The organism is Tenuibacillus multivorans (assembly GCF_900103915.1).
Classification (GTDB): Bacteria; Bacillota; Bacilli; order Bacillales; family Alkalibacillaceae; genus Tenuibacillus; species Tenuibacillus multivorans.
Map to the genome: position 1 here is coordinate 364,635 of NZ_FNIG01000002.1, position 55,901 is coordinate 420,535.

The window sequence follows — 55,901 nt, forward strand, 5'->3', positions numbered from 1 at the left end:
ACTTAATACTGGGACTTATATTGAGCCGAAAAACATACCCTTAAATGAATACCTCAATGAATGGTTAAAGAACAAACAATTAACGCTACGTGATAGTACATTTAAGAAATACAGTTGGTTAATGAATAAACACATTATCCCTCATATTGGTGAAATTCAATTACCTAACTTAACTCCATCGCATGTTCAACAACTTTATCACAAACTTAGTTATGAAAAAGGGCTATCGAATGAAAATGTCCGAGCAGCACATAAAGTGTTAAGCCAGGCACTGAGACAAGCAGTTAAATTTGAATACATCCCTAAAAACGTGACTGAGTTTATAGAACTACCTAAAGTGCAGAAAAAAGAAGTTGAGGTTTGGGATTTAGATGAGGTTAAGCAATTTCTTGAAGTCACTAAAGACAACAGATACCATATTGACTACCTTATTGCTTTGAATACAGGTATGAGGCAAGGTGAAATATTAGGATTACGATGGAAGGATATTGATTTTGGACGTAGTATTTTGAATGTACGCCAAACATTAGATCATTATGGCAAATTACACAATTCTACTAAAACGGCTTCAAGCGCTAGACAAATCGCACTACCACCACAACTAATTAAAGAATTGAATAAACATAAAACTGTACAAACAGAAGAGAAACTCAAAGCTGGTAACATATATGAGAATCATGATTTAGTTGTTTGTACATCAGTTGGTACACCACTTCATCCTAGAAATCTATTGCGTAACTTTAAATCTCAAGTTAAAAAAGCAGGATTAAAGAAAATCCGCTTCCATGATCTAAGACATACCCATGCTTCGCTCTTACTCAAACAAGGAGCACATCCTAAAGTCGTATCAGAGAGGCTAGGTCATGCAGATACTCGAATTACATTAGATACCTATAGTCACCTCCTCCCTAACATGCAAGAAGAAACAGCCGAACAATTTGGTGCAATGTTATTTGGTAGTGATTCTTGCAATAAGGATACTATTAGAGAAATAAAACTATCATACAGTATTAGAAATCTTATGAATGCCATATAGACACATAACATAGAGAGGGTTTTCCTCTCTATGTTTATTTAATTTTAGGGTTGCACGAATTTAATTAGATGAACCCTAAATGATTATGTTAATATGAATTTATAATTTATTAACAGGAATTTGAAATAAAGGTGATATATATGTCATTCACTCAGATGTTTTTAGGGTCAGTTTTTGGAACAACTCTAATTGCTCTAATAGTTTATGGATTAAGAATATATATTAAAAAGGTTACACAGAATTACTTTGATAAAAACATTGAAAATCATAGACATGAACTTACTAAAACATTAAAAGAAATCGAATTTGACTATCAAAGGAAGATTGAGGATTTTTCTTTATATACTCAAAAACGTCACAGCATATATGCAGAGTTATATCAAAAACTTAACCAAGCTGTTATGGATATCAAAACAGCAACTGCTTCATTTAGGACTTATCCTTTTCCAGAAGTTCCCAAACCTGATAAATCTGATTTAAAAAAGGTACTGGAGAAGGAAGGATTTGATGATGAACAAATAATCAATGTTATAAACAAATGGCAAGTTGGCTCTTTAGAAGGTAGAAATGAAGCTACTAGATTATTTGACGCAAAAAGGTTAAAAAAAGCAGATCAATCTAGAGTTGAGGCAAATCAATATTTTCTTAAATCTGAATTATATTTAAATGAAGAATTATCCTGTTTAATAGATGAAGCATTAAAAATCATATTTCATATGTGCATTGACGAGAGTAGTTCAATTGAATACCCTGGTTCAGAGGCAGCAAAAGAAAAGTGGAAAAATCACAAAGAAAACAGTGAAATACTAGAGAAAAAAATTATAGAAATAAAAAAGCAAATGAGAAAAGAGTTAAGTATCGGTGACTATTCTCACACATAATATTTGTCTATTTTGTGGTCACATTTGTGGTCACATAAATCAAATAATTACCGAAAACCCTAGGAAACTATCAAAACAATAAAACGTCTTAAACCCTTGATATGAGTAGTGTTACGGACATTTCTAGTAATACTAGGTTATACGCCTAAACGTCTTGACAGGGTGGAGGTCGGTGGTTCGAGCCCACTCGGAGTCATAGGGTGCCAAACCTAACTAGACCTCCCTCGCCCACTGGACCCGGGAGGTCTTTTCATGTTTAAACTCTTTATAATATTTGAATCATACACAATATGATCATAAACTAACTTATGATCGTTACTTCGATTGCATTTTTCTTAAGATATCCAATTAATTCTTCACTCTCAAATAAGGATTGCTCAAAGAAATTGATAAATTATAAGGGTCTAAAAACAAAGATGAATCTTGTTCGACACCTATATTTATAAAGCCTATTGCCTTTGATCTTTATCTATTATTCATGCTGTATTCACACGCTTTTGCAATAAGATAAATAAATCAAATTTCACTTATATCCCCCTAAAACCTTACAAACAAATCATTCTTTAATAACTCTGTATCCCAAACTTCAATAATTTCTTTGGCAAAATGTCATCTAGATTTTGAATATCGGTATCGTTAAGTTCTATTAAATTAAATTCGTATTTTTTGTATATTTCCAACTTCGTCTTTTTACGTTGTATGTATTTAGGATCATTTTCATATCCCCAGTATTCAATATAAACCTTGCCCACTGGTAAATAAAAATCAGTGTAGACTTCTTCCTCAATAGGAAGTCTTCTTTCATATGCATGAGCTATCTCAGACATATACAGCCAATTATCAATAAGCATTTCAGCTTTAGACCTTACAAAATGGCCATCAGCAGCTCTGTGTTTTGCGATAAATTTCTCTCTAAAACCTCCTTCTTCATTGGACTCAATTTTGGGTTCAGAGCTTCCTTCTTTTATTTCTTCAATCGTTTCGACCAGACGTTTGTTTTTTAGTATAGTCTCAGGCCATTTAACATAAGGAACTCTTGTTTTATTGTGCTCAAGTTGCTTACCTCCAAGGCTTTTCCCTAATTTTGTTGTAATCCAGCCTTTTCTGTCTTTTTCAATCCATCCTAGCTCTGAAAGTATAGGATTTATCCTTAATCTCGATACATCAAATTCTTCAGCCAATTTTGTTGTAGATAAATACTTTTCTTTAATATTGTTCTCTTTAAGATCAGAATCCTCCATAACCGTTGATGGCCATGCAATCCATTGACGATCTCCTCTTGATTTTAATTGACCACCTTTTGCTTTACCTTTCTCAGTAAGCACCCATTGTTCATCAACTCTATCAATCCAATTACTTCTTAGTAATTGTTTAAACATTTCTTTAGTACTTATGTTCATTTCTTTAGAAAGATTAGTAGATGATAAATATCTAACTTTCGTTGTGTTTCTCAACTGAATACCTCCATATATAATCTATTTAGATTACTCCAAGTATATATTTCGACATTAATTGTTAAATTGTTCCAAAAATCCCTGATAATAAAATTAGGACTCTTTATAAAGAGTTCGTAATCCACCTTATTGTACTTGAACCCCATTCTTGTATACAGTAATTATTAATTCTCTACTGATTGCTGTTCTCCAAAAGTACGGTAATCCAACTCTTCCAATAGTTGTTCTCTATCTTGTCGTTTAATCTGTCCCCATACAATATTAAATAGAGGTAGGTTCATCTTTGTATTCATTTGATAGAGTTTTCTCATTTTATTAGACATGAGTTTACTATATTTATCTTCGTCATTTAATATAATTCCAATGAATTTATTATTATTCATCTTATAAACATCGAATGCTTCTATATCGTCCCACTTAATCTGGAACTGATCCATAGCAGTAACATTAATAATTAAATATTCCTCCGTAAGGGTCAGGTATGGGTATGAGTTTGTGTTTCCGAATTTCCTTGCAACTAAGAAGAGACATAAGATAAAAATCACTGAGATAAATATGCCGAGGACGCCAAATACATAATCACCTTCATTAAAACCTACACCACTAACTAAGACACCTAATAATAAAAATATTAAACTTCCAACAAAAAGTAAGACGTTTCTTACCCTTGATTCGTAAAAATGCATTTCTTGTGAATTTTCCATTTTATTCCCTCCCTCAAATTCGTTATAGGCTATAATAAGATAATAGTCAAGACTTTAACGGGAATAATTTTCCCTTTATTCAAAAAAATGCAAGTCCGCTGACATCTAACCTTTTTAAACCTGACACTAATTCCTAAGATAATATTGTTAAAATCCCCATTCATTAAACTTCTAATTGCATATTTGACTATTTACGTGAATATCGTTAAAAAGAAGTTTTCGTCATCAATGGGAGGTTAACAATTGTTTATACACACGGTTCAACACGGAGATTCTCTGTATTCTATAAGTAACAGTTTTAATATTCCCGTAGAACAACTGCGAAGTGTAAATGGTTTAGAGGTAACAACGATTGTCCCAGGTCAGGCAATACTTATTCCACTGTATCAATATACTGTACTGCCCGGAGATACACTCTCCAGTATTGCTAGAAAGGCATTTGTCCCTTTAGATCAGTTACGTGCAGCCAACCCAAATGTCAATCCTTACTTATTACAACCCGGCATGCAAATCACTATTCCCGATATATCAAAATATGTGGCCAGTACTTTAAGTTTTTATGTTGTTCGTAGTCCCGAACTTGATAAAGCCTTAATTAATGACTTTGCCCCCTATTCAACTTATATATCTATTTTTGAATATCGTTTTGGTATGAATGGCGATATTATTAACGAATTAAATGACATCCCTGCCATTGAAGTAAGTTGGGAAAGTGGGGTTAACATTGACTTTGAACAAATTCGCGGTGCCGACCGCGACCTTTATATAGGTTTCTTACGCCTACTCAAGGAGCGACTACAATCAGAGGGCCATGTGTTAACTGTTGCGGTCCCTGCCAAAACCGGTGAGGATATATCATGGTTGGCAGGTTATGATTATGGTGGAATCGGTTCTGTTGTCGATTACATGTTTATTATGGCCTATGACTGGCATTATCCTGGAAGTGAACCTGGACCTGTTGCACCGATTAATAATGTTAGAAGTACGATTGAGTTTGCAATCAATAAGGTACCTCGGAAGAAAATTATACTTGGCGTCCCCCTCTATGGATATGACTGGTCCTTACCTTATGAATCTGGGTCCGAAGTATCAGCGATATCGAATCAAGATGCAATAGATACGGCTATGCTGTATCTCTCACCTATTCAATATTCAGAGGAAGTTGCAACACCATTTTTTCGTTACCAGGATGATCAAGGTCAAGTACATGAAGTGTGGTTTGAAGATGTGAGAAGTATGAGTAGGAAAATGCAACTAGTCCAAGAATATGGCTTACAAGGGATCGGTGCTTGGCAATTAACGCTTGGTTTTACTGCAGGACCATGGGTGTTAACGAAGTTTTTTACTGTTAGAAAAGTTTAATAGAGTAAGCACCTACTTTGTTCTCATGAACCCAATTAGACATATATTTTAAAAAGACTATAATAAGTTACAAATATAGGAAAGGGGAATACGAATGAACAATCGAAATTTTCGCGTGATTGACTTAAGTACACCGCTAAACAACAACCTTAAAGAACCGATGCCACCGAAGATAGATTACATGAAGCATGAGGAAGGTGCTGTACAAGCTTCCCATGTGTTAGGGCTAAAACCTGATGATTTTCCAGAAAGTAAAGCCTGGGCTACTGAAGAGGTGACGTTAACGACTCACACGGGTACCCATGTGGATGCACCTTGGCACTATTGGCCGACGTCTGAGGGTGAAAGAGCAAGAACCATCGATGAATTGCCTTTAGAATGGTTTTATGGTCATGGGGTTCTCTTTGACTTCAGTGATAAAGAAATAGGTTATGAGATTACGACTGATGATTTTAAACAGAAGCTAGAAGAGATGAAATATGAACTAAAGCCATATGACATTGTGTTAGTCCGAACAGATGCGGATAAAAAGATCTATGAGGACAACTATGCATTTATTCATGCAGGGGTCTCTGAGGAAGCAACGAGATGGTTGATTGATCAAGGCATCAAGGTCATGGGTACTGATGGTTGGGGGTGGGATATCCCACTAAACCTGCAAGCCCAAGATTATAAGAGTAATCCTAGAGATGGCGTACTTTGGGCTGCGCATTATGTTGGAAAGGACAAGGAATATTGTCAAATTGAGAAGTTGGCTAACTTGGAACAACTCCCAATGAACTATGGATTTGAAGTATCCGTCTTCCCGATTAAGATAAAAGGAGCAAGTGCGGGTTGGGCACGCCCTGTTGCGATTATCAGATAGAGTTCCTTTTCTTTAATCGAACGTTGATAAAAAATAAGAATTGTCATAGCCTAAGTTCCTTATTTCCAGGATCTTAGGCTTTTATTTGTTAACCGCTTCACCTTATTCAAAGTAATAAAGCCCATAATTCGCAAAGCAACTAATCATGACGGCCATTTCTTTAGGTGATTGGTCCATATCATTGTCAATCCAATCTTTAATCACATTGACGGCTCCGCTCACCGTAAATGTACTGAGGTACCGTGAGTGGTCCTCGTCTAAATGGTTGACGTCCCTCCAATTATTCATCATAAATCGTTGAGCGATGTCCATGAGTCGTTTTTCAAAAGTGGGATCACCATGTTCACTTAATAAGGTTTGAATCATCCATTTATTTTTAGCGATATACTCGAGTAATCTTTGTGACATCTGTAGCGATTCTTCTTCGATTATAAAGCTATGACTACTTAAGTACTGATTGATGTCCTCTGCAATTTCTTCTTCGATTTTATCCAGTAAGTCATATTGGTCGGCATAATGCGTATAAAAAGTAGAGCGATTAATATCAGCTATTTCGCATATTTCTTTCACCGTAATACTCGAAACTGGTTTTTCATTCATGATTGAAATTAAACTTTCCTTCAATACTTTACGTGTATATTTTTTTCGTCGATCTAATTTCTCACTCACCTTCAACATCCCTTCAGTGACAATTTTGTTGCAATCCAACACAAAACCAATAAAGTGTTGTTTAACTTACGCTATTTACTAAACTGTTTGTTGAATATCCAACACGGTGTCTATTACAATGATAAAGTGTAATAAAGGTTTTATGCAAGAGAGGATGACCCCTGATTGAATCTAGCAGGAAAAATCATAAAACATAAAAAATCAATTTTCATAACATTTATGGTCTTAGCGCTGATAAGTGCGATTGCCCAGTTTACGGTCTCAGTCAATTACAATATGGCTGATTATTTACCGGAGGATGCACCGTCAACGCAAGCGATGGATTTAATGGAAGAGGAATTTGATGATCCGATTGCGAATGCGCGTGTCATGATTCGGGATGTTTCAATTGCTGAGGCTATGGCCTACAAAGATCAACTCGAATCGATCGATGGTGTCACATCGGTTACGTGGTTAGATGATGTCGTTGATTTAAAAACGCCAATTGAAATGGCGAATCAAGATACAGTCGAATCCTATTATCAGGATAATATTGCTTTGTTTTCAATTAATATAAATGAAGGCGATGAAGTTGCGGCAACCGATGACATTTATGAGTTAATCGGAGAGGACAACGCCATATCAGGTGAAGCCGTTAATACCGCTGTTTCTCAAAAGATGGCTGGTAAAGAGTCTCTATATGCGGCTGCCTTATTAGTGCCGATTATTATCATCATTTTAATAATGTCCACGACTTCTTGGGTTGAACCGGTTTTCTTCTTAACCGCTATCGGGATATCGGTGTTAATTAATTTAGGAACGAATATCTTTATTGGGGAAATATCGTTTGTTACCCAGTCGGTAGCACCGATCCTACAGCTCGCGGTATCGCTGGACTATGCGATCTTTTTACTTCATAGTTTTTCAGATTATCGCAAGCAAGTATCTGACCCTAGCGAGGCGATGCGACTCGCGATGAAACAGTCATTCCCGGCGATTGCGGCGAGTGCATCGACGACGTTCTTCGGTTTCATAGCTCTAACGTTTATGAATTTTGAAATTGGAGCTGATCTAGGCCTAAATCTCGTTAAGGGGATTTTACTAAGCTTTATAAGTGTCATGGTCTTTTTACCGGCTTTAACACTGTTGTTTTACAAGTGGATTGATCGGACGCAACACAAACCAATTATTCCGAGATTTAAGAATGTCGGTAAACGCGTGATGAAATTTAGAATTCCTAGTATCCTATTAGTCTTACTCTTAATCGTACCGGCGTTCTTAGCCCAAAGCGAGACGTCGTTTATATACGGTGTGGGTGATCAGCCCGAATCAACAAGGGCAGGTGCTGATCAAGCCGCTATTGAAGATGAGTTTGGCAAAAGCACACAGATGGTTCTGCTTGTCCCTAAAGGGGATCTGGCTAAGGAAGAAGAACTCGTGCAGCATTTAGAGGAAATCCCGTATGTATCGAGTGCGATGTCGTATGTGAATACGGTCAGCTCTGCGATTCCACCAAATTATTTAGAGGAATCGATGACAGAACAGTTTTACTCCGACAACTATGCGCGAATGATTCTTTACACCGAAACGGATACAGAAGGTGATGCGGCCTTTTCATTAATTGAAGCTGTAGAGGATCAAGCGGAATCTTATTATGATGAGGTCCATTTACTTGGTGAGAGTGTAACACTTTATGACATTAAAGATACGGTTGAAAAAGACAACACGCGGGTTAATTTACTGACGATTATCGCGATTGCAGTCGTTCTGTTAGTGACGTTCCGCTCGATCTCGATACCTGTCGTGTTATTACTGACCATCCAAGCGGCGGTTTGGATCAACTTGGCGGTACCGTACTTTATGGATTCGTCATTGGTCTATGTCGGGTATTTGATAATTAGTACCGTACAACTTGCTGCGACCGTCGACTACGGCATTTTATTTACGGAAACGTACCGGAACTTACGAAAAGAAATGCCTGCCATGAAGGCGATTAAGAAAACGATTGACGATAAGATTTTTGCGATCTTTATTTCAGCCTCAATCTTATCGAGTGTTGGGTTTATTTTATCGTTCACATCGACCAACCCTATCGTGTCGTCGATCGGATTATTGTTAGGTCGAGGTGCGCTACTGGCGTTCTTAATGGTCGTATTTGTACTCCCGGCCTTTTTAGTCATATTCGACCGTATTATCGAGAAAACAACGCTTAAAGCAGGCTTTTATAAGGAGGAAAAATGATGAGACTGAGACGTATAACTTCTATATTCTTGGTATGCCTTCTTGTGATACCGACCTTTCTCGTATCCGCAACGACAGGCAGCTCTTCAGAAGATCAACAACCACAAGGTGACGGGTCTTATACTGAGAAAAATGAAGTCGTCTACGCCACGCTAGATGCGAATGGCGAGCAAGAAGACATGTACATTGTCAATAATTTTAATATTAAAGAACCTGGTAAAATCGTTGACTATGGACCTTATGATAGTGTCAAAAATTTAACCGATTTAAATGATATAGCATTAAATGATCAACAAGTTGAGTTTACGGCAACTGAGGATGAATTTTATTATCAAGGGAATTTAGAAGGTCAGCCTTTACCTTGGGACATAAACGTGTCGTATCAATTAAATGGTGAAACTTTACCTCCTGAAGAATTGCTAGGTGAAGATGGAAAGCTAGAGATTCATATTGGGACAAAAGCGAATCAAGATGCCGATTCTATCTTTTTCGAAAATTATCTATTACAAATATCAGTTCCTTTAAATGCTGATATCTATCAAAATATTGAAGCAAAGGATGGTATTGTCGCTAATGCTGGTAAGAATAAGCAAGTGACATTTACAGTTATGCCTGAGAAGGAAGAAGATTTTGTGATTAAAGTCGATGTATCAGACTTCGAAATGGAAAGCATCGAAATTTCGGCGATGCCATCATCTATGTCCATTGATACGGTCAATGCTGATGGTATGACGAGTGACATGAAGTCCCTATCTGATGCGACGGCAGAGATTAACGATGGTGTTCGAGAACTGAAACAAGGCATATCAGAATTAAACGATGGAGCCCAGCAATTACAAGATGGCTCTTCGGAATATAAAACGGGAATCAATGAACTTGATCAAGGCTCCTCAGAACTTATTGATGGCTCTGAATCTATTAAAGCCGCACTCGAAAACATGAGCCAGTCAGTCAGCCCTAATTCTAGCGATATGAATATGGGGAATCTTACGGAATTACAAGAAGGTCTTACACAGATTGCGGACGGCTTGAAAGAAACAGAAAATGGTTTAACCGATCTTAAAGACCAATATGGAAAGGCTTATTCGGCATTAGATCAATCGATTAGTGCAATTCCTGGACATGAAATTTCTGAAAAAGATATTCAAGCATTATATGACAGCGATGCAAATTCTCAGGTAATCGATCAACTCGTCGAAACCTATCAAGCGGCTCAAACAACTAAAGAGACCTATTCAAATGTGAAAGAAGCTTTCAAAGCTGTCGAGCCAACCTTAGAAGGCGTTATAAGCTCACTTCAAGACATGAGAACGAACCTAGAGACGATGGCTGATGAACTCGATCAAAGCCTCGACAATACGAACATGGATGAATCGATGAAACAATTACAAGAGGGCTTACAAACGCTATCAAACCAGTATCAAGACTTCCATTCTGGTTTAGTCGATTATACCGACGGCGTATCTGAATTGTCTAGCTCATACGATGAGTTACATGGCGGCGTTACAGAGCTCTCGGATGGTACTGATGAATTAGAAAATGGTGCGTCAGAGCTTCATGACGGTACTACTAAGCTAGCTGAATCAACAGATGAATTACCTGATCAGATGCAAAGCGAAATCGATCAAATGGTCAGTGAATATGATAAATCCGATTTTAAACCTGTTTCATTTGTTTCATCTAAGAATGAAAAGGTTAACGCCGTACAATTCGTTATAAAAACTGAAAGCATTAAACAAGATGAAGACGAAGAAGAAGCTGAGGAACAGAAAGAAGAGGAAAAAGGATTCTGGGAAAAATTATTAGACTTGTTTAGATAAGATAGATTTTACTCCCATTCGGTGTTAGGCGAATGGGAGTTTTTAAATTAGGCTTTATGTTGACTGATCTTCTCATTCATTTCCTTTTCTTGCTTTATAAAATACAATCTAGCACCTAGCCAAAACAAACTATAAAACACAATAAACATGCCGATCGCAATCAAGATTGGCCACACACCAATTGGAACCCAGCCTAAAAATAGGGCTAACGGTAACCATATACCAATGGAAAGTATAAAGTGAATCACCGTATGTTTTAAAGGACTCCAGCTTTCATTTTCGAAAATAAGCGAGGCAACCCCGAAGAAAACACCAATTAACATGCTACCCAGCATATTTTTCCAAACTTCTGGCACTGTCGCTTCAAATTCAATTACCATCATAATGGTTAGGGCTACAAATGTTACAATCGCAGCAAAGCCTAAACCGACGATACTTCTTCTCATAGCTTCAAAAAACATATCTTTAACCTCCCATAATTAACTTTTCCTTAATGTCATTCACATACTTTCTCGACACATATTCCTTACTTCCGGATTGAAAAAAGACACACAAATTACCATTAAAAGCTAGCTCAAAATATTTAATATGATTTAAGTTTCCGATCACTGATTTAGAAAAGCGATTGAAATCATGCCCACTTAATATCTCTTCTACTTCATACAATTTCATATTCAGTTCAATTGTACGATTATGGATAACGGCTTGAACTTTTCGGTTTTGGGCATAAACGTATTCTATATCATTAGGTGATAGCAGGATGGACTTATCTTCCTCCCTCCCAACAATTTTCTTATTGTTATCGCTGTTTAAGCTTTTGACTAATTCTTCAAGCTCATGGGACCATTCCTTGGCATGAATGGTTACAAATGTTCCATCATATTTTTGATCAATATCGATATTGACTTTCATCGTCCTCCCCCTTTCAATACATACTATATCGGTTTTTGGATTATAAAATATTAATTAGCGAATAACCCGCATGATTCCTAGTATTAAATGACTGATTTCAAGTATGAAATGCAATATTCACAGTGAAACACATAAAAAAGGCTATTACATTAAAATCCTATTGCCCTTATAATGGATGATATATGTTAACCATTATATAATTTTTGGTCAACATTAAAATAACATTGGAGGAATATTATGTACAAGCTTCGAGGTCATCATCTGTTTTGCCTTCTAGGCTATCGAGGAATGGGATATTCCCAGGAATACGTGGAAAATATGACACGTATCCATCAGACCCTAAGAGACAATCCCATGACTAAAATTCAAGTTGTAAATGGACCAGATCAGTTGTGTGATAAGTATCCTGATTCTGGTAAATACCACTGCCAAGACGATGATATTTATGAAAGAGATGCTGCTATTTTAGAGAAATTGGGCCTTAGAGTAGGACAAGTTTTGCGTTGGAATGACATAGAGACTCATATCCAGAAGCATGTCGTCCCTAATGATATTCAAAGTCTGTGTGAAACTTGTTCCTGGCGTTCGTATGGGGTTTGTGAACAAGGAATTCAAGAGATTCTCGAAGGTAAAGGGGTAAGGGAAATCAAATAAGTCTATTGTGGGTATGATTTTATATTAAATAAACGCAATGACTGAGAGCTTAATCTAAACTTTGAAATTAAAAGAGCGCTCACTAAAGTATTGAATTCCCATCAGGTAAAACTATAACTTTAATTGTGAATGTGTTTTTTAATTTTAACTAACAAAATTTTCTTGATTTTGAGCTATTATGGTTTATAATTAAATATCGGAAAAAATTAACAGACAATAGAAAATCAAAAGCTCAGTTAATTTAAGATTGGTCAGTCTAGACCTTAAAAACCATTCTTAAGGAAATCTTAAGAATTAATTAATGTTTTCTTATAACTTTTTAGATAGAGTGATAATAGTACAGATGCGATGAGGAGATTAATAATGGAAGATATAAGGGGATATATCTTGTTAACGGAAACGGAGACTTTTCTATCGAAACTCATTCAACTCTATACAAAATCTAGATACAATCATGCGTCAATTGCTCTTGAATCAGAGTTGACTGAGGTATATAGTTTTGGTAGGAAAAAGGCTAACAATCCATTTATTGGTGGTTTTGTTAAGGAGGACTTGAATACAGGATTATTTCATAACGCCGAATGTGAGATCTATACCTTTTCCATGACAAGACAGCAAAAACAACAATTAATTTGGAATATCCGACACATTCAAAAACAAAATCAAGTTTATCGTTATAATTTTTTGGGGCTTTTCGGGGTTTTGTTCAATAAACCAATTAAAAGAAGGCACGCTTACTTTTGTACCCAGTTTGTTTCTTCTATGTTACAAGACAGTCATATTATAGCATTTAGAAAACCGCTATCACTCATTACCCCCAATGACTTGAAAAATTGTCTTGAATTCCAGCTTGTATATAGGGGTAAACTTAAGGATTATATTAATATGTCCATAAATGACGACCAGTCTGACCAATTGGTATGATAGTTGATTTCTCCTCTTTTAACTGTCTCCCTTCCAACATGATAATGAAACATACCGGATTGATCCTGTGGAGGAACATGATGTACAAGCTACGGGGCCATCGTATGTACTGCCTTCTCAGTACCGTGATATGAACTGCGGTGAAATGCTTAGATAAGCATACATAATATTAGTCATATATTAAAAACGCAATGACTAATAAAGCGACTAAAAAACCAACTCTAAATATTAGTTTATCCTTTTTCGTAGCACCAATCTTATTATCTGCGAACTTAAAATATGAAACACAACAAGCATATCCAAACATAGTCAGAACATAACTAGATGTATCTTGCATGACTGAGATGGACCGTAATACGGCTAATCCTATAAGCAACAGACCTGTATAACCTATGACTAAATACAGATATTTATCTTTTATTTCTTTACTCACTTTTATCCCCTCCACCTTCGCATGTAATCAAAATTTCCTGAAATGGAATCATGTTAACACTAATTTATTTGCTCTTCCACTTCCCTTACTAACATCCATTCGCCATTAATAAGTTGCCAATTTTCAATTGTAAATAATCTCGCCAATACTTTGTCATCTTTTTCAATAACTTGTTCAAAAAATACTGCAGCATTCTCATGATCCTTTAAACGAATAACTCTATTAATGAACTTTTTCTTAGCTCCTAGTAACTGCTCAACAGACTGTTGCATGCCGCTTATCGCTTCTTGTCTATCAAAAATAGTAGGCTTTTCATTTGAGGCTTGGAAAAAGGTAACATAGTAATCTTCAGTCATTCTTTCTAAAGAAGAAGTGTCGCCCGAAGACATTGCTTTTCCCCAATCCAAAATATAACCATCGTGCATTTTGGTAAACTTTTTTAATTGATTATCCAACATTAATAATCCCTCCTTTTGAACAAAGAATTTTGGTTCGATTATTATGTGTTTTTCCGCCGCTAGATTAAAAGGCAGTTATAATCATTGGGTACCCTTTAGTTAAAGATTGATATTAATAAATTGTATAAAGAATGGATTACAATTACTGACCAAAGAGAGTCAGTTTTCTTATATATAAATCCAAATATAATTCCCAAAACAAAAGCTGTTATCATTGAACTTAGAATATAAGGAAGTTCGAATAATCCTTTGTAAAACCAAATCGGGAAATGAATTGACAAAAAGAGTAATGATGTGATCGTATTTGCCTTCCAAAATTTAAACTTTTCCATAAATTTTCTTAGTAAGAATCCCCTGAAAACAATCTCTTCAATTATTCCAACTAATATGATGGTATTGAGCCATTCATTGAACCCAGTATTTATATTGAAAGGTTTATTTAATATCACTAAATACAGAACGACTAAATACGTTACTAAGGCTAATGAAAACCATCCTGCCCATTTCAGCCCTTTACTAAAATTATGTCGTAACCCTAAATAAGATACAGGATTTCTCTTTTCAATTAGTTGAACTAATAAAATGACGGGAATAACCCAGATAGTTATTTTAACAAAAGCCGATGTTATTGCTTTTGATAAAGGGGCCATCAAATCTAAGTACTCGATGAGCCATAATTCTCTGATTGACCATAAAACGAAGAATATAATGAAATATGCCCAAATGTAATTTACATTTACTTTTTTTCCTTTTAAAATTAAAAACACCTCATTATTTCTGTCATAATCCTGCCCCTTTTTCTATGTATAGTTTCAAATCATTTCATTTCCTTTATCAACTAATCTCGTTCAACAAGCTTAGGATTTAATAATTTAATACTAACATAATATTCCATAATTAAGTTCGCAATTTTCTAAAACCAACGACAAAAAAATTCATTATTCGAAATATAAGTTCCACTTTTTATATTCATTTTTGTGCATAAATAGGCTTTATTTGATCAAATTTTTCTCCAATTCGTTTAAATTTAAGTAAGACTATTGCAGAAATTAAGAGCATACATACTCCAAAAGCCAACGAAAAATGTGTTGTAAAAAATTCTGGAATAAAGCCCGCTAGAAATGTCCCAAGCATAGTAAATAAACCACTTATAACATAGGTAGCACTTCTTACCCGAGATAAAAATTCATCTGGCGTAATCCCTTGATGGACAGCTCCCTGAACAACAAATGCCATAGATAATGCCCCATCAAAAAGAATCATTCCCAGGCACATCAGAATAAAATTATTTGTTAAAAAAATGATAAATACACCAAGAGACGATATGATCATTAGAGTACTTAGGAGCGTTAACCAATTCATTCTTTTAAACTTGCTTATCACCAAAACACCTATTACATTTCCAACTCCCGCACAGGACAACAATATTCCGATAAACGTTTCTGACAGGTTTAAAGAAATTTCTGTATGTAGGATAACGGTTAAAACGATAAACACAGTTGAAAAACCTAAAGAACAAATGGTTATCGTGCAAATGATTTGTGATGAATTTTGTACAAGATACTTGAGACCACTTTTAGATTTACTAATGAATTCATTCATTCTCTCTTTTATATTATTAGAGCTTTGTATTCTATTAGTATCTCCACGATCATGTTTGACTCTTAATATGAAGATCATTGAAACCAATGAAGATATAGAACACACACCCAGGGTTAGACTCGCCCCTAATTTAGCTAGAACAACTCCAGCTATAGTCGGTCCTATTAAAGTCGATATTGCGTCTGCACCCTCAACACTTGTATGTGCTTCTAGCAAATTTTCTCTACCTGATACATTTGGGATTAGGACGTTGAATGAAGTTCTAATAATAATAGCTAAAATTCCTAGTAGAAATAAAGTTAAAGCTATATAAAACTCATTAATTCTATTGATTGTCACTAAAAAAGATAATAAGGATAGGCCGACAGCATATAAAAAGTGACATATTCCAGATATTTTAACTTTGTCCTTGTTCTCGAGCCAAGTACCAATAGGAATGGAAAACAATACAGTTCCCAATTGTTGGGATAATGCGACCAATCCAGTTATTAAGGGTGAATGGGTTAATCCTAAAACGATTAAAGGAATGATAAGTTCTCGAAATCTATCATTTAAAATTCCCACAAAATTTGAGAACCACATATTAAAAAAATTCAAGTTATGTACTAATAATTTCATTTTATCTGTCCCCCATTGCTCAAGAGGTTCTATTAATATAAGAAACCATTATTGAGTATAACAATTTGTTTTAATTTTTTGAAATCTCGAACAAAATAAAAGACCGACTAATCACGTCGATCAATAATCAAATAACTATTCATCATAAACCTGGCTGTAAAAAAATCACCCTTCATTTTTTATGATTTCGCTTTCTTTATAATGCCTTTCAACTAATTGATCGGCATATATATTCGCTTCATGAGGGTATTCAATATTCAATGACTGACATACATCTATGGCGATTTCTCTGAATAAACTCATCGTATGTTGAAGTGCATGCCAAATATCTTCTTCTTCATAGTGTGAATATATTCTCTTAAATGAGTCTACTACATTAGAGTCTGCCCATTCTTCAAAAAAGCGAAAGCCATGCCAAGTATCAAACTCAATTCCATTTCTTAGTTTTGTCTGTGTTTTAATGAACAACATTAGTAGATCCTTCATATAAGAATCACATATCGACTTACCGTCTAGGATTTCACCTCTACGAAGTTTTTTCGAGGCTAAAACGGCGTGGTACCAAAAGTCGTGAATAACATTATTAATTTCTTTTGTATTTGATAATGCCGTAGCTGTATTAGTCTCATTTTTAGCTGCCTTAAGTATTGAATCTAAAAGGTTGTCTTTATCAATTAATACCTTAACGCCTTTAGAAAAGACACCAATTGCTTCACGTTGTTTTTCCATTTCTAATATTATTGAGGTAGAGAAAACGTTAAAGTCAACATCTAATCCCTCTTCAAATAATACCCTTCGTTCAGTCCCTCCACCAACTGCTGAGTTTTCAAGGAATGAAATATAGGGCTTCCCGATTTCATAAATCCATTTTTCATTAAAAATTAATAATTCAGGATTTTTTGTAAAAATAACTAGATCTAGATCAGACCACTGATCAGCAGGCTTGTCTTTTCTTGCTCTTGAGCCCACAATTACTGCTGCCCGTATATTTTCATCTTCTTCCGCGTATGTCACAAACCTTTTAACTATCTTTTCATACGTTAAAACAGCCATACAATTATAATCCTCCACTTTATTAATAATATTCTGAATTTGATAATCATAGAAAAAGATCGACTATTAATGTCGATCATAGCATTTTTTCAAACCTTACTTGATACTGTTTTTGGTACTCATAATTTTTTTCGATATAAAATAAGCAATTGTAGCAGAAAGAAAGGCAAATAATAGTGTCAATAAAAAGGGCGCGTAACTACCTTTAATAACAACTTCTTGAGATAGATTAGCACTATAATTCCATGCCTCTTCTATATCTGGTGTATACGAATATGTAAGAAACATTCCGGATAAAACTTGAAATAATGAAAATAGAAGTATAAAACTAATGGCAAAAAGAAAATATTTTTTCATTATTATTCCCCCAATTATTTTAATTTTATGTTTTATATCCGAATCAGAAGTTCAATCATACCTCACATATATCCAACCAAGTTATCAAAAAGAAGAAAAATACTTGTACAGCCCAAAAGGATATATATTATGATTAGAAAAATCTTTTGGTTAAACCACCTGAACACTTTTTGGCCTATAAACAAACCTAGAAATACGATTGGTATGGCGTAAAGACTTGATTCCCATATGATTTTATTAGTACCAGTAACGATTATTTGCGTTAAAAGACTGACGAAGTAAATGAATAGATAAAAAGCTAAAGTGGTCGCTCTGATCTTTACCTTCTCAGTTTCAGTTCCGGCAAAGTAAAGCAATAATGGAGGCCCTGGGACACCAATACTTGTTGTTAAAAGGCCTGATAATCCACCAACCATTAAATCCCGAGATGGTGATGTTTTAATTCTGAAATTAAAAATCAATAATAAAGTTAATATTAGAAGGACAGTGCCGACCCCTAATTTAAACGTATCAATGTTTAGAGAAATAAAGATTAGAATACCAAAAGGCACACCAGCTATACTTCCTAAAGTAAATCTTTTTAGATGGTTATAATCAATGTCCTTCTTAATCTTCAAAATGAGTGATATTGAGATAACTAAAGATAAAATAATGTTTATTTGTATGGCTTCTTGTGGCAGGAATAACATTAACAAAAATGGTGTTGCCATGATTGAAAAGCCGAAACCTGTACTTGTTTGCAAGACAGATGCTACTAATATAATACATATAAAGATTAATGCTATTTGCCAAAATAGTCCTCCGTTGAGTTTTGCTTTAATGTTAATTTATGTGTATTTTAACATAAATTGTTCATTAAACAACTTGGTTTTCATTTCGATATAACTCAATTTCTTGTTCTATAATGCTTAAAAGTTCAGTTTTACCTTCTATTCTTAATACTGCACATGCATTCTCCCAATATTTTAATCCCAGCTCGACTTGTTCCTTCTTTAGATAGTTACGTCCAATCTGATAATGAAACTCAGCTAAAAGAAATAACATTTCATTATTTCTACAATATTCTAGACCCCTATTACACAGGGACAAAGATTCATCAAAGTAATCGAGATCTGTGTAGACTTTAGATAAATTGTATATAACCTTCATGATCGTTTTCTGATTGTCTAAAGGAAAACTTTGAACCAATGAATAAGCTTTTTCCAAATGTTCTTGTGCATCTTTAAGTCTTCCTTCGTTACGACATATTATCCCTAAACTATTAAGGATATGAATATGGTTTTCATTTAAGGAAGTACGAGTTAAACAGTTTATTAATGTTGAGATGGCTAATTCACTGTCTCCTTGTAGATGATATTGTACGATTCCTTTATGCCACATCAGATAACTGTAAATTTCACCATGATGAAATAATGGATTTTTTTCCTCTAATTGTACAATTTCTTGAATCAGTTTATAATCTCTATGACGCCTAGCCTTTTGTAATTGTGAACGCACCTCGACTATGTAATCACTTCTTACACCCGATTCATTTTCGAGAAAGTAATTCGCATTAACACCTAATTTCTCAGCAATCATGTTAAGTAGATACAAGGAAGGTTTATTTTTATCGTTTTCGATTCTACTAATTTCTGATTGAGCACAAATATTATGAGCTAATGCCTCCTGTGAAATCCCAACCTTCTCTCTTAACGACTTAATTTTTTGTCCTATAGTCTCGTACAATACACCCACACCTCCCCATATTTATGCAAAAGTACATAATTTTTATGAAATTTATAGAAATATGAAGAAAAATGAAGATTATCTAGTATAAATTAATTATAATGAATTTTCCTACTATTTTAAACTTTTAACCTATCTGAAATAATAGAATTAATAATTTGTGGGAGGTGGAAGTAATGAAAAATTTCCTATACTTAACTGTTTTAGCAGGTTTGTTATTGTTTTTAAGTACAGATAGTGAAATCCTAAACTTAACATTAGGACCAATTGAAACTTTTGACTTCCCGGATCAGCACTAAACGAAATTTATGACAAAACAAGATACTTAGCTTATATGCTTTGATACTACTACCCTCTCTTTATATCACGTGGTTTATGGATGATCATTAAGCTTTCCTAATCCAAGAGCTTGCACCTTACACCCTTCTTGGTTTGGAAAATAGGAAGGAGCTCAATTAAGAGCTCCTTCCCTTATGATTACCGAAAAGGATTATACGCTTCCAATTCAATATCAACTTTTTCATTCACCGCTAATTGTCCCGCAACTTTACCGGCATACGGTCCAATCGTTAAACCAGAAGCGCCTAAACCAGTCGCAATTACTAAATTCTCGTATTTCTTACTTTTACCGAGTAATGGCTTTTTGTCTGAACTCATTGGACGAAAACCGATGCGAACTTCACCTAGGGTTGCATCATGTAATCCAGGAGCTACATCAAGTCCTTCATTTAATACTTCTTGTATGCCGCCAGCTGTCATGCGATAGGCAAATCCGCTACCCGTCTCGCGTGTCGCACCAAAGGCAATGCGTGAATCGTTAAACGCAACCATATAATGACTAGTTTGTGGTAAAACAACAGGCCATTTAGACGTATCTTCATCTACCTTTAGGTGTACAATCTGTCCTCTTTGGACATCTAAAGACAGGGATAATCCGAGTGGACTGAGCAGTTCATTGGACCACGCCCCTGCTGCGACGATGACGCTCTCCGCTTCAATTCTGTCATCTTGTGTCTCAACGGCAGCAATTTGGCCATTTTGAGCAATTAATCTTGCTTTTCCTTCCATGACCTGTCCTCCAAGCTTTTCAAAAGCCGAACGCATGGCATTCGTTAATAATCGGCCATCAACCCTTGCCCCACCTGAAACATAAACAGCACTTAAGTTTTTATTTAGAGGTGGAAAGAGATCCTTCGCTTGCTCGGAATTCAATCTTTTTATTTCCCCGACGAATTCTGTTTCTTGTTTTTTCTTCCGAGCCACTTCTTCTATTCGATTTAATTCATTTTTATCTTTACTCACAGCAATGGCACCCGTCTTACCATAGCCTGTCTCTTGTTCACCGTCATACGCTAGTGAATCGATTAATTCTGGATAATAAAGTGCACCTCGTTTAGCTAATTCGTACCAATCGGGGTCTTGAACGGATGAAATCCATGGACAAATGATTCCAGCGCCAGCAGATGTTGCTTTTCCGGAATGGTTTTCATCAATGAGTACAACATCTTGTCCATTTTTGATTAAGCTGTAGGCAGCAGAAACGCCTAAAATACCTCCACCAATAACGACATGTGGCATTGCGATCACTCCTTACCCTTATATTCATAATATTCTCTCATTCTATTATACCGTTTAAAACCATATGAAGTTAATTTTTAATTCAAACTTTCTTCAATAAGTTAGTCAAATATCCAATAATCAAGATACATACCCAATCTAATTACATTTGGTTGAATAACCTAAATTGAGAAAACATTTGGAGGTATTGACATGAAATTAAGTGAACGAGTTAAGAATTTATTAAATGAGGCCAACTTGTATTTTATTTTGGCCAAAAGGTATGAGTACGTTGACCCACAAAGGCATATGTACTATTACCAGTTGTACTTCAATACGGTTATGGAACTTGAACGCCATTTGGAGCTTGACATGATGGGGAAAGGTTCTCATAACAAAATGCACAGCCAAAATCAAATGTATTATTATTAGACCTAACACTTCTTAAGCCTATTAATAATAGGGTGATCAATGAGCATTTCGATGTGTGTGATTCCTAAGTTTATCATACAAATATTTAGCAACAATGACTCTCGCCTTGTCAGCCTTAACTGTGCAACATAAATTATTACTAAGCAAATAATAAGGAGGGGTTATGAATGAGCGGAGGCTACGGATATGGTGGCGGTTTTGCGTTAATCGTCGTATTATTTATCCTACTAATCATTGTAGGTGCAAGTGGACGCTTCGGCGGTGGCTACGGCGGCTACTAATATATAAAATAGTAAAAAGCCAGTGTGTCATTTCAGCACTGGCTTATAATAATTCTTTTATAGATTTACTGGACCGCCTTTTTATTGTATTGCGGGATTCGTATTATGAAAATAATATTTAATAGAGCTAGAACAGAAAATAAAATTAAAATAGTTGTTAAAGATACATATGATGTTAAGATTCCACAGACCAATAACCCTATCGCACTACCGATCTCAACAGCTAAATAAATGGCACTAAACGCTTTTCCTCTGATTTCTGTTTTAGTGGATTCCTGTACAATCGTAAGAACATAAATAAACAACAACGTCCCAGCACCACCATGGATAAAAGCTATAGCCCAAATCATTATCTTCCAACCTAAAAATCCTAATAAAAGAAAACTTATAGCTTCTAAAATAATTGTAATTGCCATCATTGTTTTAGATGACAATTTAAAGTTATAAAAACTAAGGATTAATCCAAAAATCACAGAACCAGCATTAATCATGCCTACAGTTACGCCATAAACCCAAGCAGGAAAATGATAAACTCCTTCAATTAAGGTACTTAGTAGTACAGTTTCAACTGGTATAATTGCAAAATGTAGAAAAAATCCAATTAAAGCTATATTGTGTAAGGATTTTATATTCCAAACATTGGACAATCCTTCCTTTATTTGATTAATAACTTTTTTACCCTGACCACCTTGAATAGGCTTAGATTTAATTCTTGCAAAAAAGACTGCGATAGCTGATAACATAAAGGATAATGTATTTAAACCAAAAACAAACCAAGCACTAACAGCCCCTAATAATAATGTACCAATGGCTGGTCCAACAATCCCACCTCCATCTAAAGATGTTTGTAGGCCAGCATTTGCCTTAGATAATTCATTTTGCGGTACTATATCAGGTATAACAGTTTGTGAGGCTACTGGATATATTTGTGAAAACATCCCAATTAATATATACACGCCTAGCAGATAATTGGTACCCATATCCATATATACCATTAAAGCTACGACTATAAATAAAGTTCCACCTATAATATCTCCTAAGATCATGGCTTTTGAACGATCAAAATTATCTACAAAAACACCTGTAAATAATTGAGCTAGAATCCTTGAACACCAATATAACGCCAAAAATAACCCCAAAAATGATGCCGTATTATTAGAAATGATATACCAAATTAAAGTAGCTTGTGCGGCAGAAGAACCAATTCTTGATAAGGTTCCACCCAATGTTAATAATGAAAATGATTTATATTTAAACGGTCCTAATATATTTTTAATTGTTATGAGTTCAATCATTATCACTTCCTAAAAATTAAAGAGAGTCCGTTATTTGCGAACTCCCTATCCAACATTTTTTTCATCGTTTGAATGACTAAAAGCACGAAATTCTAGAAATTCAATTAAATTACCTGATGGGTCTTTTGCAGCTGTCATGACACCAGCTGGAAAAGGATGTGGTTCTTCAAATATTAAATCTACTTTTTTGTCTTTTAAATCATTGATCGTATCCATTACATTATTAACATTAAAATCTAACACAACAGATGCATCTTCTGCGTATTCAACTTCAGACTTTTTCTCAACTTTAAAAAGAATAATAGGTACCGGAGACTTTAACTCAACAATTTCAGGATAATATTGATTTGACACAATCTCGATACCTAATTTTTCATGATAAAAATCTAGTGCTTGATCCATATTATGAACACCTACTGAAATAACTGAGAGTTGCATATGTTTAACATCCTTCCTCTACCTACAAATATGGTATAATATAATTCAAAATATTTTCTTACTCTTCCTACTAATCATTATTATCAGAAAACAACGATTAGTAAATATGCATTTATGCAATAATTTGTTAAATCTAGATAAATAGAGGTGTAAATGTGTATAACGTTAGTGAAAACATAAGGTATTATCGAGAGTTAATAGGAATGACTCGAAAACAACTAGCCGAAGGGATATGTGATGCCTCTACTTTATATCGGATTGAAAAAGGTGAACAAATTCCACGCTTAGATGTATTAACCGGGATTTGTCATAAATTAAGAATACCTTTGGATTTTATGGTTAGCCAACTAAATCATATTGAATTGGCGAAAATTGAAAAATATAAAAAGCTATGTAGGGAATTGACTTATCAAGATGACTACCAGGCATTATCCATTATTTTGGATGAGTTTAAAAAATTAATAAATAATATAGAAAGCGAGCCAGAAATTCAATTCAACAAACGTTTTATTAAGTGGCATGAGGCCATTTACTTACATGAAGTCGAAAGCAACTCCGTTAAAGCAAAAGAGATACTGAAATCAATATATAGTGGTCAAATTTACACAGAATTAGATATTGGTATTTGTAATTCACTCGGCTACATTAAACTTAAAGAACAAAGCATTGATATTTCGATTTCTTATTTTAAGTCAGCTTTTAACGCTATACACGATTTACCTTTCATAATAGACAAGACTCTCCCTCCACTAGTAGGCTATAATCTTGCATATTGCTACTACTACCAATGGAAAATGAATGAAGCGATTACAGTATGTTATCAGGTGTTAGAACATTTAGAGATCAATCAATTAAGCTTTAAGTTAGGCGATACTAAACATATGCTTGCAAAAATTTATCAAAGACTTGGTGAATTTGAACTAGCATATGAACTTCTAACACAATCAATCCATTTATATAATATTGAATCTAAAGTAAACAAGTATGATAAAGCAAAAAAAGACTTGCAGGATCTTGATGAGCTTAGGATTAATTATTAAATACATTTCTACATTACAAAACCCCCATCTCACATTTGAAATGGGGGTTAATCTTTTATATCCTACCAACTAGCCTTTTTAAGGCCAGGAATTTGTCCTTTATATGCATATTCGCGGAGGCAGATTCGACATAGTTGGAATTTCTTTAGCACACTATGTGGTCTGCCGCACTGCTTACAACGCGTGTATTCGCGAACTTTGAACTTCTGTGGTTTTTGTTGTTTAACCACTTGTGATACTTTTGCCATGCGGCACCCTCCTTTATATTTTGAATCAAATTAATATTATATCAAAAATCTCCCCATCTGGTTCATGTAAATAATGGTAATGGAGAGCCTATTCAAAACTGAAAAAAACTTCGAAATTCGTAATTTTTTGATTGACTTTCTATTTTGAATAGCGTTATAATTTCTCTCGGAGTCAAAAATTTCAAAACATTAAGGAGGGGGTTTCATGCGTTATTTAGCTGTTCTTTTTGCTTCGATGTTGCTCATTCTAACAGCATGCGGAAGTAACGATGACAACACAAGCGGAACGGACGATAACACGAATGGAACAGAAGAACAAGAAGAGAATAACGAAGAAACTAAAGACACAGAAGACTCTAAGGAAGAAGCTGAAGTAAGTGTTGAAGAACAAGTGGCTTCAGCTGTTCAAAGCTATAGTGATGTAATGGAGCAATTCCAAAGTGAACATGTAGATGGCACTACAGTTCAAGGCGTTGAATCCACTGAAGATGTAGCAACTTATTTCTTAGAAAATGCTCCTGTGACAGAAAAATTCGCAAATGACATTGCATCAAAAGTAGTTGAAGAGATTGATGGGGAATTAACTTGGAAAGAGCGTGATTTCACAGTTATTGTAGATCCTAATGAAAATAAAACGTACCAAGTGTCAGAAGATAATTACCTTTTCAATTATACTATCGCAGGTGATGCAACAGAGAACCGTGGACACTATACTTACAACGTCAGAAATGTAGATGGCGGATGGTTAGTGAATGAATTGGGTTTTGGTTACTTAGATGGTGAATTTCCTGACGAAGAGGAAGAAAGCGAAGAATAATATGTAAGCCTTGATTCTTTTTAGGATCAAGGCTTTTTAAATTCTGTGAAGACACCAAATAAAATGTAGAAAAAAAGGATATCCTATTTATGTTGAATTGATGCCTTAGTTGGGGGAGGTTATGTTTAATGTCCTTTAATTACGAAGGATATTTATCCGAGCAAGTAAAACAAATCGAAATTGAAATTCACCAAAAAAATCAAACGTTTTTTTCCCTGTATGAGGATTACAATAAATTTGCCCACCGGCTAAAATTTAAGTTGAACATACATAGCCATAATGTTCAAGAAATTGCGGTGTCGGGCTTATACATTTTGACGTTAAACAGCTTTAATTCGATATACATCTTAGCCAAAAAAGGACTAGTCAATGATTGTAAGAGCTTGACACGAGCACTTGTCGAAAAGCTGATTAATCTAAAATTTTGTGCGCTTCATTACGACAATTCAATTCAGTATGTTAATCAAAACGAGTTTCGACGCTTAAAGTTTTTAAACATTATTAAAGACAATAAATTTAAAGGCTTAAATGATGAAATCACTGAATCCATTGATTTTTTTGATGAAATCAGCAAAATGAAGGCCCATATTGCGAAAAAGGATATTAAGGAAATACCAACCGTTGAAGAACTGGCAAATATGGTCGGTTATCCAGACCTCTATTCATATGTTTACCGGATTTTCAGTGATGAAATCCATGCGAATTCGAAGGTGATTGAGAAGTTTTTTTCGCTTAATGAAGACGAAGAAATTGAAACATTAAAATGGTATCCTGATTTAGAAAACATCCATGATGATGTCCGCCTTGTCCTCATTACCTGTATGGATATGCTGGATAGAGTGTTGAATATTGTGTTTGAGTTATTTGATATTGAAGATGGTCTTGATGAAAGTAGTAAGGAATATGTACAACTAAGGCAGTCCCTTGAAGAGCTTTCGACTAAGGACTAGAGAACCGGAACAGTAACCTAAATAAAAAAAGAGATGCGACTTGCATCCCTTTTTTTAATACTATCTTAAAGTTTTTAATGCTCCGCTCCAAGCAATAACTTGGTCTAGCATTGCATTAACATTATCAAGATGTAATTCAGCTGGTTTGAATACGGAAAAGTCTTCAAAGTCAGTAAATAAGGATAATGTAGGATGTGCACGAACATCAGCGATCATTAATTCGCCCATGATGCCACGTAAATGTTCAGCTGCACGAGCTCCACCAGTTGATCCATAGCTTACGATACCTGCAGCTTTATTGTTCCATGCTTCACGCGCAAAATCGATAGCATTTTTTAATGAAGCTGAAATGCTGTGATTGTATTCTTGAACGACGAAGACAAACCCATCTAAGTCTGCCAGTTTTTCATTCCATTTTGCAATACCTGGTTCTTTACCGTCTGTTGTTCCTAAAAACGGTAAATTGTAATCCGCAATATCGACAATTTCATAATTTGCGTCGCCGCGTTCATCAGCGATTCCTTTAACCCATTCCCCTACTTGGGGGCTGACACGTCCTTCACGTGTGCTTCCTAAAATAATTCCGATGTTTAATTTTTCGTTTGTCATGGTTGTACCTCCTATATTCTCAAAACTAACGCCCTAATTCGATTGGGAATTAGGACGCTAATAACTCTAAGTCCATTTACTTGAACCGAATATTATGTTGTTTTAGCCATTTTTAATCTTTGTTGCGACTTCAATCGTACGCTTAGCCTGATGTTTAACGGCACCTTCCACATCTTCTACCATACCATTTTCACTTGCTGTTACGCTTGTGCCATAAGGGTTACCGCCAGCGCCAAAGATGACCGGATCAGAGTAACCTGGTGCTGCAATAATAGCACCCCAGTGCATCATGGATGTATAGATAGCTTGAATGGTTTTCTCTTGACCACCGTGTGGATTTTGTGCTGAAGACATCGCACTGACCACTTTGTTGATTGTTTTACCGTTTGCCCATAGTCCACCTTGCATATCAAGGAATTGTTTCATTTGAGAAGGAACGTTACCAAAACGTGTAGGTGTGCTAAAGATAATTGCATCTGCCCATTCAATGTCATCAGATGTTGCTTCTGGAACATCTTTTGTAGCTTCTGCATGTTCTTTCCAAGCTGGGTTTGAGTCAATTGCTTCTTGTGGTGCAAGCTCAGGTACTTTTAGAAGTTTAACGTCTGCACCTGCTTCTTTACCTGCTTCTTCAGCCCATTTGGCTAATTCATAGTTTGTACCTGTTGAACTATAATAAATAACTGCTAAATTGACATTTGCCATGTTTGAACTCCCCTTCTGGTTAGTATTTTTTCCAAATAATCTTTCTAGTAAGCCCATGTAATTCTTCACATCCTCAAGATTTGTGATGATATACGGACTTGGGCACCTTCTCAAATGTTTTATCAGTAACTTACATTTTGTAAGTTCATTTACAAAGTATAGTTTGGTTTTTTTAAAAAGTCAAGAAGTTCGATTTTTAATTAAAAAAGCTGTACCTTTATGCAAAAGATACAGCTTTTGTATTACGATTCTGTTTGGTCGTATTGATTCACTTCATATAAATCGATCAGCTCTATCTCTGGATGTTTATCTTTAAACCATCGTAGTGAAAAATCATTTTTAAATAGTACGACGTAATGTCCTTCGCGATCTTCCACAAGCATGTTACGTTCATCAAATAACGTTGAGTCGACTTGATCATCTTTTAACCATCTCGGAATACGTTCACCTATCGTTTCCAACACAACCTCTGAATTATATTCATTTTGCATACGATATTTAAATACATCGAATTGAAGCTCACCGACAGCACCTATAATATACGATTCTGTTTTGTACTTCGTAAACAGTTGAATCGCGCCTTCTTGAACAAGTTGTTCGATTCCTTTCTTAAACTGCTTTGATTTCATCACGTTTTTAACTGTAACCCGTTTGTATTGTTCTGGAGGGAATTTTGGCAGTTCGTTATATTCAAACAGCTCTTTTCCTTCAAGTAACGTGTCACCGATTCGATAAACATTTGGATCGTAAATCCCGATAATATCACCTGCATAAGCTTCTTCAACCGTTCCCCGTGAAGATGCAACAAATTGCTGTGATTGTGATAGATTAATCGTCTTACCTGTTCGTGCCAATTTGACACTGATGCCCCGTTCAAATTTCCCTGAACAAACTCGTAGAAATGCAACACGATCACGGTGTGCTGGGTTCATATTCGCTTGAATTTTGAAAATAAAGCCTGAAAATTCCGGATTTCCGGGTTGGACTACGCCTTCTGTTGTTTTTCTTGCGCCCGGTTGCGGTGCCATCGAAATGAATGTATCGAAAAAGGTTTTAACCCCAAAAGGTGCTAATGCACTTCCGAAAAATACTGGTGTCTGTTCTCCAGTTAAAACAGCATCTAATGAAAATTGGTCTCCCGCTTCATCGAGTAATGAAACTTCATCCTGTGCAAGCTGATATTCTTCTTGTGCCACCAAACTTTCATATGCTGGTCTGTCCAAATCATCATAAGGAATAAATGTCTCTTGCTCATTCCCGCTGAACTGGACAAATTGTTTGTCATGTCGGTCAAAAATGCCAAGAAATCGTTTCCCCATTCCGGCTGGCCAATTCATAGGATACGTTTCAATATTGAGTACTTCCTCAATTTCTTCTAGGAGTTCGAGCGGTTCACGTCCTTCACGGTCTAATTTATTAATAAACGTAAATATCGGAATACCACGCATACGGCAAACCTTAAAAAGTTTTTTTGTTTGTGCTTCAATTCCCTTAGTAGCATCAATGATCATAACGACACTATCAACTGCCGTTAAGGTTCTGTATGTGTCCTCACTAAAATCCTCGTGCCCAGGTGTATCGAGAATATTGACCTGTAAGCCTTGATAATTAAAATTCATCACACTAGATGTTACGGAAATACCGCGCTGCTTTTCGATTTCCATCCAATCTGATGTTGCAAATTTACCTGATTTCTTTCCTTTAACCGTACCAGCTGAGCGGATCAAATTACCGAACAGAAGTAAAGTCTCGGTTAAGGTTGTTTTCCCCGCATCCGGGTGAGATATAATCGCAAACGTCCTCCGCTTACTCATCTCTTCTTGTATCGCCATTCTAAAAATCCCTTCTATATCGTGCTGTTTGGGTAAAAATCACCATCTCAATATACTACAATTAACATAAAAAATCACTCATTTTATAATATGTTGTAATTTTTGAAATCTAAAATGGTGTCTTCATCAAGGATGAAGCGTGATAGCTCTGCACCTAAAAACGGACCACTCGTAATACCAGATGCACCAAGGCCGTTGGCAACGATTATTTTTTCTTGTCCTGGTAATGGACCTAAAACAGGGTACTGCAGTGGTGTCATCGGACGAAACCCAACACGCGATTCGATAAACTGAGCTTCTTCTAAGCCTGGCGCAAACTTAAAGGCCGTTTTCAAAATTTCATAAACACCACTTGCTGAACTGGTTGAGTCAAAATCATCGTTGTCTCGATGCGATGAACCGACAAATACTTTGTGGTTGGAGAACCCAACGATATATTTATTATTAGGCAACATAATCGCTGGCCACTTCGATGGATCTTGATGTGGTAGCTCCAAATGTAATATTTGTGTTTTTTGAGATTTAACCTTAAATTCTACACCGACTTGCTTTAACAGACGTTCAGCCCAAGCGCCATTGGTGACGATTAATTTTTCACCTGAATACGTTTGGTCACCAACTCTGACTGTCGCTTGATCAACGATTTCAGCTTCGCCTTTTAAAACCTCTGCCCCATGCTTTTTAGCTCCTGCGACTAATGTAGCTCGGAAGGTGTCACCATTGACGCGCGCACCACCGCTCACATGAACGGCCCCCATCCGATCAGCCATAATCGGTACATGCCCGGCGACTTCCTCACTCGTTAAAATGGAGATATCCCCCACTTCAGGCGCTGTTTCCCGACGATGTGATGCGTCTTTTACCATCTTGTCTAGTTTTTCCTCATTTTTATGTAAGTGGATTGAGCCAACACGACCATAGCTTGTCTCTGTGATTCCGTCCTCTGACAGTTGTCTAATCAAGCCCGGGTAATATCTCGCACCGTTTTTGATGACTTGATACAGCTTATCGTTCTTTTTCTGGGATAGCCACGGACTAATGATGCCGGCAGCTACACGTGTAGCTTCTCCTTCATCTTTTTTATCAATTAAAAGAACCTTTGCTCCTTTTTTGGTTAAATGATAAGCGGTTGATGCACCCAAGATCCCCGCCCCAATCACGATATATGGTTTCATCCTATTGACTCCTTCATTTAAATCTACCTTCAGTTTATCAGTCCCTCTTAATATAAGAAAACGTCCGAATTATTATTAACATTGGGGACTCAGATTGTTTCATTGGGGTATGAGGGGCTTTCATTGAGCATTCAGACTCCTACTTCGGGGAATTTGAGCCGCTCATCGGGCACTCAGAATCCACCATTGGGGAATGCGAGCCATTCTTTGGGGACTCAGACTCCTTCATTGGGGATTTAGAGCCGTTCATTGGGGACTCAGACTCCTTCATTGGGGAATGTGAGCCACTCTTTGGGGACTCAAACTCCTTCATCGGGGATTTAGAGGCACAAAAAAAAGCTGCTTTAAGGTTGTTGCCTTTAAAGCAGTTCACCATACCGAATCATTACTTTCGTTCAAAAACCCGACAAATAAATGTCTTTCCAAACCCTTCACACTCTTCGTCTACTTCAATTTGTTTAAAACCTAACGATTCGAATATCTTTTTATAGTTTCTTGGAAAATGTCGTTCAGAATCCCAAGACTCGGATTCAATCACAATCAAATGTGATTTCGTTATTCGAGCAATTTGTTCTAAGACCCAATCGTTGTCTGTATGAATATGTTCTAATACAGCCATTGAAAACAACTAAATCAAACTCGTGATCCTTAAATTTTGGCAAAACATTCTCTAATGAACGGTTGTAAACCTGAATATTTTCTGCCATATCAGCGTAATGTTGTTGCATTAAATCCACAGCTTCTTCATTGATTTCGATACCGGTTAAGTTTTGATACCCGTTTTCATATAAATGATGAAGGTTTCGGCCTACATTACATCCGGGTTCCATAATTTTCGCATCTGTTTCAGCATATTGATTTACAAAGCGATAGAGGTACTCCGAACGCTTTGATTTTTTTAGATACAATTTAGGGTCATTGCTTTTGCCTGGATTTTTCCAAAACTCATGTAGCTCTTCTACACTTTTATAATCCAAATAAAATCCTCCCATAAAGAATCTCTATTTAGTATATTAAGTTCAAAAATTTAATGTTTGAGTGAATTCACCAAGTTTTATATAGAATGGGAGAACTACCTTATTCACGTTGTGGACTGATTTTCTTTAAGTAAATCGATCATCCCTTCAAAGGCTTCTTTTTGTCCTGACATGTAACCATCAAGCGCTTCGACTAAATCCTCTTCTATTTCGCTACTTTTATTCGGCACTTGCCCTTCTCGTTCTTCAAAATTGAGCAATAAATACATTAACAGCATATTCAATGTTTTACTCTCAAGCAAAACAAAACTGTGATCGGGATTCTCGTTGTTCTTCAGTTCATCAAGCTGCTCTGTAATGCTTTGGTGAATTAACTTTTTTAATAACAGGTCCTTGTCACTGTTCGCCATTCCCTTCACCCCCGCTACTTACATTTCCACTCAAATTAATTTGATTAAGCGATGCCATACCATCTTGAAATTGATCACTATACGTAAATCCCATAACGCTACCTGAATATGATTTATCTGGACTCCATTTTATTTGGAAATTTGGAAACGTGATCATTTCATTAGGTTCAATGATTTCTCGATCAAGTGGCCTTAACCAGTATTCTTCTTTATCCTCCCGATCATTCATTCGCTCCCAAGCCCCTGGTGTTCTGATCTGTTTCTGGGAATCGGGATAAATGTATTTACCTGAAAACATGAACGGAGTACCAGAAGATAGTTTGATACATATATAAGGATTGCTGATGTTTTGTTCACTGAGATTGTGTATGTGGTATGTACCGAGGATTAGATTTTCCATGTCAAGATCGTGTGAAATATTCATTGAAAAAGTAAAATAACTAATTGTCTGAAGGGATTGACCCGAGTTGAAGTCCATTTGCGAAATTAATTCTCGTAATTCGGATAAATAGTGATGGGTTTGGTCGTTTAGCTCACTTAGCTTTTGTTGAAAACGCTTTTGATCCAATGCCCAAACGTTCACTCCTTTTGAAAATTTTTTAGATAAATCCTCTCCATATACCTATGCTATTGACTCAACCGTTATTCCCAAAGGCGTACCCATAAAATATTCCATAATGTTCTTAAACATGATGCATATGAATAGTATGAGAGCGCCGTATTATGATTTAGCCTATTAATTCTCTATCAATAAACAACTATATCAAACGTCTAGCACAATTTTTTAGACGATTAATATAATGTGAATATAAAGGGTGAACGTTATTGGTTCAATTTAAACTTTATAACGTTGATGAAATTGAATCATTAAAACGTCAAATCAAACAATACCAGACATCGTTAAATCAATTAAAATCAAATCAATTGGCCAGTCATGCTGAAAAACTATATGACTACCAAGAGCAGATTACTAACTTAGAAAGGGTGATTAAAACGATGCAAGAAGAGCAAGAAGAGCAAAATGTCGATCAAGCAGGAAATGATGATTTATTAAAAGAGATTCAATTAATTAAACGTTCGATTAACGATTTGGAAAACGATATGACCATTGTTAAAGAACGTGTGAAGAAATTTAATTCAGACGTTTTGTTAGAAGAAATTAAAGACTTGCTTGAACAGCAGCAACGCACAAATACAAATACAACAGGATCAAACCAGAGGGCTAATCAAAATCAACCATCTAGGAACCGTCAAATGCAGCAACCTACTTCTAGCTTTAGACAGCTTCAAAACTTCTTATCTTCTTCCAGACAGATTGAACTCGCTCCAAATAATAAAAAAAAAATTTAACTAATAGACGAAATCGAAATTCTGTTCAATTTAATAATTTAGTTAGAAACAAAGACTTAAATGTTAAACGTGCGAATCAACAAGCATTAGGACCTGAGCTAAATTCACAAACTTTCATTCGAAACACTAAGAGAAGAAGGCAAAACCAAGTCGACCTAACAAACACGGAAAATAACAACTCTGTCAAAAAAGAAGAAAAAAACAACGATCAACTACAAGAAATGAAAGTTTATCAAAAGCAGCAACAACCCGTTAATCGACCTGAGATCAGAGCAAAACCAACGCGTTCCAAACAACAAAAGCAAAAAGATAAACTTGATCAACGACTATTATCCCCATTCTTTAGGAAAAAGTCATAATGGATCCGCTCATTCTACCTAATCAATGCTATCAGGAGATTATAGTATCCACTCAGTCTCAGCTCCCTTATGAAGCTTGTGGTTTTTTAAGTGGGACTCATGATCAAATTCAATCCGTCTGGCCGTTAGAAAATCAATTACAATCAAATCTCCGTTTCTTCGTTGATAAAAAAACAGTTCGTTCAACGATCAAGCAATTTGAAGCCGTACAAGAAGACCTTATCGCAATTTATCACTCACATCCGACTTCAAAACCACTCCCTTCATATGGTGACATTAAAAACCATATGTCGGATCAGGTCCTTATGATGATTGTTTCTTATAAATATCATGAGCCGTCTGTGAAATGTTTCCAAATATTGAATCAACACTATCAGGAATGCCCAATTCAATTTAGCTCATGATTCTAGCCCGCTCTAATGAGTCTATTAAAAACTATAATATGGTATGATTGAATATGATTAAAAGGAGATGTATATGTTGAAAGCTCAATCTACAAACAACTCATATAAAAAGCTAAAGGCTATAAATTCAGAAAGACCAAAACCAAAGAAAAAGTCTAATAAAGGTGATTGTGGTTGCGGCAATTAACCAACCATGATGGTATTGACACTCCTCCTCATTATCCCAAGGAGGAGTTTAGTTTTTTTGTATATATTTATTAAAATTCCGCATCTTCCTATAATTATTCTTAAGAAAACTAAACGCTTACCCTACAACTTTCTCTAGTAAATACATATCTTATCAATATATAAATTAAATATAATTTATATAAATTTTCGGAGGTGCTAAATCAATATGCAAAACCAAAACTTTGCAGGTGATCAAGAACTTCTTTGTATTAATACGGAGAAGGTCTATGATTGGATTGTCAACGAAGCAACATTCGATATAAACATTATTGATGAAGATCTACCAGCTGGCTTAGACTGTGGCGATTTCGACGAAGATGACGTGGTTTGTGAAGTCGCTCCTGCAGCTGTTGATCCAATCGAAATTCTAGAACGTGAGGATCGTACGTTTGTTATTGATGGAGAAGAGATTACACTACAAGTCGTGACCATCCGTAAAAACTTTGTTGTCACTGTTTTCTTTGAAACAGCTACTGGTGTTGAAGAAGTCGATCTAGACTTAGCTCGTAGCGAGCAAGTTATCTTGTGTGCACCAGATGAAACGGACATCGAAGTCACGTATACAGACCTTGACTGCTTCGTAGTAGCATTTGAATGTACACCAGCAGATACTGCAGTAGGCGCAACTTTTGATGCTGTCGTTTCTGTTCGCCTATGCCAGAGCATTCAATCGACATTCCCTGTAACACTAGAGTTAGTGGCTGACTTCTGTCAACCACGCGACTTATTACCATTCCCTCCATGCCCAGCTCCAACTATTCCTCCTCAGTGCCCAGCTATCTTCCCGGCTAATAACGACGTCGGAAATGGTGGAACCGCTGGTAATGGAGCGTAAGGATTGGCCTAAAAAAGACTGGCAATTCAATTTGCCAGTCTTTTTTCATTCTATTATATAAGATCCCAGGTTACAGGCGTTCCTTTTTTTATATTTTGATTAACCTGTTTCCCAAGTAAAACATCGATATATTTTGGAGATAATCCATATCCAGGCCGAATCGCTTTTAAGTTTTCTGCAGTTAACACGTCACCTTTCTTCAAATCTTCAGTTACATATAACGAGCGTCGATATTTTTTTGAATCAGATTCGGATTCTGTTGGTCCATATGTGACGGTACCTAATGACTGCCACGATCGTTTTGCTTCCTGAACGAGAGATTCCAGTTCATCAGGTTCCATGGAAAAAGCCGCGTCTATCCCACCATCGTTACGTGATAAAGTAAAATGCTTTTCAATAATTGTGGCTCCTAAAGCGACACTGGCGACCGCCACACCGGTTCCGAGCGTATGATCTGATAATCCAACCTCACATTGAAAAGTGTCTCTCATATGAGGAATCGTTAATATATTCGTATTTTCCGGTGTGGCAGGATAAGTGCTGGTGCATTTTAAAAGAATAAGGTCCTCACAACCTGATTGTTTGGCTGTATTGACTGCTTCATCAATTTCTGCCACCGTTGCCATTCCAGTTGAAATGATGATTGGCTTACCGGTTTGTGCAACCTTGCGAATTAACGGCAAATCGATGTTCTCGAAGGATGCTATTTTATAACAAGGCACATCTAGTGATTCTAAAAAGTCTACCGCAGTTTCATCAAAAGGTGAACTAAAAGCTGTCATACCAAGCTCATGACATCGATCAAAAATTGGCTTGTGCCACTCCCACGGGGTATAGGCCTGTAAATAGAGGTCATAGAGTGTTTGATTTCCCCATAAAGGATTCGATTCACTGACTATAAAATCATCCTTTTCTAGATTTAATGTCATCGTATCAGCGGTATACGTTTGTAGTTTCAAAGCATGTGCCCCAGCTTGGGCTGCCGCATCAACCATTTCTAGTGCACGGTCAAGCGATTGGTTGTGGTTGCCTGACATTTCAGCGACAATAAACGGTTCATGCTTTTTCCCTATCACTCGATTTTCAATCTGTATACTCATCTATTAGGTCCCTCCTTTAAAATAATTTAATAGATTTCCTCGCGTTTCTTTCCATTGTTCTCGAAATAAGGCGAGTCTCGTAATATCCATCCATTGATTATTCTTTAGAATATGCTTTTTAAACAAGCCTTCCTCTTCAAAACCTAGTTTTTTGTGATAATGCAAACTCTTAGGATTCGATTCAATGACTTCTGCACAGATCTTATTAAGGTTCTTATCTTCAAACATCATATCTAATGCTAATAATCCCATTACTGTTCCCGACTTTTTTGGGGCATTAGCTTCTCCGATATAAAATCCCCAAAAGCAACGACAATTCTTTCGGTCAATGTTAGAAAAATTCACTAGTCCTACTGGTTTTTCATTGTAAAATAATAACCGAACGATAGAAGTATCGTCGGTTGAAATGCGTTGATACCACGCATAATGATCATCCCAAGTAATTAAATGATCGGAATACATGACCGATCGAATCGGCTCGGAATTCCGCCATTCTAACACTTTCTCTAAATATGGTTCGCTTAAGGCTTCTAAATAAAAAGCATTTAAATCGATGATCATCCCTCCAATATCGTTGAACTGACAAGCTCAACACCATCTTCAGAATTAAATAGTGAAAGGCAGCGGTTTGACATCTCTTTTAGCCGGCTAGGATATTGAATCAACCCGTTAAGCTTTTGTTGAATTCGAGTTTGATCTACGTTATCGTGTTTACCTAAATAGTCGATCACACCTAACGTCTTCAACGATTGAAGTAAATTGTGTTGATTATCAGCTGTTTGGATGGTTAATGTCGGTAAGCCTAAAAAACATCTTTCATACGATGAAACGCCACCTGATCCTACGGCTAGATCAGCCTGTCGCATAAGTTTTGCAATATTATCTGACTGTATATGAAGACGCCATTGAGGATTAGCCTCGCATAGTTGTTGAATGAGTCCTTTATCGCTTGCTTGATCACCTATGACAACATCAACCGATATATACTGAAGATTTAACTGCTGTAGAGCTTGTAACGTTTTAACCGTTTCACCTGTTGGATCGGTTCCACCGAATGAAACGAGAATTCGATTGATTGATCCATCTCTTACGATAGTGTCTTTTCTTTCTTGTAAAAATTCATCCCTTAGTAATATATAATCGGACCCCAATAGCGTTCGTGTATGGTTGGGGAGTAATTGTTTATATTGATCGTGGATCGTAGCGTATACATGATAATTTAAAAGTAAATCGCAGTCATGCTTCGTCCTAGAAAAATCCTCGATAACCATGATCTTCTCGGTATAAGGTCGGATTTGCCTTTCCCATCGTTCATCAATTTCGTAATGGTCAATAATCAACCAATCGACCTTCACATTTTTTAAAATTTGTTGTGTCAAAACTGCATCGATCTTATCATCGAAGGTTGGTAAATAACGAATGGGAGCAACATCGAATCCATTCTGCCTTATAAAATCTATTAAATGACCCTCTAAATCCTTAGATATAAAGGATACCTTGGCTCCTTTAAGCTTAAGCGCATGAGCCAAGGTTAAACACCGCATCACATGACCCGTTCCGATTTCGATTGAAGCGTCTGTTCTAATATAAATATTCACCACGTATCGCCTCACGATTTCTTCTGTTCAACATGAGCATTGATTTTGGCCCATTCTGGATGCTCATTTAGCAGCTGTAAGACATTCTCTAATGTGAAGTTCGGCTTTTTTAGGTATAATGTCTCAATGATTAACTGAATGAGATTAAAATCTTCTAGCGTATCTACGGTTAGTCGATATTGGCTTTGGTCAATTGGATAGAAAACATTGGCGAGATTATACGAATTTGAATGCTTTCGTATATAAGATGTGACGTGTTCACGGTCAGTTTTGGCAGTAGCGTTTTGGTAGACATGATTTAATATATTCATAGAAAAAACTTCTGTATCCATCCCACGCGGAAAAGTACGCTCAAGAGTATTAGTGACATAATGATAAGGATTCATTTTTAAATATTGTTGAATCACTTGGTCAATAACTTCTGGATCAAGGAGTGGACAATCGGATGTTAAGCGAACGACAACATCTGCTTCATAATATTGTGCCGCTTCATAATACCTTGATAAAACGTCTTTTTCGGAGCCCCTAAACGAATGACAATTTACTTGACGACAAAGATGAACAATCTCTTCATCTATGGGTTTCGTTGTCGTAGCCACAACCAGTTCATCAATTAATTTGGATTGTTTCACGCGCTCGATTTGATACTCCAATAACGGTTTGGATAAAATCGGTTTAAGCACTTTACCTGGAAGTCGTGTCGAGCCCATACGTGCCTGCATAATCGCTACAACTTTCACGTCATCACCTTCTTTTTGAATAATAGGTAATCACCTTTTGAACGGCTTCAATGACATCCGCGACATCCCCGTCACTCATAGCTGGAAATAATGGAAGGGTTATGATCGTTTCATATAACTGTTCAGCATGGGGACAAATCCCTTTTCGATAACCTAGCTGTAGGTAATAAGGATGATAGTAAACGGGAATATAGTGAACATTGACACCGATATTCTCTGCTTGTAATGCTTTGAAAATCGTTCGACGGCTAGCGTATAAATGTTGATGCTTTAACCGCATTACGTATAAGTGCCAACTCGATTCATAGCCCGTTAATTCTTCTGGTGTCGTGATGGTCTTCATGTGTTGAAAGCTTTCTTGATACGTTACGACAATTTGTTTACGTCTTCTAATAAAATCATCTAATTTATTTAATTGACTAAGACCGAGGGCAGCCTGTAAATCCGTCATTCGATAATTAAAGCCGAGGAATTGCATTTCATAGTACCAAGGACCATGGTCATCTAATAATTGCTCGCGATTTTTGGTAATGCCATGTGTCCTGAATTGTTTGAGTTTTTCATAGAATGCAAGATTGTTCGTCGCGACAGCCCCTCCTTCACCTGTTGTCATATGCTTAACGGGATGAAAACTAAATATCGTCATATCGCTTAGGCTTCCGATAGGTTGATTTTTATATTGAGCACCAAGTGCATGAGCCGCATCCTCAATCACCGTTAATCCGTATTCGTCTGCAATCGAGCGAATTGCATCGTAATCGCATGGCAGTCCTGTAAAATCGACCGGCATAATTGCTTTTGTTTTGTCGTTGATTTGGGATTTGATGGCTTGAGGCGAAATATTGTAAGTGTCAGGGTCAATATCAGCAAAGATAGGTGTGCCACCGTTATAGAGGACGCTATTAGCACTTGCCGCAAACGTCATTGGAGTCGTGATGACTTCATCTCCGTTTTCAATACCTGCAGCATAACACGCGGCGTGTAATGCTGCAGTTCCACTCGAAAATAAAACGGTATACTTAGCTTGAACATAGCCCGCTAGCTCTTCCTCTAATCGCTGAATTGTTGGACCTGTTGTTAAATAGTCACTTCGAAGCACTTGCACAATCGATTGAATATCCTGTTCATCGATAAATTGACGCCCATAGGGTAAAAAAGACTCCCTGACAGGAGCTCCTCCGTGATATGCTAATTGATTGTTTTCCTCCATTCATACTCCTCCTAAATAAGATCCGTCGATTGAATCCATTTTTCTGTACGGTCAATCCCTTCTTCTAGGCTAATCGTCGGCTCCCATCCGAATAGCTGATAGGCTTTATCATAATTGCATAACAATTTCTGAATTTCACTTTGTGGATGGATGTGTTCAATATGCTTAATCAGTGAAGTGTCTTCACTGATTAATTGTGCGAGCTGATTGATACTTATGTCTCGACCAAGACCAGCATTGATAATTTCACCATTCGCTTCTTTGGCGTAACCTGACTGCACGACAAAGCGGGCGCAATCCTCAACATAGAGAAGGTCTCGGGTTTGATTACCATCTCCATAAATAGATAGCGGCTTACCATCTAGCTTGTGTTTGATGAAGATGGCCACAACACCTCCTTCTCCACCCGTTTTTTGATAAGGACCGTACGTATTAAACGGTCGAACAATAACAGTTGGCAACCCATAGGCGTAATAATAGGATAGGACCATGTTCTCGGCCGATATCTTAGCACCAGCATATGGTGAAGCTGGTTTAATCGGGTCAGTTTCTTTTATACCATTTAATTGGTTTGCTTTATCATAAACCATACACGTACTCATAAAGACCATTTTGACATGATGCTTCCGGCATTGTTCTAATAGATTAAACGTTCCAATTGTATCGTTTTCAAAAGTCGTACTTGGATCATCAATACTATCCTGGACATTGATACTCGCTGCTAGATGATAGCAAATATCAAATGACTCCATGAAAAGCTCTTGTAACAGCATTTCGCCTTTGATATCGCCTTCAATAAATTGTATAAAATTCTCATCCTCCTTTAAAGGTTCGATGTTTTCTCGTCTTCCATTGGAAAGATCATCTAAAACCCAGACCTGGTGACCGTCATTCAATAGCTGCTGAACGACCCACCTTCCGATAAATCCCGCTCCACCAGTCACTAAGACTCTCACAAAATCACCTCTCTATTCATTGTCATTATTTTGATTGAGTTGACGGATTAATCTTATTAAGCGTCGAGTCGAGAGTTCTTTTTGTGGATAAGCATATGAAAGGAATTCTTCTCTCTGCTTATTGGCATAGTCCATCATTTTTTTATTTTTAAAATACTTCACGATTTTAACAGCTAATGCAGACGGATTACGTTGAACCAATTCCTCTAACCGATTATAGTAGCCGGTATAGCCTGGAAAATCTGCATCTAATATAAATGTCGGTTTATCAATCAGCATGGCTTCTAATCCGATTGTTGAAGGGTAAACCACAACTGCATCTACCTGATGAAGAACGTCGTATAAACTAAAATCCTGTGTCGAATATAACTGTGGAAACTCCTTAACTAATTGATGTGGTTTGTTGTTAGGGAAATCCCGAACCAAAATATTAAATAAATCCTTCCTGAGCAAATGACGAATCAATTTTCGCCACCTTTGTAAATCCTGTTCTCCCCTGACTCCAAGTAAAATTGTTTTTTTATCAGCGTCTAAACCTAGTTTTTTATAAAACTTTAGTTGAGGTGTAGGGCTGGTCGAAAAAAGGAGATCGAACCTTGGATGACCAATAATGGATAGAGAAGTATCGTCTTCCACCCCTTTTGCTTGAAACCAATCCTTTTCAAAATGACCATAAACAGCATCAACCGTTGCTATTTTCGGTAAATATCCAGGTTCACCCGATATGATGCCATGCTGCATACAAATGGATGGGATTCCGTGCGCCGCTGCGACGACCACGAGTGTTCGGCTTTCTGGGTAATGGGTTGATGGGACGATGATGCTTGAAATCTTTACTTTGGAAAGAAGCTGTTTCGTTTCTTCAATCCGTTTAACAATCGATTTAATTTGATTTAGAAAGTTATTTTGAAATCTATCATCCATAAACAAAGGATGATCGTGATAGGAATCAAAAAGTGTTTTTGTTTTTTTAATTAGTTTATTAAGCTTTTTGTTCACATAACTTGTAAGAATGGGATAGTGATCAAACGTTTGAACAGGAAACTCGCCTACAGAACTAATGTTTCCGCGATGTTTATCTTTCAAAATAATCGTTTTTTTAGGATTAAAATGTTGTTTCAAAATGTCATTTGGAAAACGAAGTAGATTATAAACATCATGCAAAATGATTTTCCCATTCTTATGATTGTTTCTAGGTTTTGTGTGTTGATTAATATAAGTGTTATAACGCTCTTGAATCTCAGTATCGTATTGAACTTGATTTTTGAGTATTGAATCTAGCGTGTGCTCCTGAAGTCCATTCATAATGTGTTTATTGTGTTTGATTAAACTTCTAAAGTGGCATAAATAAGGAAGTGAATATCCTTTATATTTAATGTCCTCAAAGGCATCGAGAAAATCTAAATAAAGTGACCAGTAACGGCTTAAATATAGGTCTAGTTGTTCCATAAACACCCCGCCTTTAAAATAGCTTTTCCTTCATCAATAAAACTCGTAGCTCCTCAAGTTTCAGTGGTTTTTGCTGACTTGAGCTATACGTACCATATTCGACCCGACTGGCTTCCGCATACGTTTGATCATCCATTACTCCTTGACCTGGAATAACAAACATATCACCTAAGTCTAACGCCGTTGTTGATTCGTCATAGGTCATCAATTCTTCATACATCTTTTCGCCTGGTCTTAATCCGTGTTCCTCGATGATGATTTGATTTGAATCGAGTTGATGTTTTTGGCACATTTCCTCAACGACAATGGTTGAAAGATCCTTTAAGCGTATTACTGGCATTTTTAACACAAAGACTTCTCCACCATTGGCTTCTTGTAAGGCCTTCATCGTGAGATCTGTTGCTTGATTCAGCGTCATCATAAACCGGGTCATATTATGATCCGTAACCGTTATTTTGGAATGATCTAATATTTGTTTTTTAAATAATGGAATAACCGATCCTCTAGAACCCATTACGTTTCCAAATCTAACACTGGCAAAAACGGTATCACCTTTACCTGAGCTGTGCTCAGTTGCAGTGATTAATCGCTCAGCTATTAATTTGGTGGAACCATAAGTGTTTGTCGGTGAGATGGCTTTATCTGAACTCGTAAAAATCACTTTTTTAACGTTTTGTTCATTAGCTGCTCGAACAACATGATACGTACCGTGTATGTTGGTTTGAACAGCTTCATAAGGGTTAAACTCACATGACGGGACATGCTTCATCGCCGCCAAATGAAAAACATAATCAATACCTTGCATTGCACTTAAAACTCGGTCATAATCCCGAACATCACCAATCATGAATTCAAGACGAGAATTTGATCCGAGTTCGTTATCTAAAAGATATTGCTTATGTTCATCTCTACTGAATAACCTGATCAATTCAGGTTCTTCAACCATTAACTTCTCAATAATCTTACGCCCTATTTCTCCTGTTCCTCCTATAACTAAAATTTTCTTTTTCTTATAAAACACGACGATCCCTCTTTCAGTTGTGTTGTTCTAAATCTATTTAAACTATTAGCTTAATCTATACCATATGTATTCTCACAGGCTTTTTTTGTATAGACGAGTGTATTTTTTATAGTAAAACTCGTTGATTGATGTGCCTTTTTTAGCAAAGTCAGAAAAACACCGGTAGAAGTTGTAGATACACCGGTAGAATTTCAAGTTGCACCGATAGAAACTGAAAAAACACCGATAGAAGTTCAAGTTGCACCGATAGAAATTGTAAATACACCGATAGAACCATCAAACGCACCGATAGACCAAGCTTGTCCTACTTTTACACGCAAAAAGCTAAGATGGATTATTTCTTTAAAAAGGACATTGCTAAGTGAATTAGCAATGTCCTTGATATGATTGCACTAATTGTTTTAAACGTTTACCTGCTTGATTAAGCGGTAATTTATAATGTTCATTCAAAAACCTATCTCTAAACCTTCGAAATGATTGATTTGATGGATCCTTGATAAATTGCATAACACGCTGAACGATTTGCTCTGTCTGATCATAGTAATCACCTAGCTGTTCAAAATAATCCGTAAGCGAATCGTACTCATTTTTCCAAACAAAAACTGGTTTGTTCAGAATCAATGCCTCTAACACGACCGTTGATTCATAACTCACGACTAGATCAGCATTATGCAGGAGCTCTATTAACGGAACATTCGTCGATACATAGACTTGAGGGAAATCCCGAATGATAGTTTTTAGTTCTTGACTTCTCCCACGTGGTCGTATAATCAGGTTATATGACGTAAGCTTTGACAGTTCTGCTATGATCAACCGCATGTTTTGAAATTTTTCATGATGGCTAATGATTAAAATCGATTTTCTCGGGTGTTTGATTTTTAATTTTTTATTGATTTCCTTCTTTGATAAGTTTTTATTACACATGTTGTCATACCGTGGGTGGCCTATTTTTTTAATTTCTGCCTCATTAACGCCTTTTTGTTTGAACCAATCAACTTCATATTGACCATAGACTGCTTGTATGGTTGAGAGTTTCGGTAAATAGCCGAATTCTGATGCAACCACCCCGTGCTGCAAGCCTATACTAGGTATCCCTTTTTGCCTACCTACCATGGCGAGAACACGGTTTTCAATCTGATTCGTGCTCCCAAGCACCAAGCACGATACATGATGCTGGCTTAAAAAATCCTCTACGGCCACTATTTGATTTAAGATGATAGGGATCTCTTGAATCAACGCTCGTTGAAAAGCTTTTTGTCCATAGACAGGATGTTTTTGATGAAGTGAAAAAAGATGATAAGAATCCTCCTTTATCTGATTGATTAAATCATGCGAGGCAGTCGAATATCGGTTTAATGCATCAACTGGAACGGCCCCCTTTAGCCTCCCTTTTTGCCTTAATAATAAAATGTCGAGTCCACTAAAATTTCGTTTTAAAGCTTGAGGTGTTAAGCGTAATAAAGGTTCATGAAAAACGACTATGCCATCTGTTGCTTCTATTGGTTCTGGTTTTATAAATGAATTGAACTTTTCTTGAATCTCTGTTGGATAATCGATGGTTTCTTCGAGGTTGTTCAGAAAAGATTCATTCTTTAATTGTTGTTGGATTTTGGGGATATTTTTAATGCGTTCATAAAAATAGCTAAAGATCGGGATTGGATAGTCTTGATAGGTTAATGATTTAAAACGGGTTAAGAAATCAACATATAAGGACCAATAATTCCGTTCATAAGTGTTCATCATTAGTCTCCTAAATCAGGGCGATATATTTCAAACAAATCTTGATCCAGCTGATCGATTATAATTGGATTTTCATCACCCTCGATTTGATCAAGTCGATTAAAAAATTCACTGATCTCCTTTTCCGACAATCCTGAAAAACGATATTTAAACTTTTTTCGTTTATAACGAATTTTGTTAATCGGTTTGGGTGGCGGTAGTGATGGCTTTACATTGATTTTGTTGATCAAATGAATCAACTGATTGTAAGCATAGCTTGAGTCACGATAGTTATAGTATGGTCTTAAGGCACGTGTGTTTTTAGTCTTGAGATTCTTTCCTGAGTCAATTTTTTTAATATAATCATCGACCTCCTTCATCGTCGTGAGTGACCTGCTAACATCGTTAGGCAAATCAACATCGTATTTCGGATGGCTAATGGGCACATAAGAAATAACCGGATGATCTAACAAAAAGGCTTCAATCCCTGTTGTACAACCATTATGGATCAATACTTTCGAAGCCATAATCCAAGCAATGACATTTCCGTGCGGGACAACTGATACATTTGCATTGGTTGCAAATTCGTATTGATAAGAACGAAAGCTTTCGGTTGGATGAGGTCGAATGACAAAATGAAGATGAGGATTTGCTTCGCTTAAATGCTTCATTAATTTAATAAAATGACGATAAAGCTGTTTCATATAGCCGTGTACAGAGTCAGACTCACTTTCCTTTTTCCCACTAAAATGATTATATTCGGAAAAACGAGTATTGAATAAAACAAAGTCACCTAATTGTGATTGAATCTTATTAGCTTGGTTCCGATATAAAATCCGGTATTTCGGACTTAATAAGTCGAATCGGGGATTGCCTGTCGTATGTAGTTTCGGAATTAATTTCGGGTACCTTTTCGAGATAAGCTGATATTGAAAGTTTCCCCAACAATAAATTTGATTAAGACGTTGGAATTGGGCATAATCTGTTCGATCTATGAGATATCGCTGTTGATCATACATAATAAATCCTTCGTCATCCAACTCAACAGTCGCGTGCCTGGATTGCTTTTGAACAATTCGATTTCGGAAATCATTTGGATAGCCTTTCGAAAAGAAAATGCCTTTTGGTAATTGCCAGGCCGCTTGTTCGACGGCTACATGCTCACCTAGAACCACTCTAAACCCTGATTTGACAGCGTGGTAAGCTAGTAGTAATTTCGCATCTAATTCACGAACCTTAACCTCTACCGGAAGATACAACCACTTATATCTTTTGTCCATTGCCTAAGTCCGCTCCCTTCTTCTAATATCTTTATGTCAACCTGAGCACATTATTTCTTAGAACATTTTTTATTTTTAATGTCACGTCATTTAAAAATTAACGTCTAATAAACGAAATTCAATATTCGGAGGAGCTTTGCATGCGAAGAAGTGAGATTATATCCGAGTGGTTTCAGCAATATCATCAGGATGTTTATAACTTTTTAGTTTACTATACCGGAAAACTAGATACTGAAGACCTTGTACAAGAAGTTTTTATTAAAGCGCTTAATGGCATCGATCGCTTTGATGGCAGATCTAGTCCAAAGACTTGGCTATTTAGTATCGCACGAAATGTAGCGGTCGATGAATCGAGAAAACAAAAACGTCGCGGCTCTGGTCGGACGGTTACGCTTGATAAAGCTCCGGAGGTAAGAAGTGACCGTTCACCTGAAGATATATTGCAGGACCATGAATTGAAGAGACAATTGTATGAATCTATACAGTCACTCAAGTCTAATTACCGTGAAGTCCTGATTTTGCGAGGTATAAAGGATCTGACCGTTGCCGAGACGGCAGCAGTCCTAGGTTGGTCAGAATCCAAAGTAAAAACGACTTATTCCCGGGCCATTAAAACTCTGCGAATGAAACAAGGAGGAACTCGCGATGAGTGATAAACCTGATCACCAATTTGAAGAAGAGCTCAAATCTTTCCCCGAATATGATATGAATCCAAAAAAAGCCGAGGACATCCATGATTTTTTAGTCCAAGAGGCTAATCAGCTTGACAGAAAAGATAAAAGGAGGATGATGATGAGACGCGTAACAGCTGGTATTGCAAGTGTTGCTGCAATTTTGCTAATAGCTATCGTTTCCATGAACTTTATGGGAGATGATGTTACACAACCGAGTAACAATGATCAAGTCAATAACCAAGAAGAGACTCCAAATGAGAACGGAAATGGCGTTACAGGACAATCAGAGGAACCAACTGATGATCATGTTTCTGAAGAAGAAAATGAATTAAGCGATGAAGAAAAAATTATGGCTAAGGCAGAAGAGATTATCAGTCATTTATCAAATAAAAAAATGAATGAAATCGCTAATACAGTTCACGAGGAGAAGGGACTTCTTTTCTCACCTTATATAAACATTAATGAAGAGGCACAAGTTTTTGATCAAACAGAGATTCAAAACTTCTTAGAAAATACAGATGTTTACCAATGGGGTGTTCAGGATGGTAGTGGCTTCCCAATCGAAATGACCCCAGGTGATTATTTTGATGAATATGTTTACAATAAAGACTACGAAAATGCTGATGAAGTTTTATATGATGAATTCAAACAAAGAGGTAACCTCAAAAATAATATTAATGAGGTATTCCCTGAATCTCATATTGTAGAATTTCACGTTAAGGGTGAAGAAAATGAGATGAATTGGGATAGCTTAAACCTTGTTTTTGAATCAAATGAACAAGGTGAGTGGAAATTAGTTGCGGTTGTTCACGATCAGTGGACTGTTTAAAAGAAAGGCTTGTTGACGTGTGAAACGTCGGCAAGCCTTTTTGTATATTTAGTCCCATTCTATTACTACATAAATATGGTAAAATGATTTAGAAATCAACAAGAAAGGTGACAACATGGAAGCTAAGACACATATGATGACATCGATAACATTCGCAGCAGGCATCTCAACAACCTTTGACGTCCCCTTTACCGCGGGTTACATTTTAGGCGTTACACTCGGAAGTTTATTGCCCGACCTTGATAAGAGGGATTCACTAATCGGCCAATATTCCTTTGGCTTAGCTCGATTAGTCCAATTGGTTTTCGGCCACCGTGGCTTTACACACTCCTTACTATGTTGGTTACTCATCAGTATGGTTTGTTACAGTTATCCATCGGCTTTTTCCTTTGGATTATCGCTTGGATACCTGGCTCACATCATTGGGGATTTTTTCTCTAGTCGTGGTGTGCCTTTATTGTATCCACTCGTCAAAAAGCATTTTAATCCAGGCTCAATCTTGACATACCGGACAGGAAGTACATCTGAAACATTGATCTTCCTAGCGTCCACTGTTGTTTTACTTTTCTTAATCTTGAATCACTCGCAGATGTCAGATTTAATGCCATCAGTTGAAAAATTAATTAACCTTTAATCTTGGAGTAACTCTGACCACAAATGCCATGGGAAGTCCATGGGTGGATGCGATTCCACTCGGACTTCCTCTTTTTTTATTGGATGCTCAATCGCTAATGAATGCGACCAAAGGGCAATCTGTTGACCAGGTTGATTCACTTTTTCACCATACTTTTGATCTCCATAAATCGGTAAGCCTCGTGATGAGAGCTGAACACGAATTTGGTGTGGGCGCCCGGTATGTAACTGAATCTTAAGCAGGCTCATCCCCTTTTTCTCACCTAAAGTTTCATATTCTAAGATCGCCTTCTTCGCTTTTTTATTCTTATGAGAAGATGTGTAAACCTTATTCTCTTTCTTATCTTTAACTAAAAAATCCTGCAGTCGATCTTGGTGTTTATGAGGACTGCCACGAACAACGGTTAAATACTGTTTGTCGAATACATTTCGTCTGATTTGATCAGATAAGCGTGAAGCCGCTTTTGACGTTTTCGCAAATACCATCACACCCCCGACCGGACGATCCAAACGGTGAACGAGCGCTAAATAAACATTCCCAGGCTTCTCATCCCGAACTTTAATATATTCTTTTAACATGGTTAATAAATCTTTGTCACCCGTTTGATCAGCTTGGACAGGGATATTAACCGGTTTTTCAACGAATAGTAAGTGATTATCTTCATACAAAATGTTGATATCCATCATCTAATCTCCTTTTAACCTTATACTCATAGGATATCACTAAATAATATTCGATGAAATTATCAACTAAGATATCTAATGGTGTAGCATGAGTCCCCATTGAACGACTCCTTTTCCCCATTAATGCTGCCGGAGTCCCCATTGAACAGCTCTTTTTCCCCATTGACGCTGTATGAGTCCCCATTGAGCGACTCCTTTTCCCCATTGATGATGCCGGAGTCCCCATTGAACAGCTCTTTTTCCCCATTGACGCTGTCTGAGTCCCCATTGAGCGACTCCCTTTCCCCATTGATGATGCCGGAGTCCCCATTGAATAGCTCTTTTTCCCCATTGACGCTGTCTGAGTCCCCATTGAGCGACTCCCTTTCCCCATTGATGATGCCGGAGTCCCCATTGAATAGCTCTTTTTCCCCATTGACGCTGTCTGAGTCCCCATTGAGCGACTCCTTTTCCCCATTGATGATGCCGGAGTCCCCATTGAACGGCTCCTTTTCCCCATTGAATGCCTGAGTCCCCAATATATTCTTAAAAAAAATACAGAGAGGGGCGAATTCCCTCTCTGTATTAGCTATTGTTGCTGAGATAGTTTTTCATTCACTTCTTGTACAGCTTCCTCAGCTGTCATTCCATCACAATTAATGATTGATGCATCCGTCGTCGCATCAGTCATTCCCATCACATTTTGATCTTGTCCAGAAATGCAACAGCAATCACATTCGGCAGCATTATCTCCAGTTAAAGTTACACATTCGTGACCATTTTGTTCTAAAGCTTCTTTTACATCAGTTAAATTTTCTTCAACACCAATTCGTGCCATTTCATTTCACCTCCATTTTCCCAAGCATTAGTGTGACTCATCATTGGGAAAAATATGCAGGTGAGCTGAATTATTCATATGCGGGAAGATTTTGAATGGGATCGGCCTCTTTTACCGCTCTTATAATCGCCTTTTCCATTACTTGTGTAGCTATGCTTCCAATCAAATCAATTGAATATTGCTTATCGCCTGTCGCTAGGGCAAAAATTGTATCACCATCAAACATCGTATGGGCTGGATGAATGGTACGCCCAATAGCGTTCTGTGTCATCTGAGCAACTTTTTTAGCCTCAGCCTTTGAAAGTTTTGCATTGACCCCGACTGCTCCAATTGTTGTGTTCTGACCGACTCGGCCAAACGATTCAACATTATCTAGAATAAATTGTTCGCTATCGACGATGTCTTTCGTTTCTGGGTTAACTGGCCCTGCTATTATCTCTCCTGTTTTCGGATCGCGAACATCGCCTAACGCATTAACAGCCACCATCGCGCCAACAACTAACCCATTATCAAGCGTCACCGATGCACTGCCGAGGCCACTTTTCATACTGTTTTCAAACCCCATGATTTTACCGACAGTTGCACCACAGCCTGCTCCAATATTTCCTTGTTTAAAAATGCCGCTCGATGCTTTTTGAGCCGCTTCATAACCCATTTGCTTATCAGGTCTAACGCTTGCATCTCCAAATGCTAAATCAAATAAAATGGCAGATGGCACAATCGGGACTTTAGCCACGCCGACATCGAGTCCAACACCTTGATCCTCTAAAAATTGCATGACACCACTAGATGCATCAAGTCCATACGCACTTCCTCCAGCAAGTGATATGGCATGAACTTGATCCACCATGTTAACCGGTTCTAATAAATCAGTCTCTCGTGTTCCTGGTGCAGCGCCTCGTACATCAACACTAGCTACGGCTCCGTCTTCCGTCAATATTACGGAACAGCCTGTTAATGCCTGTGTGTTCTGCTGATGACCGACTTTTACACCCGGAACGTCGGTTATATTATCAAAACTCATTACGTACACCTCCCTAACACTTCATTAACAGACTTCTATGCCTCAAACCGTTTTCCCTGCTTTAAAAGTAAAACGGAAAGGACTTGGTCTTTTTTAAAGAGGCGTACTGCCCTTTTCGTATAACAAAATGCTAGAAAGTCATGTGTATTAATTTTAACTACGCGTATGACACGTTGAGAATATCGACCTTGTTCATCTACATAGATCATTTCGAGTCGTGCTTTATTCTCAAGTGCTCGGTGTAATAAATGATCCATTCAATCACCTTCTAAAGCGATGGATTTCAAGTCTTTCTATTTCTTTAAAGGAACGTTTGTTCGTATTATAACACATTCTTATAATTTCCACAAAATGATAAGATAGGCGAGTTAAATAGCTTTAAGGGACTGTTCCCAAGCCATAATTGGGCAGCCCCTTTTACTATTTTCCACTTACTTTTTCGGTTAATCCTGATAAAAATGTGTTAATTTTTCGAGCGGTTTGCCGAGCTTGGTCTTCAAAAAATATAATATTCGCAAAGAATCCATGCACAACGCCTAACTCAAGTTTGGCATCCATTTTAACGCCAGCTTCTTTTAAGCGTCTTGCATAAGCTAGCCCCTCATCTCGTAGGACATCATTCTCTGCTACGATCACCATTGCAGGCGGTAAGCCACTTAAATCTTCACAGGTTAAGGGGGCAACGTATGGATTATATAAATCATCTTCATCACGAATATAAAGCTCACCAAACCATTCCATCATACTACGATCTAAACCATAGCCTTCAGCAAACTCCTCATAAGAGGAAGTATCATAGCTCAGATTAGTGACTGGATAAATTAATACTTGCGCCGTAATCGGTGGACCTTCGCTATCTTTCGCCATCATGGATACCGCTGCGGCTAAATTTCCACCTGCACTGTCCCCACCAACAACGACATTTGTGGCATCGCCATCAATTTCAATTGGATTCGCATAAACCCATTCGAGTGCGTTATAGCAATCTTCTAATGGAATTGGGTATTTATGCTCTGGTGCTAAACGATAATCAACGGATACGACGACGCGTTTGGTTTCATTCGCTAGCATGCGGCAGCAGGAATCAACCAAGTCTAAATCACCGAGCACCCATCCGCCCCCATGGTAATAAATCAAAACAGGAAATGGCCCTTGTCCTTCAGGTGTATAGACTCTTATCGGAATATCATAACCATCACTGGCAGGAATCGTACGCTCCTCAATTTGTGCAACTTCCTCAGGCTCATTATCACCTAAAGGCACTTCATTAAACAATGATCTGACCTCTTCAGGTTCCATTTTTGAAAAATTTGGCATTTCCTTAAACATTTCTAAATAAATTTTAGATTGTTCATTTAAGTTTGCCATAGACACCATCCTTTTAGAGTTTGTTTCATTATATTGGCGGTTCAAAGGATTTAGAAGTTATATTTCAATCTATTGACCTATTATATTTCTCCTCTTTCCGTTATTTAACACGATATTTCAAAAAACGAATGATCGGTTCCGTAAATTTATATTTTACTGAAAAAATTTTCCCGTTATGAAAGCGGTTTTTCCATAATTTTTTGTAACCGTTTCCTTTATGATTTCGTTAACGATTAAATCGTTTTCATATTAATTTTGTAATTTTTCAATTAGAAAAAATAGTCAGAAATTATCCCTAGACATAGCGTCATGACGGTGCTATAGTAATGATTAAAATTTTTCAGAGGAGGGATTAGGAATGACGGAATTATTAAATCAGCCGTTGGTAGCTACAGTTTTAATCTTTGCAGTAATTGCACTTGGGGAATGGGTATCTATTATAACGAGGGCAAGAGTCCCGATGTTATTAACTGCTATGGTGAGTTTCCTAATCCTGTCTTGGACTGGTGTGTTTCCAGATGACATCTTGGACCGTTCACAATTTGCTATTTTAGGTTCAATTTTAATTGGGCCAGCGATCGTTCATATGGGGACCATGATCCCGCTTACGGTTTTAAAGAAACAGTACAAAGCCGTCATCATCGCATTATGCGGGATTTTAATATCTGGTGTAATTGTCTTAGCCGTCGTATCTTTCATATTTAACTATGAAACGGCTGTCGCAGGGATTGGACCGATCAGTGGTGGGGTTGTCGCATTACTGATTACCTCAGAAAAATTAACCGAATTAGGTTTAACAGCGATCGTCGTGATACCCGCTTTAGTCGTTGCATTCCAAGGTGTGATGGGAATGCCACTTGCGCTTAATTTTATGCGCCGCTATGCTGCCAAAATCAAAAGTGGCATTGATGATGGTTCATTTGTTCCAATGAATGGGCAAACAAACGAAACTAACGAACACACAAAAAAGCAAGGTCCACTTAAATCGAGTGCAACCATTAAATTATTTCTAGTTTTTGTTGTCGGTGGTATTGGAGTTATACTAGGTGAATTTACTCCTATTCACTACAGCTTATGGTGTCTTGGTTTGGGTATTCTTTCAGTGAAAATAGGCTTGCTCGAGCAAGAATCTCTTATTAAAGCTAACTCATTCACTTTGACAATGATCGGGATTATCTTTGTTGTCATTGGAACGATGGCCGATGTGACACCACAGCAGGTAATAGAACATCTACCTGCCGTTGTGACGATTTTAATTCTTGGAACAGCAGGAATTGCTTTAGGTGGTTTTATTGGTTCTAAACTTGTGAAATGGGATCCTTTCAAAGGAATGCCGGTTGCACTAACAGCTTTATTCGGATTCCCAGGAGATTACATCCTTTGTGAAGAAGTAAGTAGAAGTGTTGCAAGAAATGAAAAAGAAGAAAAGATGATTTTTGATGAATTGTTAACACCGATGTTAATCGGTGGATTTACAACAGTTACAGTTGCTTCAGTTGTAATAGCTGGCATATTAATTCAAACACTTTAAGGGGAGGAATAGACAATGAGTCAAACATTATTTAAAAACGGTTTATTAATTGATGGAAATGGTGGTGAACCGAAAAAGGATTTTGCTGTCGTAGTAGAGGATCATCAAATTGTATATGTCGGGCCAGAAGCTGAATACCAAGCGACAGGTCGAGAACAGGTAGTCGATGCTCAAGGTGGCGCGATTCTTCCGGGCTTCATTGATTCGCATGTGCATATGATGTTGGAATATACACCAATAGCTGAACGACTCACAACACCGTTTTCCTACATGTATTATCAAGCTGAAAAATATTTAGAAGCCACGCTACAAGCTGGTATTACGTCCGTCAGAGATGCTCTAGGTACAGATTTAGGTGTCAAAAAAGCAGTTGAAGATGGCTTAATTGCTGGTCCACGTCTACAGCTTAGCATTAATGCGTTAACAATCACCGGTGGACATGGTGATGGCACACAACTCAATGGGGATGTTTTAGATCTTCTTCCATCGGGTCATCGTGGAATGCCTGATGGCCGATGTGATGGAGTTGCTGAAGTTCGTAAAAAAACTCGCGAAATGCTACGCGCTGGAGCTGAAGTGATTAAAGTCCATGCAACTGGAGGTGTCTTAAGCCCTACCGACCATCCAGAATTCACGCAGTTTTCATTAGATGAATTAAAAGCGATTGTTGAAGAAGGTCGTTTCCGTAAAGGGGTTAAAGTCATGGCTCATGCTCAAGGGGCTGAAGGAATTAAAAATGCCGTTAAAGCTGGAATTCATTCCATCGAGCACGGTATTTTCATCGATGACGAAGCGATTGAACTAATGCTTGAGAATGGTACTTATCTTGTCCCAACATTGCTAGCTCCAGTTTCGGTATTAGAAACGGCTGAAGAAAAAGGAATGCCACAATCCGCAGTCGACAAATCTAAAGAAGTCATTGAACAGCATAAGGAAAGCTTTACAAAAGCCTATAAAGCCGGAATTAAGATAGCAATGGGTACTGATGCTGGCGTTATGAAGCATGGTACAAACTTACGCGAGCTTGACCTTATGGTTGAAGGCGGTATGACACCAATGGATAGTATTGTGGCGACCACTAAAACCGCTGCAGAATGCCTAGGATGGGGTGAGCAGGTCGGAACATTAGAAAAAGGTAAACTGGCTGACCTTGTCGTTGTCAAAGGTAATCCATTAGAGGATATTGAATCCCTTTCAAATAATGATCAAATTCAATTTGTTATGAAAGATGGAAAAGTTGAGAAGAGAGTGTAATCTAAACTGTGTAAGTAGAAGAGCGTACGGCTTCTATTTACTGGTTTAGATTTTTTTATTTACCTAGACTGATTATATATGGAATTGGGAGGAATTCAAAATGACAAAAATTAAGCGTGATCCGAAATCAGTCAATCTAGCTAATAAAATTATTGAAGAGTACCAACCCACATCAGTAGAAGAGATGCAAAGTGCTCTAAAAGACATTTTTGGTCCAATGTTTGAAGCGATGTTAAAAGGTGAAATGAATCACCACCTGGGCTATGAATCGAATGATAAGACTGAAAAAGATTCTACGAATCGAAGAAATGGTTATGGAAAGAAA

Annotated in this window: 63 protein-coding genes (1 of these 63 only partly in view); 23 read left to right on the forward strand and 40 right to left on the reverse strand. The window is 36.9% G+C overall.

All coding sequences use genetic code 11. The features are described from left to right. On the forward strand, positions 1-1,036 hold the 3' portion of the coding sequence (locus BLP77_RS04530) for a site-specific integrase (protein WP_093855918.1). 158 nt of this gene lie to the left of the window's left edge; the window shows 1,036 of its 1,194 coding nt (coding positions 159-1,194); the start codon falls outside the window, past its left edge; its stop codon occupies positions 1,034-1,036. 140 nt (positions 1,037-1,176) lie between these two features. Then, positions 1,177-1,917: a hypothetical protein gene (locus tag BLP77_RS04535; protein WP_093855919.1), complete on the forward strand. Its 741-nt coding sequence runs from the start codon at positions 1,177-1,179 to the stop codon at positions 1,915-1,917. A 563-nt stretch (positions 1,918-2,480) separates the two neighbouring features. On the opposite strand, the gene BLP77_RS04540 is transcribed toward BLP77_RS04535, so the two are convergent. Beyond that, positions 2,481-3,371 carry a glycerol kinase gene (locus tag BLP77_RS04540; protein ID WP_245686803.1) on the reverse strand — a complete coding sequence of 297 codons (891 nt, stop codon included), beginning with the start codon at positions 3,369-3,371 and terminating at the stop codon, positions 2,481-2,483. A 164-nt stretch (positions 3,372-3,535) separates the two neighbouring features. Then, entirely contained in the window at positions 3,536-4,075 is a 540-nt protein-coding gene (locus BLP77_RS04545; RefSeq protein ID WP_093855920.1) for an STM3941 family protein, read from the reverse strand. A gap of 243 nt (positions 4,076-4,318) precedes the next feature. Between BLP77_RS04545 and BLP77_RS04550 the strand changes: the two genes are divergently transcribed. Both BLP77_RS04550 and BLP77_RS04555 read left to right on the forward strand, forming a co-directional pair. After that, positions 4,319-5,437, forward strand: a complete 1,119-nt coding sequence (locus BLP77_RS04550) for a glycosyl hydrolase family 18 protein (RefSeq protein ID WP_093855921.1) — start codon at positions 4,319-4,321, stop codon at positions 5,435-5,437. Positions 5,438-5,531: 94 nt separating this feature from the next. Then, positions 5,532-6,302, forward strand: coding sequence for a cyclase family protein (locus tag BLP77_RS04555; protein WP_093855922.1), 771 nt, complete (start codon positions 5,532-5,534; stop codon positions 6,300-6,302). Positions 6,303-6,404: 102 nt separating this feature from the next. Here the strand turns inward: BLP77_RS04555 and BLP77_RS04560 are convergent, their stop codons facing one another. Beyond that, positions 6,405-6,980, reverse strand: a complete 576-nt coding sequence (locus BLP77_RS04560) for a TetR/AcrR family transcriptional regulator (RefSeq protein WP_307723651.1) — start codon at positions 6,978-6,980, stop codon at positions 6,405-6,407. A 210-nt stretch (positions 6,981-7,190) separates the two neighbouring features. On the opposite strand from BLP77_RS04560, the gene BLP77_RS04565 reads away from it, so the two are divergent. Further along, on the forward strand, positions 7,191-9,191 hold the full coding sequence (locus BLP77_RS04565) for an efflux RND transporter permease subunit (protein ID WP_093855999.1): 2,001 nt from the start codon (positions 7,191-7,193) through the stop codon (positions 9,189-9,191). Next, positions 9,191-11,011 carry a hypothetical protein gene (locus BLP77_RS04570; protein ID WP_093855924.1) on the forward strand — a complete coding sequence of 607 codons (1,821 nt, stop codon included), beginning with the start codon at positions 9,191-9,193 and terminating at the stop codon, positions 11,009-11,011. The genes BLP77_RS04565 and BLP77_RS04570 overlap by 1 nt, the downstream gene beginning before the upstream one ends. 47 nt (positions 11,012-11,058) lie before the next feature. Here BLP77_RS04570 and BLP77_RS04575 read toward each other — a convergent pair whose 3' ends face one another. Both BLP77_RS04575 and BLP77_RS04580 read right to left on the reverse strand, forming a co-directional pair. Then, on the reverse strand, positions 11,059-11,472 hold the full coding sequence (locus tag BLP77_RS04575) for a DUF3021 domain-containing protein (protein WP_093855925.1): 414 nt from the start codon (positions 11,470-11,472) through the stop codon (positions 11,059-11,061). Between the two features lie 4 nt (positions 11,473-11,476). Next, a complete protein-coding gene (locus tag BLP77_RS04580; RefSeq protein WP_093855926.1) occupies positions 11,477-11,923 on the reverse strand; it encodes a LytTR family DNA-binding domain-containing protein in 447 nt (148 codons plus the stop codon). Between the two features lie 237 nt (positions 11,924-12,160). Between BLP77_RS04580 and BLP77_RS04585 the strand changes: the two genes are divergently transcribed. Together BLP77_RS04585 and BLP77_RS04590 are read left to right on the forward strand one after the other, a co-directional pair. Then, positions 12,161-12,577 (forward strand): DUF1284 domain-containing protein, encoded by a 417-nt coding sequence (locus BLP77_RS04585; protein WP_093855927.1) that lies wholly within the window; start codon positions 12,161-12,163, stop codon positions 12,575-12,577. A gap of 363 nt (positions 12,578-12,940) precedes the next feature. Continuing rightward, positions 12,941-13,501, forward strand: coding sequence for a hypothetical protein (locus BLP77_RS04590; protein WP_093855928.1), 561 nt, complete (start codon positions 12,941-12,943; stop codon positions 13,499-13,501). Between the two features lie 169 nt (positions 13,502-13,670). On the opposite strand, the gene BLP77_RS04595 is transcribed toward BLP77_RS04590, so the two are convergent. The 8 genes from BLP77_RS04595 to BLP77_RS04630 all read right to left on the reverse strand — a co-directional run bounded on the left by BLP77_RS04595 (position 13,671) and on the right by BLP77_RS04630 (position 19,747). Next, a complete protein-coding gene (locus tag BLP77_RS04595) occupies positions 13,671-13,934 on the reverse strand; it encodes a hypothetical protein (protein ID WP_093855929.1) in 264 nt (87 codons plus the stop codon). 59 nt (positions 13,935-13,993) lie between these two features. After that, the gene (locus BLP77_RS04600; protein WP_093855930.1) at positions 13,994-14,392 is read right to left on the reverse strand and encodes a hypothetical protein; all 399 of its coding nucleotides are present in this window, start codon (positions 14,390-14,392) and stop codon (positions 13,994-13,996) included. A gap of 95 nt (positions 14,393-14,487) precedes the next feature. Further along, entirely contained in the window at positions 14,488-15,042 is a 555-nt protein-coding gene (locus BLP77_RS16240; RefSeq protein ID WP_425427827.1) for a CPBP family intramembrane glutamic endopeptidase, read from the reverse strand. Positions 15,043-15,361: 319 nt separating this feature from the next. Then, positions 15,362-16,612 carry an MFS transporter gene (locus BLP77_RS04610; RefSeq protein ID WP_093855932.1) on the reverse strand — a complete coding sequence of 417 codons (1,251 nt, stop codon included), beginning with the start codon at positions 16,610-16,612 and terminating at the stop codon, positions 15,362-15,364. Between the two features lie 165 nt (positions 16,613-16,777). Continuing rightward, positions 16,778-17,665 (reverse strand): aminoglycoside 6-adenylyltransferase, encoded by an 888-nt coding sequence (locus BLP77_RS04615; RefSeq protein ID WP_093855933.1) that lies wholly within the window; start codon positions 17,663-17,665, stop codon positions 16,778-16,780. Positions 17,666-17,761: 96 nt separating this feature from the next. Further along, positions 17,762-18,022 carry a hypothetical protein gene (locus BLP77_RS04620; RefSeq protein ID WP_093855934.1) on the reverse strand — a complete coding sequence of 87 codons (261 nt, stop codon included), beginning with the start codon at positions 18,020-18,022 and terminating at the stop codon, positions 17,762-17,764. Between the two features lie 62 nt (positions 18,023-18,084). After that, positions 18,085-18,843: a sulfite exporter TauE/SafE family protein gene (locus BLP77_RS04625; protein ID WP_371859609.1), complete on the reverse strand. Its 759-nt coding sequence runs from the start codon at positions 18,841-18,843 to the stop codon at positions 18,085-18,087. Between the two features lie 34 nt (positions 18,844-18,877). Further along, positions 18,878-19,747, reverse strand: a complete 870-nt coding sequence (locus BLP77_RS04630; protein WP_176752955.1) for a helix-turn-helix domain-containing protein — start codon at positions 19,745-19,747, stop codon at positions 18,878-18,880. A gap of 176 nt (positions 19,748-19,923) precedes the next feature. Between BLP77_RS04630 and BLP77_RS16110 the strand changes: the two genes are divergently transcribed. Next, a complete protein-coding gene (locus tag BLP77_RS16110; RefSeq protein ID WP_261753377.1) occupies positions 19,924-20,046 on the forward strand; it encodes a hypothetical protein in 123 nt (40 codons plus the stop codon). A gap of 178 nt (positions 20,047-20,224) precedes the next feature. Here the strand turns inward: BLP77_RS16110 and BLP77_RS04635 are convergent, their stop codons facing one another. Further along, complete coding sequence (locus BLP77_RS04635; RefSeq protein WP_093855937.1) at positions 20,225-21,325, reverse strand: NAD(P)/FAD-dependent oxidoreductase; 1,101 nt, start codon at positions 21,323-21,325, stop codon at positions 20,225-20,227. A gap of 192 nt (positions 21,326-21,517) precedes the next feature. Between BLP77_RS04635 and BLP77_RS04640 the strand changes: the two genes are divergently transcribed. Continuing rightward, on the forward strand, positions 21,518-21,736 hold the full coding sequence (locus tag BLP77_RS04640; protein ID WP_093855938.1) for a hypothetical protein: 219 nt from the start codon (positions 21,518-21,520) through the stop codon (positions 21,734-21,736). Between the two features lie 167 nt (positions 21,737-21,903). Beyond that, the gene (locus tag BLP77_RS04645) at positions 21,904-22,017 is read left to right on the forward strand and encodes a YjcZ family sporulation protein (RefSeq protein WP_093855939.1); all 114 of its coding nucleotides are present in this window, start codon (positions 21,904-21,906) and stop codon (positions 22,015-22,017) included. A gap of 65 nt (positions 22,018-22,082) precedes the next feature. Here the strand turns inward: BLP77_RS04645 and BLP77_RS04650 are convergent, their stop codons facing one another. Both BLP77_RS04650 and BLP77_RS04655 read right to left on the reverse strand, forming a co-directional pair. Further along, on the reverse strand, positions 22,083-23,312 hold the full coding sequence (locus BLP77_RS04650; protein ID WP_093855940.1) for an MFS transporter: 1,230 nt from the start codon (positions 23,310-23,312) through the stop codon (positions 22,083-22,085). A gap of 45 nt (positions 23,313-23,357) precedes the next feature. Next, positions 23,358-23,750, reverse strand: a complete 393-nt coding sequence (locus BLP77_RS04655) for a VOC family protein (protein WP_093855941.1) — start codon at positions 23,748-23,750, stop codon at positions 23,358-23,360. A 155-nt stretch (positions 23,751-23,905) separates the two neighbouring features. On the opposite strand from BLP77_RS04655, the gene BLP77_RS04660 reads away from it, so the two are divergent. After that, positions 23,906-24,790, forward strand: a complete 885-nt coding sequence (locus BLP77_RS04660) for a helix-turn-helix domain-containing protein (RefSeq protein ID WP_093855942.1) — start codon at positions 23,906-23,908, stop codon at positions 24,788-24,790. 62 nt (positions 24,791-24,852) lie between these two features. On the opposite strand, the gene BLP77_RS04665 is transcribed toward BLP77_RS04660, so the two are convergent. After that, positions 24,853-25,038 carry a type Z 30S ribosomal protein S14 gene (locus BLP77_RS04665; RefSeq protein ID WP_093855943.1) on the reverse strand — a complete coding sequence of 62 codons (186 nt, stop codon included), beginning with the start codon at positions 25,036-25,038 and terminating at the stop codon, positions 24,853-24,855. A 205-nt stretch (positions 25,039-25,243) separates the two neighbouring features. On the opposite strand from BLP77_RS04665, the gene BLP77_RS04670 reads away from it, so the two are divergent. Together BLP77_RS04670 and BLP77_RS04675 are read left to right on the forward strand one after the other, a co-directional pair. Continuing rightward, positions 25,244-25,855 (forward strand): hypothetical protein, encoded by a 612-nt coding sequence (locus tag BLP77_RS04670; protein WP_093855944.1) that lies wholly within the window; start codon positions 25,244-25,246, stop codon positions 25,853-25,855. A 128-nt stretch (positions 25,856-25,983) separates the two neighbouring features. Beyond that, positions 25,984-26,805, forward strand: coding sequence for a DUF5677 domain-containing protein (locus BLP77_RS04675; RefSeq protein WP_093855945.1), 822 nt, complete (start codon positions 25,984-25,986; stop codon positions 26,803-26,805). A gap of 60 nt (positions 26,806-26,865) precedes the next feature. On the opposite strand, the gene BLP77_RS04680 is transcribed toward BLP77_RS04675, so the two are convergent. From BLP77_RS04680 to BLP77_RS04710, 7 genes are all read right to left on the reverse strand, one after another. Continuing rightward, on the reverse strand, positions 26,866-27,414 hold the full coding sequence (locus BLP77_RS04680; protein ID WP_093855946.1) for an NADPH-dependent FMN reductase: 549 nt from the start codon (positions 27,412-27,414) through the stop codon (positions 26,866-26,868). Between the two features lie 102 nt (positions 27,415-27,516). After that, positions 27,517-28,119, reverse strand: coding sequence for an NAD(P)H:quinone oxidoreductase (gene wrbA / locus BLP77_RS04685; RefSeq protein ID WP_093855947.1), 603 nt, complete (start codon positions 28,117-28,119; stop codon positions 27,517-27,519). 242 nt (positions 28,120-28,361) lie between these two features. Beyond that, positions 28,362-29,951 carry a peptide chain release factor 3 gene (locus BLP77_RS04690; RefSeq protein ID WP_093855948.1) on the reverse strand — a complete coding sequence of 530 codons (1,590 nt, stop codon included), beginning with the start codon at positions 29,949-29,951 and terminating at the stop codon, positions 28,362-28,364. Between the two features lie 83 nt (positions 29,952-30,034). Then, complete coding sequence (locus BLP77_RS04695; protein ID WP_093855949.1) at positions 30,035-31,126, reverse strand: NAD(P)/FAD-dependent oxidoreductase; 1,092 nt, start codon at positions 31,124-31,126, stop codon at positions 30,035-30,037. A gap of 530 nt (positions 31,127-31,656) precedes the next feature. Further along, positions 31,657-32,103 carry a class I SAM-dependent methyltransferase gene (locus BLP77_RS04700; RefSeq protein WP_176752956.1) on the reverse strand — a complete coding sequence of 149 codons (447 nt, stop codon included), beginning with the start codon at positions 32,101-32,103 and terminating at the stop codon, positions 31,657-31,659. 104 nt (positions 32,104-32,207) lie between these two features. Then, positions 32,208-32,513 (reverse strand): hypothetical protein, encoded by a 306-nt coding sequence (locus BLP77_RS04705; protein WP_093855951.1) that lies wholly within the window; start codon positions 32,511-32,513, stop codon positions 32,208-32,210. Then, complete coding sequence (locus BLP77_RS04710) at positions 32,500-33,081, reverse strand: hypothetical protein (protein ID WP_176752957.1); 582 nt, start codon at positions 33,079-33,081, stop codon at positions 32,500-32,502. The genes BLP77_RS04705 and BLP77_RS04710 overlap by 14 nt, the downstream gene beginning before the upstream one ends. A 257-nt stretch (positions 33,082-33,338) precedes the next feature. On the opposite strand from BLP77_RS04710, the gene BLP77_RS04715 reads away from it, so the two are divergent. From BLP77_RS04715 to BLP77_RS04725, 3 genes are all read left to right on the forward strand, one after another. Then, a complete protein-coding gene (locus BLP77_RS04715; RefSeq protein ID WP_093855952.1) occupies positions 33,339-33,863 on the forward strand; it encodes a hypothetical protein in 525 nt (174 codons plus the stop codon). Positions 33,864-34,221: 358 nt separating this feature from the next. Beyond that, the gene (locus BLP77_RS04720; protein WP_093855953.1) at positions 34,222-34,626 is read left to right on the forward strand and encodes a M67 family metallopeptidase; all 405 of its coding nucleotides are present in this window, start codon (positions 34,222-34,224) and stop codon (positions 34,624-34,626) included. A 394-nt stretch (positions 34,627-35,020) separates the two neighbouring features. Then, positions 35,021-35,689, forward strand: a complete 669-nt coding sequence (locus tag BLP77_RS04725) for a BMQ_0737 family morphogenetic spore coat protein (protein ID WP_093855954.1) — start codon at positions 35,021-35,023, stop codon at positions 35,687-35,689. 53 nt (positions 35,690-35,742) lie between these two features. On the opposite strand, the gene pseI is transcribed toward BLP77_RS04725, so the two are convergent. From pseI to BLP77_RS04775, 10 genes are all read right to left on the reverse strand, one after another. Next, positions 35,743-36,789, reverse strand: a complete 1,047-nt coding sequence (gene pseI / locus BLP77_RS04730; RefSeq protein ID WP_093855955.1) for a pseudaminic acid synthase — start codon at positions 36,787-36,789, stop codon at positions 35,743-35,745. Between the two features lie 3 nt (positions 36,790-36,792). Further along, the gene (gene pseH / locus BLP77_RS04735) at positions 36,793-37,350 is read right to left on the reverse strand and encodes a UDP-4-amino-4,6-dideoxy-N-acetyl-beta-L-altrosamine N-acetyltransferase (RefSeq protein WP_245686804.1); all 558 of its coding nucleotides are present in this window, start codon (positions 37,348-37,350) and stop codon (positions 36,793-36,795) included. Further along, positions 37,347-38,387 carry a UDP-2,4-diacetamido-2,4,6-trideoxy-beta-L-altropyranose hydrolase gene (gene pseG, locus BLP77_RS04740; RefSeq protein WP_176752958.1) on the reverse strand — a complete coding sequence of 347 codons (1,041 nt, stop codon included), beginning with the start codon at positions 38,385-38,387 and terminating at the stop codon, positions 37,347-37,349. The genes pseH and pseG overlap by 4 nt, the downstream gene beginning before the upstream one ends. 11 nt (positions 38,388-38,398) lie before the next feature. After that, positions 38,399-39,127, reverse strand: a complete 729-nt coding sequence (locus BLP77_RS04745) for a cytidylyltransferase domain-containing protein (protein ID WP_093855957.1) — start codon at positions 39,125-39,127, stop codon at positions 38,399-38,401. Positions 39,128-39,131: 4 nt separating this feature from the next. Next, on the reverse strand, positions 39,132-40,337 hold the full coding sequence (gene pseC, locus BLP77_RS04750) for a UDP-4-amino-4,6-dideoxy-N-acetyl-beta-L-altrosamine transaminase (RefSeq protein WP_093855958.1): 1,206 nt from the start codon (positions 40,335-40,337) through the stop codon (positions 39,132-39,134). 11 nt (positions 40,338-40,348) lie between these two features. Further along, on the reverse strand, positions 40,349-41,293 hold the full coding sequence (locus BLP77_RS04755; protein ID WP_093855959.1) for a GDP-mannose 4,6-dehydratase: 945 nt from the start codon (positions 41,291-41,293) through the stop codon (positions 40,349-40,351). A 12-nt stretch (positions 41,294-41,305) separates the two neighbouring features. Next, complete coding sequence (locus BLP77_RS04760) at positions 41,306-42,742, reverse strand: hypothetical protein (protein WP_093855960.1); 1,437 nt, start codon at positions 42,740-42,742, stop codon at positions 41,306-41,308. 13 nt (positions 42,743-42,755) lie between these two features. Beyond that, positions 42,756-43,763: an SDR family NAD(P)-dependent oxidoreductase gene (locus BLP77_RS04765; RefSeq protein ID WP_093855961.1), complete on the reverse strand. Its 1,008-nt coding sequence runs from the start codon at positions 43,761-43,763 to the stop codon at positions 42,756-42,758. Positions 43,764-44,129: 366 nt separating this feature from the next. Beyond that, positions 44,130-45,503, reverse strand: coding sequence for a UDP-N-acetylglucosamine 2-epimerase (locus BLP77_RS04770; RefSeq protein WP_093855962.1), 1,374 nt, complete (start codon positions 45,501-45,503; stop codon positions 44,130-44,132). 2 nt (positions 45,504-45,505) lie between these two features. Beyond that, positions 45,506-46,762, reverse strand: a complete 1,257-nt coding sequence (locus BLP77_RS04775) for a surface carbohydrate biosynthesis protein (RefSeq protein WP_093855963.1) — start codon at positions 46,760-46,762, stop codon at positions 45,506-45,508. A 140-nt stretch (positions 46,763-46,902) separates the two neighbouring features. Here BLP77_RS04775 and BLP77_RS04780 point away from each other — a divergent pair, with 140 nt between their 5' ends. The 3 genes from BLP77_RS04780 (at position 46,903) to BLP77_RS04790 (ending at position 48,899) form a co-directional block, all read left to right on the forward strand. Continuing rightward, complete coding sequence (locus tag BLP77_RS04780) at positions 46,903-47,415, forward strand: RNA polymerase sigma factor (protein ID WP_093855964.1); 513 nt, start codon at positions 46,903-46,905, stop codon at positions 47,413-47,415. Next, on the forward strand, positions 47,408-48,265 hold the full coding sequence (locus BLP77_RS04785; protein WP_093855965.1) for a hypothetical protein: 858 nt from the start codon (positions 47,408-47,410) through the stop codon (positions 48,263-48,265). Before BLP77_RS04780 ends, BLP77_RS04785 begins: the two co-directional genes overlap by 8 nt. Positions 48,266-48,380: 115 nt before the next feature. Continuing rightward, positions 48,381-48,899, forward strand: a complete 519-nt coding sequence (locus BLP77_RS04790) for a metal-dependent hydrolase (RefSeq protein WP_093855966.1) — start codon at positions 48,381-48,383, stop codon at positions 48,897-48,899. On the opposite strand, the gene BLP77_RS04795 is transcribed toward BLP77_RS04790, so the two are convergent. The 6 genes from BLP77_RS04795 to BLP77_RS04820 form a co-directional block, all read right to left on the reverse strand. Further along, complete coding sequence (locus tag BLP77_RS04795; protein WP_093855967.1) at positions 48,896-49,582, reverse strand: RluA family pseudouridine synthase; 687 nt, start codon at positions 49,580-49,582, stop codon at positions 48,896-48,898. The two genes, BLP77_RS04790 and BLP77_RS04795, sit on opposite strands and share 4 nt — an antisense overlap. Further along, on the reverse strand, positions 49,560-50,018 hold the full coding sequence (locus BLP77_RS04800; protein WP_143001396.1) for a hypothetical protein: 459 nt from the start codon (positions 50,016-50,018) through the stop codon (positions 49,560-49,562). Before BLP77_RS04800 ends, BLP77_RS04795 begins: the two co-directional genes overlap by 23 nt. A 132-nt stretch (positions 50,019-50,150) precedes the next feature. Then, on the reverse strand, positions 50,151-50,399 hold the full coding sequence (locus BLP77_RS04805; RefSeq protein ID WP_093855969.1) for a YkuS family protein: 249 nt from the start codon (positions 50,397-50,399) through the stop codon (positions 50,151-50,153). Positions 50,400-50,469: 70 nt separating this feature from the next. After that, positions 50,470-51,423: a P1 family peptidase gene (locus tag BLP77_RS04810; protein WP_093855970.1), complete on the reverse strand. Its 954-nt coding sequence runs from the start codon at positions 51,421-51,423 to the stop codon at positions 50,470-50,472. A 35-nt stretch (positions 51,424-51,458) separates the two neighbouring features. Continuing rightward, positions 51,459-51,680 carry a hypothetical protein gene (locus BLP77_RS04815; protein ID WP_093855971.1) on the reverse strand — a complete coding sequence of 74 codons (222 nt, stop codon included), beginning with the start codon at positions 51,678-51,680 and terminating at the stop codon, positions 51,459-51,461. 163 nt (positions 51,681-51,843) lie between these two features. Next, positions 51,844-52,791, reverse strand: coding sequence for an alpha/beta hydrolase (locus tag BLP77_RS04820; RefSeq protein ID WP_176752959.1), 948 nt, complete (start codon positions 52,789-52,791; stop codon positions 51,844-51,846). Positions 52,792-53,149: 358 nt separating this feature from the next. On the opposite strand from BLP77_RS04820, the gene BLP77_RS04825 reads away from it, so the two are divergent. The 3 genes from BLP77_RS04825 to BLP77_RS04835 form a co-directional block, all read left to right on the forward strand. Next, positions 53,150-54,322 carry a hypothetical protein gene (locus BLP77_RS04825; protein ID WP_093855972.1) on the forward strand — a complete coding sequence of 391 codons (1,173 nt, stop codon included), beginning with the start codon at positions 53,150-53,152 and terminating at the stop codon, positions 54,320-54,322. Positions 54,323-54,337: 15 nt separating this feature from the next. Continuing rightward, positions 54,338-55,576 carry a metal-dependent hydrolase family protein gene (locus BLP77_RS04830; RefSeq protein ID WP_093855973.1) on the forward strand — a complete coding sequence of 413 codons (1,239 nt, stop codon included), beginning with the start codon at positions 54,338-54,340 and terminating at the stop codon, positions 55,574-55,576. A 100-nt stretch (positions 55,577-55,676) separates the two neighbouring features. Further along, on the forward strand, positions 55,677-55,901 hold a 225-nt coding region (locus BLP77_RS04835; RefSeq protein WP_176752960.1), incomplete at its 3' end, for a transposase.

What these genes read in the sequence shown, in the direction of transcription:
- BLP77_RS04535 (WP_093855919.1), top strand. Translation starts at nt 1,177, where the DNA reads ATGTCATTCACTCAGATGTTTTTAGGGTCAGTTTTTGGAACAACTCTA.
- BLP77_RS04545 (WP_093855920.1), bottom strand. Translation starts at nt 4,075, where the DNA reads ATGGAAAATTCACAAGAAATGCATTTTTACGAATCAAGGGTAAGAAAC.
- BLP77_RS04555 (WP_093855922.1), top strand. Translation starts at nt 5,532, where the DNA reads ATGAACAATCGAAATTTTCGCGTGATTGACTTAAGTACACCGCTAAAC.
- BLP77_RS04560 (WP_307723651.1), bottom strand. Translation starts at nt 6,980, where the DNA reads ATGTTGAAGGTGAGTGAGAAATTAGATCGACGAAAAAAATATACACGT.
- BLP77_RS04565 (WP_093855999.1), top strand. Translation starts at nt 7,191, where the DNA reads ATGGTCTTAGCGCTGATAAGTGCGATTGCCCAGTTTACGGTCTCAGTC.
- BLP77_RS04570 (WP_093855924.1), top strand. Translation starts at nt 9,191, where the DNA reads ATGAGACTGAGACGTATAACTTCTATATTCTTGGTATGCCTTCTTGTG.
- BLP77_RS04575 (WP_093855925.1), bottom strand. Translation starts at nt 11,472, where the DNA reads ATGTTTTTTGAAGCTATGAGAAGAAGTATCGTCGGTTTAGGCTTTGCT.
- BLP77_RS04580 (WP_093855926.1), bottom strand. Translation starts at nt 11,923, where the DNA reads ATGAAAGTCAATATCGATATTGATCAAAAATATGATGGAACATTTGTA.
- BLP77_RS04585 (WP_093855927.1), top strand. Translation starts at nt 12,161, where the DNA reads ATGTACAAGCTTCGAGGTCATCATCTGTTTTGCCTTCTAGGCTATCGA.
- BLP77_RS04590 (WP_093855928.1), top strand. Translation starts at nt 12,941, where the DNA reads ATGGAAGATATAAGGGGATATATCTTGTTAACGGAAACGGAGACTTTT.
- BLP77_RS04600 (WP_093855930.1), bottom strand. Translation starts at nt 14,392, where the DNA reads ATGTTGGATAATCAATTAAAAAAGTTTACCAAAATGCACGATGGTTAT.
- BLP77_RS16240 (WP_425427827.1), bottom strand. Translation starts at nt 15,042, where the DNA reads ATGGCCCCTTTATCAAAAGCAATAACATCGGCTTTTGTTAAAATAACT.
- BLP77_RS04610 (WP_093855932.1), bottom strand. Translation starts at nt 16,612, where the DNA reads ATGAAATTATTAGTACATAACTTGAATTTTTTTAATATGTGGTTCTCA.
- BLP77_RS04615 (WP_093855933.1), bottom strand. Translation starts at nt 17,665, where the DNA reads ATGGCTGTTTTAACGTATGAAAAGATAGTTAAAAGGTTTGTGACATAC.
- BLP77_RS04620 (WP_093855934.1), bottom strand. Translation starts at nt 18,022, where the DNA reads ATGAAAAAATATTTTCTTTTTGCCATTAGTTTTATACTTCTATTTTCA.
- BLP77_RS16110 (WP_261753377.1), top strand. Translation starts at nt 19,924, where the DNA reads ATGAAAAATTTCCTATACTTAACTGTTTTAGCAGGTTTGTTATTGTTT.
- BLP77_RS04635 (WP_093855937.1), bottom strand. Translation starts at nt 21,325, where the DNA reads ATGCCACATGTCGTTATTGGTGGAGGTATTTTAGGCGTTTCTGCTGCC.
- BLP77_RS04640 (WP_093855938.1), top strand. Translation starts at nt 21,518, where the DNA reads ATGAAATTAAGTGAACGAGTTAAGAATTTATTAAATGAGGCCAACTTG.
- BLP77_RS04645 (WP_093855939.1), top strand. Translation starts at nt 21,904, where the DNA reads ATGAGCGGAGGCTACGGATATGGTGGCGGTTTTGCGTTAATCGTCGTA.
- BLP77_RS04650 (WP_093855940.1), bottom strand. Translation starts at nt 23,312, where the DNA reads ATGATTGAACTCATAACAATTAAAAATATATTAGGACCGTTTAAATAT.
- BLP77_RS04655 (WP_093855941.1), bottom strand. Translation starts at nt 23,750, where the DNA reads ATGCAACTCTCAGTTATTTCAGTAGGTGTTCATAATATGGATCAAGCA.
- BLP77_RS04665 (WP_093855943.1), bottom strand. Translation starts at nt 25,038, where the DNA reads ATGGCAAAAGTATCACAAGTGGTTAAACAACAAAAACCACAGAAGTTC.
- BLP77_RS04670 (WP_093855944.1), top strand. Translation starts at nt 25,244, where the DNA reads ATGCGTTATTTAGCTGTTCTTTTTGCTTCGATGTTGCTCATTCTAACA.
- BLP77_RS04675 (WP_093855945.1), top strand. Translation starts at nt 25,984, where the DNA reads ATGTCCTTTAATTACGAAGGATATTTATCCGAGCAAGTAAAACAAATC.
- BLP77_RS04680 (WP_093855946.1), bottom strand. Translation starts at nt 27,414, where the DNA reads ATGACAAACGAAAAATTAAACATCGGAATTATTTTAGGAAGCACACGT.
- wrbA (WP_093855947.1), bottom strand. Translation starts at nt 28,119, where the DNA reads ATGGCAAATGTCAATTTAGCAGTTATTTATTATAGTTCAACAGGTACA.
- BLP77_RS04690 (WP_093855948.1), bottom strand. Translation starts at nt 29,951, where the DNA reads ATGGCGATACAAGAAGAGATGAGTAAGCGGAGGACGTTTGCGATTATA.
- BLP77_RS04695 (WP_093855949.1), bottom strand. Translation starts at nt 31,126, where the DNA reads ATGAAACCATATATCGTGATTGGGGCGGGGATCTTGGGTGCATCAACC.
- BLP77_RS04705 (WP_093855951.1), bottom strand. Translation starts at nt 32,513, where the DNA reads ATGGCGAACAGTGACAAGGACCTGTTATTAAAAAAGTTAATTCACCAA.
- BLP77_RS04720 (WP_093855953.1), top strand. Translation starts at nt 34,222, where the DNA reads ATGGATCCGCTCATTCTACCTAATCAATGCTATCAGGAGATTATAGTA.
- BLP77_RS04725 (WP_093855954.1), top strand. Translation starts at nt 35,021, where the DNA reads ATGCAAAACCAAAACTTTGCAGGTGATCAAGAACTTCTTTGTATTAAT.
- pseI (WP_093855955.1), bottom strand. Translation starts at nt 36,789, where the DNA reads ATGAGTATACAGATTGAAAATCGAGTGATAGGGAAAAAGCATGAACCG.
- pseH (WP_245686804.1), bottom strand. Translation starts at nt 37,350, where the DNA reads ATGATCATCGATTTAAATGCTTTTTATTTAGAAGCCTTAAGCGAACCA.
- pseC (WP_093855958.1), bottom strand. Translation starts at nt 40,337, where the DNA reads ATGGAGGAAAACAATCAATTAGCATATCACGGAGGAGCTCCTGTCAGG.
- BLP77_RS04760 (WP_093855960.1), bottom strand. Translation starts at nt 42,742, where the DNA reads ATGGAACAACTAGACCTATATTTAAGCCGTTACTGGTCACTTTATTTA.
- BLP77_RS04770 (WP_093855962.1), bottom strand. Translation starts at nt 45,503, where the DNA reads ATGAACACTTATGAACGGAATTATTGGTCCTTATATGTTGATTTCTTA.
- BLP77_RS04775 (WP_093855963.1), bottom strand. Translation starts at nt 46,762, where the DNA reads ATGGACAAAAGATATAAGTGGTTGTATCTTCCGGTAGAGGTTAAGGTT.
- BLP77_RS04780 (WP_093855964.1), top strand. Translation starts at nt 46,903, where the DNA reads ATGCGAAGAAGTGAGATTATATCCGAGTGGTTTCAGCAATATCATCAG.
- BLP77_RS04785 (WP_093855965.1), top strand. Translation starts at nt 47,408, where the DNA reads ATGAGTGATAAACCTGATCACCAATTTGAAGAAGAGCTCAAATCTTTC.
- BLP77_RS04790 (WP_093855966.1), top strand. Translation starts at nt 48,381, where the DNA reads ATGGAAGCTAAGACACATATGATGACATCGATAACATTCGCAGCAGGC.
- BLP77_RS04795 (WP_093855967.1), bottom strand. Translation starts at nt 49,582, where the DNA reads ATGGATATCAACATTTTGTATGAAGATAATCACTTACTATTCGTTGAA.
- BLP77_RS04800 (WP_143001396.1), bottom strand. Translation starts at nt 50,018, where the DNA reads ATGGGGACTCAGACAGCGTCAATGGGGAAAAAGAGCTATTCAATGGGG.
- BLP77_RS04805 (WP_093855969.1), bottom strand. Translation starts at nt 50,399, where the DNA reads ATGGCACGAATTGGTGTTGAAGAAAATTTAACTGATGTAAAAGAAGCT.
- BLP77_RS04810 (WP_093855970.1), bottom strand. Translation starts at nt 51,423, where the DNA reads ATGAGTTTTGATAATATAACCGACGTTCCGGGTGTAAAAGTCGGTCAT.
- BLP77_RS04815 (WP_093855971.1), bottom strand. Translation starts at nt 51,680, where the DNA reads ATGGATCATTTATTACACCGAGCACTTGAGAATAAAGCACGACTCGAA.
- BLP77_RS04820 (WP_176752959.1), bottom strand. Translation starts at nt 52,791, where the DNA reads ATGGCAAACTTAAATGAACAATCTAAAATTTATTTAGAAATGTTTAAG.
- BLP77_RS04825 (WP_093855972.1), top strand. Translation starts at nt 53,150, where the DNA reads ATGACGGAATTATTAAATCAGCCGTTGGTAGCTACAGTTTTAATCTTT.
- BLP77_RS04830 (WP_093855973.1), top strand. Translation starts at nt 54,338, where the DNA reads ATGAGTCAAACATTATTTAAAAACGGTTTATTAATTGATGGAAATGGT.